54 protein-coding genes (2 of these 54 running past the window's edge) are annotated in these 55334 nt (G+C 67.3%); 34 read left to right on the top strand and 20 right to left on the bottom strand.

The features are described from left to right. The 15 genes from G4D77_RS20310 to G4D77_RS20380 form a co-directional block, all read left to right on the top strand. Window positions 1-1146, top strand: partial view of a TolC family protein gene (locus tag G4D77_RS20310; protein ID WP_080945294.1) — the 3' portion only. Its footprint begins 48 nt before the window's first position; only the last 1146 of its 1194 coding nucleotides appear in the window; its start codon lies off the left edge, out of view; the stop codon is at window positions 1144-1146. Beyond that, window positions 1143-2327, top strand: a complete 1185-nt coding sequence (locus G4D77_RS20315) for an efflux RND transporter periplasmic adaptor subunit (protein ID WP_046238793.1) — start codon at window positions 1143-1145, stop codon at window positions 2325-2327. Before G4D77_RS20310 ends, G4D77_RS20315 begins: the two co-directional genes overlap by 4 nt. After that, complete coding sequence (locus G4D77_RS20320; RefSeq protein WP_046238794.1) at window positions 2324-5557, top strand: CusA/CzcA family heavy metal efflux RND transporter; 3234 nt, start codon at window positions 2324-2326, stop codon at window positions 5555-5557. Before G4D77_RS20315 ends, G4D77_RS20320 begins: the two co-directional genes overlap by 4 nt. Before the next feature lie 47 nt (window positions 5558-5604). Then, entirely contained in the window at window positions 5605-6945 is a 1341-nt protein-coding gene (locus G4D77_RS20325) for a Mef(A)/Tet(V) family efflux MFS transporter (RefSeq protein ID WP_046986836.1), read from the top strand. Between the two features lie 134 nt (window positions 6946-7079). Further along, complete coding sequence (locus G4D77_RS20330; protein WP_128422650.1) at window positions 7080-7448, top strand: hypothetical protein; 369 nt, start codon at window positions 7080-7082, stop codon at window positions 7446-7448. Window positions 7449-7585: 137 nt separating this feature from the next. Then, window positions 7586-8233: a HupE/UreJ family protein gene (locus G4D77_RS20335; RefSeq protein WP_080945296.1), complete on the top strand. Its 648-nt coding sequence runs from the start codon at window positions 7586-7588 to the stop codon at window positions 8231-8233. Between the two features lie 5 nt (window positions 8234-8238). Then, window positions 8239-8913 carry a hypothetical protein gene (locus tag G4D77_RS20340; RefSeq protein ID WP_046238814.1) on the top strand — a complete coding sequence of 225 codons (675 nt, stop codon included), beginning with the start codon at window positions 8239-8241 and terminating at the stop codon, window positions 8911-8913. A 56-nt stretch (window positions 8914-8969) separates the two neighbouring features. Continuing rightward, entirely contained in the window at window positions 8970-9725 is a 756-nt protein-coding gene (locus G4D77_RS20345) for a ZIP family metal transporter (RefSeq protein WP_052734035.1), read from the top strand. A 154-nt stretch (window positions 9726-9879) separates the two neighbouring features. After that, window positions 9880-10107 carry a hypothetical protein gene (locus G4D77_RS20350; RefSeq protein ID WP_128422651.1) on the top strand — a complete coding sequence of 76 codons (228 nt, stop codon included), beginning with the start codon at window positions 9880-9882 and terminating at the stop codon, window positions 10105-10107. Continuing rightward, the gene (locus G4D77_RS20355; RefSeq protein WP_164846507.1) at window positions 10104-10340 is read left to right on the top strand and encodes a hypothetical protein; all 237 of its coding nucleotides are present in this window, start codon (window positions 10104-10106) and stop codon (window positions 10338-10340) included. Before G4D77_RS20350 ends, G4D77_RS20355 begins: the two co-directional genes overlap by 4 nt. Then, a complete protein-coding gene (locus G4D77_RS20360; RefSeq protein WP_080945295.1) occupies window positions 10259-11068 on the top strand; it encodes an SdiA-regulated domain-containing protein in 810 nt (269 codons plus the stop codon). Before G4D77_RS20355 ends, G4D77_RS20360 begins: the two co-directional genes overlap by 82 nt. A 204-nt stretch (window positions 11069-11272) precedes the next feature. Next, window positions 11273-11827 carry a hypothetical protein gene (locus G4D77_RS20365; RefSeq protein ID WP_052734036.1) on the top strand — a complete coding sequence of 185 codons (555 nt, stop codon included), beginning with the start codon at window positions 11273-11275 and terminating at the stop codon, window positions 11825-11827. Between the two features lie 555 nt (window positions 11828-12382). Then, window positions 12383-12541 carry a hypothetical protein gene (locus tag G4D77_RS20370; RefSeq protein ID WP_016448437.1) on the top strand — a complete coding sequence of 53 codons (159 nt, stop codon included), beginning with the start codon at window positions 12383-12385 and terminating at the stop codon, window positions 12539-12541. 39 nt (window positions 12542-12580) lie between these two features. Further along, the gene (locus G4D77_RS20375; RefSeq protein ID WP_016448436.1) at window positions 12581-12736 is read left to right on the top strand and encodes a hypothetical protein; all 156 of its coding nucleotides are present in this window, start codon (window positions 12581-12583) and stop codon (window positions 12734-12736) included. Between the two features lie 149 nt (window positions 12737-12885). Next, window positions 12886-13932: a hypothetical protein gene (locus tag G4D77_RS20380; RefSeq protein ID WP_154833415.1), complete on the top strand. Its 1047-nt coding sequence runs from the start codon at window positions 12886-12888 to the stop codon at window positions 13930-13932. Window positions 13933-14045: 113 nt separating this feature from the next. Here G4D77_RS20380 and G4D77_RS20385 read toward each other — a convergent pair whose 3' ends face one another. From G4D77_RS20385 to G4D77_RS20400, 4 genes are all read right to left on the bottom strand, one after another. Continuing rightward, window positions 14046-16571 carry a TonB-dependent receptor gene (locus G4D77_RS20385; RefSeq protein ID WP_154833417.1) on the bottom strand — a complete coding sequence of 842 codons (2526 nt, stop codon included), beginning with the start codon at window positions 16569-16571 and terminating at the stop codon, window positions 14046-14048. Window positions 16572-16667: 96 nt separating this feature from the next. Continuing rightward, a complete protein-coding gene (locus tag G4D77_RS20390) occupies window positions 16668-17621 on the bottom strand; it encodes a FecR domain-containing protein (RefSeq protein ID WP_061288791.1) in 954 nt (317 codons plus the stop codon). A gap of 2 nt (window positions 17622-17623) precedes the next feature. Beyond that, window positions 17624-18103 (bottom strand): sigma-70 family RNA polymerase sigma factor, encoded by a 480-nt coding sequence (locus tag G4D77_RS20395; RefSeq protein WP_070081029.1) that lies wholly within the window; start codon window positions 18101-18103, stop codon window positions 17624-17626. A 147-nt stretch (window positions 18104-18250) separates the two neighbouring features. Continuing rightward, window positions 18251-18889: a TetR/AcrR family transcriptional regulator gene (locus G4D77_RS20400; RefSeq protein WP_193726191.1), complete on the bottom strand. Its 639-nt coding sequence runs from the start codon at window positions 18887-18889 to the stop codon at window positions 18251-18253. A gap of 140 nt (window positions 18890-19029) precedes the next feature. Here G4D77_RS20400 and G4D77_RS20405 point away from each other — a divergent pair, with 140 nt between their 5' ends. Genes G4D77_RS20405 through G4D77_RS20440 form a run of 8 tightly spaced genes read left to right on the top strand, consistent with a single transcriptional unit; the run spans window position 19030 to window position 26075 of the window. Then, the gene (locus G4D77_RS20405; protein ID WP_017407120.1) at window positions 19030-20376 is read left to right on the top strand and encodes an NAD(P)/FAD-dependent oxidoreductase; all 1347 of its coding nucleotides are present in this window, start codon (window positions 19030-19032) and stop codon (window positions 20374-20376) included. Beyond that, window positions 20373-21125 carry a DUF1365 domain-containing protein gene (locus G4D77_RS20410; protein ID WP_154833419.1) on the top strand — a complete coding sequence of 251 codons (753 nt, stop codon included), beginning with the start codon at window positions 20373-20375 and terminating at the stop codon, window positions 21123-21125. Before G4D77_RS20405 ends, G4D77_RS20410 begins: the two co-directional genes overlap by 4 nt. After that, complete coding sequence (locus tag G4D77_RS20415; RefSeq protein ID WP_154833421.1) at window positions 21122-22390, top strand: SAM-dependent methyltransferase; 1269 nt, start codon at window positions 21122-21124, stop codon at window positions 22388-22390. Before G4D77_RS20410 ends, G4D77_RS20415 begins: the two co-directional genes overlap by 4 nt. Before the next feature lie 17 nt (window positions 22391-22407). After that, entirely contained in the window at window positions 22408-22977 is a 570-nt protein-coding gene (locus tag G4D77_RS20420; RefSeq protein WP_016448427.1) for a chalcone isomerase family protein, read from the top strand. A gap of 17 nt (window positions 22978-22994) precedes the next feature. Next, entirely contained in the window at window positions 22995-24275 is a 1281-nt protein-coding gene (locus G4D77_RS20425) for an MFS transporter (protein ID WP_016448426.1), read from the top strand. Then, complete coding sequence (locus tag G4D77_RS20430) at window positions 24272-24832, top strand: DUF3833 domain-containing protein (RefSeq protein WP_016448425.1); 561 nt, start codon at window positions 24272-24274, stop codon at window positions 24830-24832. The genes G4D77_RS20425 and G4D77_RS20430 overlap by 4 nt, the downstream gene beginning before the upstream one ends. 5 nt (window positions 24833-24837) lie before the next feature. Next, on the top strand, window positions 24838-25629 hold the full coding sequence (locus G4D77_RS20435) for an SDR family NAD(P)-dependent oxidoreductase (protein ID WP_016448424.1): 792 nt from the start codon (window positions 24838-24840) through the stop codon (window positions 25627-25629). 5 nt (window positions 25630-25634) lie between these two features. Then, window positions 25635-26075, top strand: a complete 441-nt coding sequence (locus G4D77_RS20440; RefSeq protein WP_016448423.1) for a nuclear transport factor 2 family protein — start codon at window positions 25635-25637, stop codon at window positions 26073-26075. On the opposite strand, the gene G4D77_RS20445 is transcribed toward G4D77_RS20440, so the two are convergent. Continuing rightward, window positions 26059-27426, bottom strand: a complete 1368-nt coding sequence (locus tag G4D77_RS20445) for an aminotransferase-like domain-containing protein (protein ID WP_154833423.1) — start codon at window positions 27424-27426, stop codon at window positions 26059-26061. The two genes, G4D77_RS20440 and G4D77_RS20445, sit on opposite strands and share 17 nt — an antisense overlap. Window positions 27427-27495: 69 nt before the next feature. Here G4D77_RS20445 and G4D77_RS20450 point away from each other — a divergent pair, with 69 nt between their 5' ends. The 3 genes from G4D77_RS20450 to G4D77_RS20460 all read left to right on the top strand — a co-directional run bounded on the left by G4D77_RS20450 (window position 27496) and on the right by G4D77_RS20460 (window position 29404). Continuing rightward, the gene (locus G4D77_RS20450) at window positions 27496-27900 is read left to right on the top strand and encodes a VOC family protein (protein WP_012207674.1); all 405 of its coding nucleotides are present in this window, start codon (window positions 27496-27498) and stop codon (window positions 27898-27900) included. Between the two features lie 63 nt (window positions 27901-27963). Then, window positions 27964-28821 carry a PhzF family phenazine biosynthesis protein gene (locus tag G4D77_RS20455; protein ID WP_034363277.1) on the top strand — a complete coding sequence of 286 codons (858 nt, stop codon included), beginning with the start codon at window positions 27964-27966 and terminating at the stop codon, window positions 28819-28821. Window positions 28822-28843: 22 nt separating this feature from the next. Beyond that, on the top strand, window positions 28844-29404 hold the full coding sequence (locus G4D77_RS20460; protein WP_017407113.1) for a DinB family protein: 561 nt from the start codon (window positions 28844-28846) through the stop codon (window positions 29402-29404). Here G4D77_RS20460 and G4D77_RS20465 read toward each other — a convergent pair. The 9 genes from G4D77_RS20465 to G4D77_RS20505 form a co-directional block, all read right to left on the bottom strand. Beyond that, window positions 29374-30132, bottom strand: coding sequence for a glycosyltransferase family 2 protein (locus G4D77_RS20465; protein WP_154833425.1), 759 nt, complete (start codon window positions 30130-30132; stop codon window positions 29374-29376). The genes G4D77_RS20460 and G4D77_RS20465 overlap by 31 nt on opposite strands. After that, window positions 30129-30728 carry a methyltransferase domain-containing protein gene (locus tag G4D77_RS20470; RefSeq protein ID WP_154833427.1) on the bottom strand — a complete coding sequence of 200 codons (600 nt, stop codon included), beginning with the start codon at window positions 30726-30728 and terminating at the stop codon, window positions 30129-30131. The genes G4D77_RS20465 and G4D77_RS20470 overlap by 4 nt, the downstream gene beginning before the upstream one ends. After that, complete coding sequence (locus tag G4D77_RS20475) at window positions 30725-31483, bottom strand: PIG-L deacetylase family protein (protein WP_154833429.1); 759 nt, start codon at window positions 31481-31483, stop codon at window positions 30725-30727. Before G4D77_RS20475 ends, G4D77_RS20470 begins: the two co-directional genes overlap by 4 nt. Beyond that, on the bottom strand, window positions 31471-32547 hold the full coding sequence (locus G4D77_RS20480; RefSeq protein ID WP_154833431.1) for an acyl-CoA dehydrogenase family protein: 1077 nt from the start codon (window positions 32545-32547) through the stop codon (window positions 31471-31473). The genes G4D77_RS20475 and G4D77_RS20480 overlap by 13 nt, the downstream gene beginning before the upstream one ends. A 111-nt stretch (window positions 32548-32658) precedes the next feature. Then, the gene (locus tag G4D77_RS20485; protein ID WP_154833433.1) at window positions 32659-34191 is read right to left on the bottom strand and encodes an alpha,alpha-trehalose-phosphate synthase (UDP-forming); all 1533 of its coding nucleotides are present in this window, start codon (window positions 34189-34191) and stop codon (window positions 32659-32661) included. Beyond that, complete coding sequence (otsB, locus tag G4D77_RS20490) at window positions 34188-35006, bottom strand: trehalose-phosphatase (protein ID WP_154833435.1); 819 nt, start codon at window positions 35004-35006, stop codon at window positions 34188-34190. The genes G4D77_RS20485 and otsB overlap by 4 nt, the downstream gene beginning before the upstream one ends. Window positions 35007-35013: 7 nt before the next feature. Beyond that, complete coding sequence (locus tag G4D77_RS20495; protein WP_016448412.1) at window positions 35014-35247, bottom strand: hypothetical protein; 234 nt, start codon at window positions 35245-35247, stop codon at window positions 35014-35016. Window positions 35248-35282: 35 nt separating this feature from the next. Then, entirely contained in the window at window positions 35283-35498 is a 216-nt protein-coding gene (locus G4D77_RS20500) for a hypothetical protein (protein ID WP_227740897.1), read from the bottom strand. Next, window positions 35499-35822: a hypothetical protein gene (locus G4D77_RS20505; protein ID WP_154833437.1), complete on the bottom strand. Its 324-nt coding sequence runs from the start codon at window positions 35820-35822 to the stop codon at window positions 35499-35501. 307 nt (window positions 35823-36129) lie between these two features. Between G4D77_RS20505 and G4D77_RS20510 the strand changes: the two genes are divergently transcribed. Continuing rightward, window positions 36130-37095, top strand: a complete 966-nt coding sequence (locus G4D77_RS20510) for a ferritin-like domain-containing protein (RefSeq protein WP_016448410.1) — start codon at window positions 36130-36132, stop codon at window positions 37093-37095. A gap of 25 nt (window positions 37096-37120) precedes the next feature. Here the strand turns inward: G4D77_RS20510 and G4D77_RS20515 are convergent, their stop codons facing one another. Continuing rightward, entirely contained in the window at window positions 37121-38533 is a 1413-nt protein-coding gene (locus tag G4D77_RS20515) for a short-chain fatty acyl-CoA regulator family protein (protein WP_017407105.1), read from the bottom strand. Between the two features lie 117 nt (window positions 38534-38650). On the opposite strand from G4D77_RS20515, the gene G4D77_RS20520 reads away from it, so the two are divergent. The 3 genes from G4D77_RS20520 to acnD are packed head-to-tail and all read left to right on the top strand — an operon-like array spanning window position 38651 to window position 42921. After that, window positions 38651-39049: an acyl-CoA thioesterase gene (locus G4D77_RS20520; protein ID WP_154833439.1), complete on the top strand. Its 399-nt coding sequence runs from the start codon at window positions 38651-38653 to the stop codon at window positions 39047-39049. Continuing rightward, the gene (gene prpC / locus G4D77_RS20525) at window positions 39046-40233 is read left to right on the top strand and encodes a bifunctional 2-methylcitrate synthase/citrate synthase (protein WP_016448407.1); all 1188 of its coding nucleotides are present in this window, start codon (window positions 39046-39048) and stop codon (window positions 40231-40233) included. Before G4D77_RS20520 ends, prpC begins: the two co-directional genes overlap by 4 nt. A 60-nt stretch (window positions 40234-40293) precedes the next feature. Further along, window positions 40294-42921, top strand: coding sequence for a Fe/S-dependent 2-methylisocitrate dehydratase AcnD (gene acnD / locus G4D77_RS20530; protein WP_154833441.1), 2628 nt, complete (start codon window positions 40294-40296; stop codon window positions 42919-42921). Here the strand turns inward: acnD and G4D77_RS20535 are convergent. Both G4D77_RS20535 and G4D77_RS20540 read right to left on the bottom strand, forming a co-directional pair. After that, on the bottom strand, window positions 42909-43823 hold the full coding sequence (locus G4D77_RS20535; protein WP_154833443.1) for a LysR family transcriptional regulator: 915 nt from the start codon (window positions 43821-43823) through the stop codon (window positions 42909-42911). The genes acnD and G4D77_RS20535 overlap by 13 nt on opposite strands. Before the next feature lie 142 nt (window positions 43824-43965). Then, on the bottom strand, window positions 43966-44532 hold the full coding sequence (locus G4D77_RS20540; protein WP_154833445.1) for a TetR/AcrR family transcriptional regulator: 567 nt from the start codon (window positions 44530-44532) through the stop codon (window positions 43966-43968). 137 nt (window positions 44533-44669) lie between these two features. Here G4D77_RS20540 and G4D77_RS20545 point away from each other — a divergent pair, with 137 nt between their 5' ends. The 3 genes from G4D77_RS20545 to G4D77_RS20555 are packed head-to-tail and all read left to right on the top strand — an operon-like array spanning window position 44670 to window position 50589. Further along, window positions 44670-45899 (top strand): efflux RND transporter periplasmic adaptor subunit, encoded by a 1230-nt coding sequence (locus G4D77_RS20545; RefSeq protein ID WP_154833447.1) that lies wholly within the window; start codon window positions 44670-44672, stop codon window positions 45897-45899. 26 nt (window positions 45900-45925) lie between these two features. Beyond that, on the top strand, window positions 45926-49075 hold the full coding sequence (locus G4D77_RS20550; protein WP_154833449.1) for a multidrug efflux RND transporter permease subunit: 3150 nt from the start codon (window positions 45926-45928) through the stop codon (window positions 49073-49075). A gap of 5 nt (window positions 49076-49080) precedes the next feature. Then, on the top strand, window positions 49081-50589 hold the full coding sequence (locus tag G4D77_RS20555) for an efflux transporter outer membrane subunit (protein WP_154833451.1): 1509 nt from the start codon (window positions 49081-49083) through the stop codon (window positions 50587-50589). On the opposite strand, the gene dsbG is transcribed toward G4D77_RS20555, so the two are convergent. The 3 genes from dsbG to G4D77_RS20570 form a co-directional block, all read right to left on the bottom strand. Beyond that, window positions 50535-51137, bottom strand: a complete 603-nt coding sequence (gene dsbG / locus G4D77_RS20560; RefSeq protein WP_154833453.1) for a thiol:disulfide interchange protein DsbG — start codon at window positions 51135-51137, stop codon at window positions 50535-50537. The two genes, G4D77_RS20555 and dsbG, sit on opposite strands and share 55 nt — an antisense overlap. A 367-nt stretch (window positions 51138-51504) precedes the next feature. Beyond that, the gene (locus G4D77_RS20565; RefSeq protein WP_154833455.1) at window positions 51505-52638 is read right to left on the bottom strand and encodes a FecR family protein; all 1134 of its coding nucleotides are present in this window, start codon (window positions 52636-52638) and stop codon (window positions 51505-51507) included. Between the two features lie 18 nt (window positions 52639-52656). Further along, the gene (locus tag G4D77_RS20570; protein WP_154833457.1) at window positions 52657-54420 is read right to left on the bottom strand and encodes a methyl-accepting chemotaxis protein; all 1764 of its coding nucleotides are present in this window, start codon (window positions 54418-54420) and stop codon (window positions 52657-52659) included. Between the two features lie 245 nt (window positions 54421-54665). Between G4D77_RS20570 and cobG the strand changes: the two genes are divergently transcribed. Beyond that, a protein-coding gene (cobG, locus tag G4D77_RS20575; protein ID WP_154833459.1) for a precorrin-3B synthase crosses the window boundary here: on the top strand, window positions 54666-55334 show its 5' portion. The gene runs 576 nt beyond the window's last position; only the first 669 of its 1245 coding nucleotides appear in the window; its start codon is at window positions 54666-54668; its stop codon lies beyond the right edge, outside the window.

Below are 55334 nucleotides of genomic sequence, written 5' to 3' on the forward strand. Positions count from 1 at the left end.
CAGTTATTGGCACAGGCACTGTCACAAGCGCCTGCGCTGATGGAGCAACAAGCCAATGTCGGCGCTGCCGCAGCGGATGCGCAACAGTCCAGGGCCTTGCTCAACCCGCGAGTGGACACGCTCTTTGAAAATCTGGGCGCACCGGCCAGCGGCGGCCAAAGCCAGCGCCAAAGTACCTACACCGTTACCCAGCCCCTGGAAGTGTTTGGCAAGCGGGCCGCTCGCATCGAGGCCGGCGAGCGCAATCTCGGATTGTCGCAGACCCGCAGTCACCAGGCCCAGGTCGATTTTGCCGCGGGCCTTGCCGTGGCCTATGCCTCGGTGGAAGCGGCCCAGGCACTACGGCAACTGGCACAGGACGATCTGGCGCGTGCCAAAGACGATCTGGGTGTGGCACAGGCCCAGGTGAAAGCGGGCAAGGAAGCGCAACTGAGGTTGGCGCAGGCCCAGGCGAGCGTGGCGGCCGCGCAGGCGAATACGCAAGCGAGCGCGGCCGACCTCACCCAGGCGTTGGAGCGCCTGTCCGCGCTCGTCGGATCGGACATCGCCTACTCAGGGGTCAGCGGCACGCTGCTGAACGCGGCCAACGACAGTCCTGCCTCGTCGGTACAGGAGGCACCCTCGGTGGTCACCGCCCGTGCGGAGCGCGATGCGCTTCAGGCACAAGTCACCGTCGAGCAAAAAAGGTGGGTGCCTGAAATCGGTATCAGTGCGGGCGTGCGGCGTTATGCCTGGTCCAGCCAAAGCGGTTATGTCGTGGGCGTCAGCGCAACGATTCCTCTGCTCGATCGCAATGCGGGCGGCATTTCTGCCGCCCAGCAGCGCGTCATCGCCGCCGAGTCCCGGCTGGAGGAAGCTCGCTTGCTGGCTCAGGCCAATCTGCGCACGGCGTTGGCGCAAGTGCAGGCGGCCGACCAGCGGTTGACGGCGGCATCGACGGGCGAGGCCGCGGCGAATGAAGCATATCGGCTCGGCCGCGTTGGCTACGAAGCGGGCAAAACCTCCCTGGTGGAACTGCTCGTGATCCGCCGCGCCCTGTCGGAGGCACGCGGATCCACCATTGGCGCGCGTCTGGCGCGCGTACGCGCATTGTCGGCAATGGCGCAGGCGGAAGGGCGCCTGGCCTTCGGAGAAGAAATCAAATGACTGAGAACCGTCGTACTACCCCCTGGCTGCTGGTCGCTGGAGTCGCCAGTGCCGCCGCCGCAATCGGCTTTGGCGCAGCCCAGATCGGAAAGTCTGCGCCCGCGGTCGCGCCTGCCGCTGCGATTGCCTCGGCGCCGACCCCTGCTCCCGCGTCGGATGCACCCGCTGGCGTGGTTCAAATACCGGATGACTATCTTCAGGCCGCGGGCATCACAGTGGAAGCGATCACGCCTGGCGATGTGGCCCTGGAGATTCTCGCTCCGGCCACCGTGACGGCGGCGCCAGGCGGCGAGGCCGTTCTGGTGGCGCGCGCGACCGGAACGATTCAGCGCGTGGCACGGCGGTTGGGCGATGCGGTGAAGGCAGGCGACGTGCTCGCGACCGTCGATAGTCTGGACGCTACAACCATGGCGGCGGACCGTCGCGTCGCCCAGGCCAAGGCCGATCTGGCCCGCAAATCCTATGCGCGCGAACTCGAACTCTTCCAGCAGGGCGTGACGCCCCGCCAGGACATGGACGCCGCCAAAGCGGGGCTGGATGTGGCCGAGGCCGAGTCGCAGCGTGCGAGCTCCGTGGCGCGCGCCGCCCAGGTCTCGGAGGATGGGCGTGCCGTTGCCGTGGTGAGCCCGATTTCCGGCAGTGTCACCGCGGTGAATGCGGTGGTCGGGGCCTATGTGGCGCCCAACACCGAGCTGTTTCGCGTGGCCGCTCCCGGTGCGCTACAGATCGAGGCCGCTGTGACGCCGGCCGAGGCCGGGCGCATTGCCGTCGGCGAGCTGGCCACCATCATCCCTTCCAGTGGCAACCCCATTGCCGCCATCGTGCGTTCCATCACGCCCACCGCGAGCAACGCCTCGCGCGCGGCCACGGTCGTGCTGACGCCCAGCGAGCCCAAGGTGGCCCTGGTGGTGGGCGAGGGCGTTCAAGTCAGGCTGCATGCCCGCAATGGAGGATCTTCCGGCCTGACCGTGCCAGAAAGCGCGGTCCAGAATCTGGATGGGCGCGATGTGCTGTTCGTCAAGACGGACCAGGGCTTTCGTGCCCAGCCCGTGCTGATCGGCGCGCGTAGCGGCGGCGTGGCCCAGGTGATTTCAGGCGCAGCAGCCGGTGACCGTGTTGCCACGCGCAATGCATTCCTGGTCAAGGCGCAGGCCAAGAAGAACGCCGGAGACGACGAATGATCAACGCAATCCTCTCCGCATCGGTCAGGCAGCGCTGGTTGGTGCTGTTTCTGACCTTGGTGCTGGCGGTGTTCGGTGGCTGGCAGCTCAACCTGCTGCCGATCGACGTGACGCCGGACATCACGAACAAGCAGGTTCAGATCAACACGGTCGTGCCCACGCTGAGCCCCGTGGAAGTCGAAAAGCGTGTGACCTATCCCATCGAGACCGCGTTGGCGGGCCTCAATGGTGTCGAACGCACACGGTCTTTTTCCCGCAATGGCTTCAGTCAGGTCACGGCCATCTTCAAGGAAGATGCCGATCTGTATTTCATGCGGCAGCAGGTGTCCGAGCGCTTGGCTCAGGCGCGGGCCAGCCTGCCCGATGGCGCTGAGCCGCGCATGGGGCCGGTGTCCACCGGCCTGGGCGAGGTGTTCCACTACAGCGTGGAGTTCGAGCATCCCGAAGGCAAGGGCGCCACCGCCAAGGACGGCGAACCGGGCTGGCAAAGTGATGGCAGCTTCCTCACCGACGAAGGCGAGAGGCTCAAGGATCGCGTCTCCAAGCTCGCGTACTTGCGCACGGTGCAGGACTGGATCGTCAGGCCCCAGTTGCGCACCACAACAGGCGTGGCCGATGTGGACTCGCTGGGCGGCTATGTCAAGGAGTTCCTGGTGGAGCCGGACGCGGCCAAGCTGGCTGCCTTCGGCATTTCCTATGCCGATGTGAACCGTGCGCTGGAGGACGCCAACCTCTCGGTGGGGGCCAACTACATCCAGCGCTCGGGCGAGTCCTACCTGGTGCGTGCCGATGCGCGCATACGCACCGTCGATGAGATCGCACGCGCCGTGGTGGCACAGCGCCAGGGGGTTCCTGTCACCATCGGGCAGGTGGCCAAGGTCAGCGTGGGCGGCGAACTGCGCACCGGTGCAGCCAGCCGCGATGGTCAGGAAACCGTGGTGGGCAGTGCCCTCATGCTGGTGGGCGCGAACAGCCGTACCGTGGCGCAGGCCGTGGGAGACAAGCTCAAGGAGATTTCCAAGACCATGCCGCCGGGCGTGGTCATTGTCCCGACCCTGGACCGTTCTCAGCTCGTTGTGGCGACCGTGACCACGGTGGCGCGCAATCTGACCGAGGGCGCCGTGCTGGTGGTCGTCATCCTGTTCGCCTTGCTGGGCAACTGGCGTGCTGCGGTGATTGCCGCCATGGTCATTCCCCTGTCCCTGCTGTTCAGCGCGATCGGCATGAACTCCTTGCACATCTCCGGCAATCTGATGAGCCTGGGTGCGCTGGATTTCGGCCTGATCATCGACGGCGCCGTCATCATCGTGGAGAACGCATTGCGCCGGTTGGCCCACAGGCAGCAGCAGGAGGGACGGCTGCTGACCTTGTCGGAGCGCCTGGATGAGGTCATCGCCTCATCGAAGGAAATGGTCAAGCCGACCGTCTATGGCCAGTTGGTGATTTTCCTGGTGTTTCTGCCTTGTCTGACCTTCCAGGGCGTGGAGGGCAAGATGTTCTCGCCCATGGTGATCACGCTCATGCTGGCCCTGGCTTCCGCCTTCGTGCTGTCGCTGACCTTCGTGCCCGCGATGATCGCCGTGCTGCTGCGCAAGGAGATCGCGGAGAAGGAAGTCAAGATCATCGTTGCCACCAAGCAGCGCTATCGCCCTCTGCTCACACGGGCCGTTCAGAACCCCATGCCTTTCGTGGGCGCTGGCGTCGCGGTACTGGCCCTGGCCGCATTTGCCTTCACCTTCGTGGGCCGCGAGTTCATGCCCACGCTCGATGAGCAAAACCTGAACCTGTCGTCGGTCCGTATTCCATCGACCTCCATCGAGCAGTCGGCGGCCATCGATCTGCCGCTGGAGCGCGCCGTGCTGAGCCTGCCGGAAGTCAAGACCGTGTACTCCAAGGCCGGTACGGCCAGCCTGGCGGCCGATCCGATGCCGCCCAATGCGTCGGACAACTACATCATCCTCAAACCCAAGGATGAATGGCCCGAAGGCGTGACGACCAAGGAGCAGGTGGTGGAGCGCATCCGCGAGAAAACGGCGTTTCTTGTCGGCAACAACTACGACGTGACACAGCCCATCGAGATGCGCTTCAACGAGCTCATCGGCGGCGTGCGCAGCGACGTGGCCGTCAAGATCTACGGCGAAGATCTCGATCAGCTTGCCGCCAGCGCTCAGCGCGTGGCGTCGGTGCTGCGCAAGACGCCGGGCTCCTCGGACGTGCGCGTGGCCCAGACCACCGGCTTTCCGACCTTCGATATCAGCTTTGATCGTGCGGCCATTGCGCGCTACGGCCTGACGGTCAAGGAAGTCGCCGATACCGTCGCCACCGCGCTGGCAGGCAAGCCTGCGGGCCAGGTCTTCGAAGGGGACCGCCGCTTCGATATCGTCGTGCGCCTGCCGGGCGAGCAGCGCGGCAATCTCGACGTGCTGGGCGCGCTGCCCGTGATGTTGCCCGAGGTCTCCGGTCAGCCGCGTGCCTCGGTGCCGCTGCGCCAACTGGTGCAGTTCCGATTCACCCAAGGACTGAACGAAGTCAGCCGCGACAACGGCAAGCGGCGCATCTATGTGGAAGCCAACGTTGTCGGTCGTGATCTGGGCAGCTTTGTCGACGACGCCGCAGCCCGGATCGCACAGGAAGTCAAACTGCCTTCCGGATCCTGGATCGAGTGGGGCGGGCAGTTCCAGAACCTGCAAGCGGCCACCAAGCGCCTGGCCATCATCGTGCCTGCCTGCTTCGTGCTGATTGCCGCGGCGCTGTACATGGCGATCGGCAACGTCGCGCTGACCGCCACGGTGCTGACAGCCGTCCCCCTGGCCTTGGCTGGCGGCGTCTTCGCCCTGGCCCTGCGTGGCATCCCGTTCTCCATTTCGGCGTCGGTGGGGTTCATCGCGGTCTCGGGCGTCGCGGTGTTGAACGGCCTGGTGCTGATCTCCGCCATTCGATCGCGCCTGGAAGAGGGGTTGAGTGCCAATGTGGCCGTCATCGAAGGGGCGATGGAACGCGTGCGCCCGGTGCTCATGACGGCACTGGTTGCATCACTGGGCTTCGTGCCCATGGCGATCGGTACAGGGACGGGGGCTGAAGTGCAACGTCCGCTGGCCACTGTGGTGATTGGCGGCTTGATCACGGCGACCATACTGACGCTGTTTGTGCTGCCGGCGGTTTGCGGCATGGTGCTGAGAAGGCGCGAGCGTGAACAGCCGCAGGCTTCGCCGGTCCCGGCTTCGCTGTAACCGGGTGATGCCACCAAGAGACGCTGTATCCCCTTGAGGAGCCACTGATGCTGGAAGTATTAGCCAACCGTACCTACCGCCACCTGTTCCTGGCGCAAGTCATTGCGCTGGTCGGAACCGGGCTCGCGACCGTGGCGCTGGGTTTGCTCGCCTATGACATCGCCGGCCCCAATGCGGGCAGCGTTCTGGGCACTGCGCTGGCCATCAAGATGGTGGCCTATGTGGGCATCGCGCCGGTCGTGGGTGCTTTCGCCAACCGTCTGCCGCGGCGCGCCTTCCTGGTCGCGATGGACTTGGTGCGCGCAGCGGTGGCGGTTTCACTGCCCTTCGTCAGCGAGGTGTGGCAGGTCTACCTCCTCATCTTCCTATTGCAGTCCGCTTCGGCAGCCTTCACCCCCACGTTCCAGGCGACGATTCCGGACGTCCTGCCCGAAGAAAAGGACTACACGCGCGCGCTCTCCCTGTCCCGGCTGGCCTATGACATGGAAAGCCTGCTGAGCCCGATGCTCGCCGCGGCGCTGCTGACCGTGATTTCCTTCCACGGGCTTTTCGCCGGCACCGTGGTGGGCTTTCTCTGTTCGGCCATCTTGGTGGTATCGGTCACGCTGCCCCAGGCCAAGGCGGTGGTTGTGCGTGGCGGCATCTACGCCAAAACCTTCCGAGGGATGTCCATCTATCTGCGCACGCCACGCTTGCGCGGCCTGCTCGCCCTGAATCTGGCTGCGGCAGCGGCCAGCGCCATGGTGATCGTCAACACCGTGGTCTATGTCCAGAGCAAACTTCAGCGGCCGAGCACCGATGTACCGTTCGCGCTGGCAGCCTTTGGCGGGGGATCGATGCTGATGGCACTGTGGCTGCCAAAGATCCTGGAAAAGCGGCCCGACCGGCCCGCCATGCTTTTCGGCGCAAGCCTCATGGGCGCCGGCCTGTTGGCCGGACTGCTGGTCTCCACCATGGGGGCAGGCTACGAATGGCCCGCATTCCTCATGCTGTGGTTCATCATCGGCCATGGCTACTCCATGACGCTCACGCCCAGTGGGCGACTGCTGCGGCGCTCGGCCGCGGCCGAAGACCGTCCCGCGGTATTCGCCGCGCAGTTTTCGCTGTCGCATGCCTGCTGGCTGATCACCTATCCCCTGGCGGGCCAACTGGGCGCCAGATTTGGCATGCCCGCTGCCTTCGCTGCGCTGGCCGTTGTCACCGTCATCGGCGTGGCGCTCGCGTGGAAGCTGTGGCCGCAAGACGACGAAGATGAGATCGGGCATGAGCATCCGGAGGATCCGGCATGGGACCAGCATCTGAAGGAAGGCATGCCGCTTGGAAAGCGCAAGCACAGTCATGTGTTTGCCATTGACGATCTGCATCCACGCTGGCCCGACGCTCACTGAGCGATATTCCGCGCATCTCGTATCTCGTCGTGGATATAAGAAAACTTCCTTTCGCTGGAAATCCTCTGTTTCTTGAAGAATTGGTTCGCTCCGTGCCAGGGAATTTTGCAAAATATCCGCGAGAAGGCCGGCCCTTGAAATGGATCGCGATCATCCTGGTTTTCCTTGGGATGATGATGTCTACCTTGGGATCTTTTGCGTCCCATGGGCTGATTCTCTTTTCGATGATGCAGGATGATTCTCCGATTGGTAGTCATGTCTTGCATTTGCATCAAAGTCCAGTTGACGATGATCATGTGGACGATTCATCTTCGGTGGCGGAAAAAGAGCAAAAAAGCACCCAACATAGTGCCAGCGACCATTCGCACGAAACACCGTATCCGTTTGTCGTTCCCATATGGCGGCATCGTGCGCTGCTTTTTGCGCACTACGCCATAGCATCCAGGCATCACTACGATTTAGCCGCCGACAGACTGGAACGCCCCCCAAAGTTCTGGGTATGACCTAGATTCGTGCATTCATATGCATAATTAAATCAAACTTGTAGGGGAAAATTTTGAATTATTCGCTTTTGCGTTCTGCAAAGGAAAGGCCGCTGTTTGCCTTTCTATTTTTAATCGCCATATTCTCATTGCTCGCCATGCCTGCCGAGGTGTGGGCGCACGCGGTCACCGAAGGAGACAAGGGTTACATCCAGGAGATATCTGGCGTGAACATCATGCCTTTTACCTACCTGGGCGCCAAGCATATGGTGACGGGCTATGACCACATCCTTTTCCTGTTTGGCGTGATCTTCTATCTATACAGGCTGAAAGATGTTGGCCTGTATGTCAGCCTGTTCGCCATCGGACATTCCACCACGATGCTGCTCGGCGTCTACTTTGACATTGGCGTCAGCAGCTACTTCATCGATGCCATCATCGGCCTGTCCGTGGTCTATAAGGCACTCGACAATCTGGGCGCTTTGAGGCAGTGGCTCGGATTCCAACCCAACACCAAGGTGGCGACCTTGATCTTCGGTCTTTGCCACGGATTTGGTCTTGCCACCAAGATCCAGGAATACGACATGTCCAGAGATGGACTGGTGCCGAACCTGTTGTCCTTCAACGTTGGCGTCGAAATGGGGCAACTACTGGCATTGGGTGCAATTCTGATTGCAATGGGTTTTTGGAGAAGAACTCAGGCTTTTTCCAAGCATGCCTACACCGTGAATGTCGCCATGATGTCGGCTGGCTTCATTCTTTTTGGCTACCAAGCCGTCGGCCTTTTTGTTGCAACCCCTGTTTGATTACTATGAATACCGTCCCTACCATCACCGAATTGCCTTCGAGCCAACAACTCGTGAAATCGACCGTCATTGCTGCAATTACTGCAGTCGCCATCCTGGTCACCGTCGTTTTGCCTGCTGAATATGCGATCGATCCTACCGGCATTGGCCGCGTTCTCAAATTGACGGACATGGGCAAGATCAAAAATCAACTGGCGCAAGAGGCCGAGGCAGATCGCCAGCAGGATGTGGCCAAGGCCGAAGCTGCGGCGCCGCAGCCCGTGGTCCCCGCCGCCCCTGCTGTCACGGCTTCGGCTGCAACGGATCGGTACGCCCATAACCACGACACCGCTGCCGCCGTGAGTGCGCAGCAGGAGCCGTCCCAGCCTGTCTGGAAGGATGAGGTCACCTTCACGCTACAGCCTGGCGAGGGCGTCGAATACAAGCTCAACATGGACCAAGGCGCCAAAGCCTCCTACCACTGGATTGCCGAGGGTGGCGGCGTTAATTTCGATGCCCATGGCGATGCGCCAGGCCGCTCTGTCAGCTATGAAAAAGGCAAGGGCGTGCCGTCTGATAAGGGCACCCTCACAGCCGCTTTCAAAGGCAGTCATGGCTGGTACTGGAGGAATCGTGGTCAAACGGCAGTCACCATGAAACTGCGTACCGCCGGTGAATATGGTTCTCTGAAACGTATGTAATCCATTGCCCCCTGTAACGGGGGGCTTTAACGATGAATCTATTTCCAGCCATTTTTATGGGCACATTCCTGGCGGGGGTGGGGAGTGTGCTGATAGCCGACGGCATTTTGCGCTCAAGATTCTCCAGAAATGCGGAAAGAATGCTGAGTTTTGCCGCCGGCGCACTGCTGTCCACCGCGTTCCTTAACCTCATGCCCGAGGCGTTGGAAGGCGCGTTCAGCAGTCGGACGATCTTCACCGTTTTTCTGGTTGGCCTTGTCGTATGGATCGTGCTTGAACGCCTTGAGTTATGGCATCACGCCCACGAGCATGGGAGCGAAAAAATGCGATGCAAGCCTGAACACGCGAAAAATAGCAAACATACAGGCGTTTGGAGCTTGATTTTCGCCGATGGCATTCATGCATTTGCCGATGGCGTGCTGATCGCCTCGGCCTTTCTGATCGACCCGCAGTTAGGCATGACAGCCACTACCGCGGTCATGCTCCACGAAATACCGCATCACATCGGTGACCTGTCCGTGGTTCGGCAATTTGGCAATAGCGCAATTCGTTCGACAGCCAAAGTGGCATGCGCCGGCGCCTTCACCATTGTCGGTGGACTCGTCGCCTATGCCCTGTCGGGCGTACTTGACCCGTGGCTCCCTTTGCTGCTGGCTTTGGCATCGAGCTCTTTCACCTATGTCGCGCTGGCGGATATCGTTCCTAGACTGAAAATTCAGAAGAGTCCCAAGGAATCCATGGGGCAGTTTTTATGGATGGCTTCCGGTGTATTCATGATTTTTTCCGTTATCTTGTTGCTTGGAGAACACTAAGCTGCGGCATGAGATTAGTTCGTAAAATCGGGGAGAATTTGATGGCGAAATTCTGGAGTTGTTATGCTAAGAGCAGTAATTTCTAAAGCAGTCAAAAGGGTAAAAACCTCTGTAGTTTTCTTTGAAAAAATAAGGGGTTTAAAGATCTTGAGAAATGAATCGTCAGACTACTATGGTGAAGTTGGCTACGCCTGTCCAAAATGCAAGCATCCCAATTCCTATAGAAAATTGGCTTGTGGAAAATGTGGTCAGCATCTGCGGTGCAACCATTGCTATTCATTGCTTGTTTTCCCTGGCGATGGTTGCCCTCACTGCGACAGAGATTTTTAAAAGATACTATCTTGCACCAGCACGTCTTAGTTCGGAATGGATTCAGTCGTGAGCAAGTATGCTCGTCAAAAATGGAAGAAATGCCTGAATGCATCGATGCTGGTATTCATGGTGGCGTCGATGTTCTATTTTCGCCTTCCATCGCTCGCCTATAACTGGTTTCAGATAGCCTGGTTGACCCCGGAAGCCTGCCGTGTGTCCCTATGGCTATCAGGCTATCAGGCTATCAGGCCGCTGTGCAAGCGAAAAGAATTGAGGGAGTGTCAAGAAATCTATCTGGATTGACCTACAACACAGCCAGTGGAACGTTGTACGCCACTGTGAATACGCCTGCTCGCGTGATTGAACTTAGCACCGATGGAGAAGTGTTGCGTAGCATGCCTATTCATGGTGTCTCTGACGTAGAAGGAATTGCTTATATAAGTGATGAATTATATTTAATATCCGACGAGCGCACGGGAGTGCTGCACTATATAGAGATACCTGAAGACAAAAAAGATGGCGTGGACGCAGGCAACGGCTTGGTACTTTCCGCCGGTCGAATTCATCCCAATTTGGGGGTAGAGGCACTGGCCTGGGACAGAGAAGACAGGCATGTCTTGGTAGGGTTTGAAAAGTGGCCGATCCGTATTCAGATGATCGATCAAGAAAGGTTTTCTTCTCCGCCTACAGGTGAGATACATGAATGGCAGGCATCCGGTTGGTCAGGCCTGTTCATTAGTGATCTCGCTTCAATTGAAAAAGACAGGGTTTCAGGGAATTATTTTCTGTTGAGTGATGAATCGTCAATGCTGACCGAGTACAGCCCTGAGGGACGGCCTTTGGGTATTTTACCGCTGTGGACTGGATTCAACGGCCTGAAGCGCACAATTCCACAGGCTGAGGGCCTTGCTTTGGCACCTGGTGGCGAGATTTTTATAGTCTCGGAGCCTAATTTTTTCTATAGATATGAAAAAAAGAATGCGCCTTCCTGCGGTATGCGTCAAGGCATGACAAGTGCCTTAAAGGTCTAGGGGAAATGACAGAACTCAATTCTTGATTGCCCAGGCTATCTTTCATTAAGGTGGAGTCATTGAAGATAAATATTGATATCCAATGCAATTTAATGATTGAGGAAATTATTTGATGGGGCGTATGAGATCTCTGGATATCGAATTTTAATCAGACGTTTATGGATCAACAGTGCTCTTGCGATTAGTCGCCCTATTAAAATCTTTATGATGGCCAAACGATCGAAACGCATCGTCACTCCCGCGAATGATCTTCTGGCGCGAGCGGGAGTGCGGTACAAACCGTCCGCCGCTGCTATGCTGGCGCTCTTGTTGGAACAGCCTGAGCTAGCGCTGACGCACACAGAGTTCGAGCAAGCGTTGGCGCAGCGCGGCGTGTGCGTCAATCGGGTGACGTTATACCGGTGGCTGGAGCGCCTGGTTGCAGCCGAGGTGCTGGAAAAGCGCAGTGACGATGTGGATCGGACATGGCGTTTCAGCCTACGGTCTGCCCAGCCGGGCATGTCTTTGCTACGTTTCGAGTGCGATGCATGCCGTCGGCACTTCAACTTGCCGGAGGCTAGCGAAGGCACCAAGGAAGCCGCTGATCAGATTCTGTACGCGCTGTCGAAACTGGGTCATGTCGGACATCGGGTTGATTTTTCCATTCATGGCCGGTGTGTCGCATGCGTTCTACCGAAAGACTCGCCCACGGTCGATCACCCCTCTCTCGCAACCTGCTTGGCCATCGGTAGCCCGTTACTGGCAACACAGATGCCGTAGCAGGCGAAACGAGCTCGAGCCGGTTGAGGCAGGTTTGCCGCAGACTCCTAGCCGCAGGCGACTGCAAAACTGGAATGCCTCATGTCTAACGCTGGTCAGGTGGCCGTGGCGGGGAGCTTCGCCGATGGTTGCGTTTCTTAAACTCGGCATGAAGTTGTGCCATCCATCCTCTGTGCGATTTTCTCTCGGGACAGCATGTGGGGCTGTGAATGGCGGATGTCTGTCTGAGTTTCCGACATTAGTTAGGCCCGCCGGCCGTCGCGGACGCGCGAAGGCCGCATGAATGCTGGATCTCAGTTTCTAACTTTATTTATCAAGAATAGCAGGCCGTGGCCTGCCCTGGTCCTTCGTTGCCCCCTGTGCGAAATGTCCGTCGGACACCCGGCGGCTGGCCTACCTGCGGTGTCGCAACATGGGGCTGCGCACGCTCTGGCCGGTCCTACGGCTGAGCCGCATGTCCGGGCCCACACTGGTTACCAGCGCAGTGCATATCTGCGCTGCAGTCGGGCGCTTCGTTTGACGCGCCTCTTTGACCACCATGTGAAGGAGATACCCATGGCTCAGCAAAACGACCAGCAACAGCAGCAGCAAAACAACCCGCAGCAGCAGAACCCGAACCAGCAAAACCCGGGACAGCAGCAGCAGGACAACCCCCAGCACAAGCAGCCTGGCCAGAACCAGCCAGGCCAGCAGCAGCCCAATCAGCCCCGCTGACAGGCTGGGCGGCGTTCCGTTTGACGTGAGGATGGAACCATGAAACAGCTTCTTCCCACGAGAGGCCCGCAGCATCCGGCCTATGTTCCCATGCAGATGGGGCAACCCATCACGGACAGGAACTACAGCCAGATGCAGTGCAAGGCGAACGTCCGCCAACAAGGGCAGCCTTTGCGCCAGCCACAGCAACGCTGATTGATCGCAGCCAGCGCTGGTGCAGCGCTCCCTGGAACCGGCCGCCTTCGGGCGGCTTTTCCGTGTCGAGGGCCTGCCCTGGCCGGGGCCGCCGGAGATCTCCCCGCACAATGACGCCTTTCCAGCATCAACCTCCAAGGATTTCAACGATGACACTGCAGCGCCCCTGCTTCGTTTTGCCGACCCTGGTGCTCGCCCTGGGATTGTCGGGGTGTGCCGCGCCGCCTTCCAGCGGGCAGCTCGAGAAGGAGGAAGCGGAGCAGGCGAAGACGCTGTGGGTGATCAGCGAGGCCTTGAAGGCCAACATGGCCGTGGTGCTGGTGGCTGACCTGACGCCGCACAAGTCGCTGGCCGACGCCGACGGCATGTCCAAATGGACCTCGAACGTGCTGTGGACCCACCAGGACAGGCCGGAGATCGTGTTCGGCCGCAAGTTCCAGAACAACGCGCTGCAGCGCGATCCCAAGACCACCTACCTCTTCAAGGCCTTCGAGGTCCATGTCCTGCCCCCCGGCAAGTATCTGCTGACGGGCGGCGATGACTACTGGCTCAATGCCCGGCTCGACCAGCTGGGGGCCAAGGCGGGCGCTGCGGGCGCAGGCCGCGGCGCCAGCGGCACGGCGTCCCTGGCGCCCGAGACCTACCGCGAGTTCTATACCGAGATGAACTGGAAGGAGGCCACCACGCACACCCAGACCCGCACCGAGAAGTACTGCACCACGGTGCACCGTGCCTCGGGCCATTGCGTGGCCTGGGGCGAGCGGCAGGTTACGGACAGTACGCCGGGCATGGGTGCGGGCTACTACCAGGACACGGACTCGCGCGACATCCCTGCGCTCAAGGTCCAGGTGCGCGTGCCGCCCCGGCAGGCCCTGGCCAGTTTCACGCTGGAAGGCGGGCAGCTGGTGCTGAGCCAGCGCTCGTATCTGAAGACGCCCAGCTACCAGTTCCGCCAGGCGGGCTGCCGCAAGGTGGCGGCCGAGAAGGTCGAATGCCCGCTGGAGGACTTCACCGTCCACACGCTGCCGGTGCCCATGGAATTCACGCGCACCTATCTGGCCTCCCGCGCCAACCTGACCCCTGACCAGGAAAAACTCATGGCGCGGCTGGTGCCCATGCAGGTCACCACCCTGGGCCGCCAGGGCGCCGCCGATCCGATCTGGGGCACGCCGATCTCGCTGCGCAAGGGGCCTTGAGGTTCGGGCGCAGCCGATGGCCGATGGTCGTTGATCGGCTGCGTCGGGTGGCGGCCCTTTCCGTGCCCGGCCGGTTGTTGGCGGGCTGCGGCGACCGGTGCCTGCCTATGGGGTCACCAGGTGTGCGCGTAGCTGATCTTCAGCACCGTGCCGGCCGCTGGCAGGCGGCTGGTGTTGTTGTTGCTGCGCAGCAGCTGGCTGTAGAGCGGGAAGTACTGGCGGTTGAACAGGTTTTCCACGCCCAGGGACACACGGTTCTTGGGGTCGATCTTCCACTGGCTGATCAGGTCCACCGTGGTGTAGCCCCGTGTGTCATAGCGGCCGAAGCCGGTCTTGCCGTCCAGGCGGTAGTCCTTGGAGGCATAGGCGGTGGCCTGGAGGCGGTGGCTCCAGCGCGTGTCGGGCCGGTACTCCACATAGGCCGTGAGCTTGAGCGGAGGGATGCGAAAGCCCGTCATGTCCTGGTAGCCGCTGGCGGCCTGGGGCAGCTCGCGGCCCTTCATCCAGGTGAAGCTGCCGCCCACGCTCCAGTGGTCGTCGTCGCTGAAGTAGTCCAGGCCGCCTTCGATGCCATGGATCTTCTCGCGGGTGCGCAGCAGGGTCAGGCCATTGTTGAAGCTCTGCACGGCGCCCAGGTTGGAGCGCGACTGGAAGACGCTGAGGTTGGCCATCACGTTGGAGAACTTGCCGCGCCAGCCCATTTCATAGGTGTTGGTCTTGACCGCCTGCAGGTTGGAGTTGCCCAGGTTGAAGGCCGGCGTGGCATTGCGCACCACCACGCCGATGTCCGGCAGCTCGAAGCCCTGGCTGTACGAGGCATAGAGCTCCTGGCCGGGGACCGGCGTGAAGACCGTGCCCAGGTTGTAGGTCCAGGCGTTGTACCGGACGGTGCCGCCGTTCACGGGCTGGGGGCTGGGGGCGCGTGACTGCGACAGCGGCGTGAAGTCATTGAAGCTGGCCTGGGCGCGGTCGTAGCGCAGGCCGCCTTCCGCCGACCATTGCGCATTGAACCGGTGCTGCAGCTGGGCGAAGGCGCCGATGCTGCGCGTGGTGACGGGCGGCATGTAGATCAGCTGGCCCGTCTTGTGAAAGACCAGGCCGCCGCTGGCGTCATAGGCCCGGGGATCGAAGATGTCGATGGGCATGTCGGTGCGCTCCTGGTTGAAGTCAGCACCCCAGATCAGCAGGCTCTTCTTGCCGGCGCCCAGCGGCGTCTTCAGGGTCAGGCGCCCGCCAAAGACCTCGGAGTTCTGCATGGACTGGTCGACATTGGCGCCCCGCACCGGCACGGCGCGTGCGTCGAAGGGCGCAAAACGGGTGAAGAAGTCCCGGTAGTAGAGCTGGGCGGCCAGCGTGCTGCCTGCGATGTCCCGGTTCTCGTAGTCCAGGCCCAGCATGGTGTTCTTGATCTGGTTCTGGTCGGCCAGCACCAGGCCCTTGATGGGGCGGGCCGCCGCCGTTCCTGCCGGCAGCCGCGCCACCGACGGGTCGGAGGCGTAGTCCGTGTCCTGGGCCGCGTTGTAGTGGCTGGCGGTCAATTGCAGGCGCTGGTCGGCATCGAGCTTGAAGCCGATCTTGGCCGAGGCGTTGTAGATGTTGGAGTCGAACAGGTCGCCCTGGCTGGGCTCGGGTGCAATGCGGTCGCCCCTGGCGTCGAAGGCGCCGCCCATGTGCCTGGCGCCCAGGCTCACCGAATAGTCGACCACCTCGCCGCCGCCGGACAGGTAGTGCTGCACCTCGCCGCCCAGCCCCGCGCCGCGCAGGCGGGACAGCGGGGCCGAGCCGGTGACGATGGTCTCGGCCCGCGTCTCGCCCGAGGGCCGCTTGGTGCGGATGGAGACAATGCCGCCCGCCGCACCGCTGCCGTAGATGGCGCTGCTGCCGCGCAGCACCTCGATCTGCTCGATGTCGGCCGGGTTGATGTTGGCCAGGTTCCTGGACGAGTCGCGGTTGGTGTTCAGCGGAACGCCGTCCACCAGCACCAGCATGTTGCGGCCGCGCAGCGTCTGGCCGTAGTCGGTGATGGTGTGGCTGGAGTCCGCCATGCCGGGGACCACCTTGCTGAGCATGGTGGCCAGGCTGTCCGAGCCCTGGCGCAGCTGCTCCACCTCCTGGCCTTCCAGGATCGTGACTTGCCGCGAGGGCGCGACCAGGTTGTTCTGCGTGCGCGCGGTCACCGTGATGGCGGCAAGTTCCGTGGCCTGTGCCGCGGCTGGGGCTGAGGGTGAGGGTGAGGGCACGGCCGCTGCGGCAGACGGCGCCTGGCGTGCCGCCGCAGGCAGCTTCTCCAGCGCGTAGTTGCCCGCACCCACGCGGCGCGCTGTCCAGCCTGACGTGTTCAGCAGCTGCGCAAAGCCGTCTTCCACGGAGAACGTGCCGGACAGGCCGCGTGTCTCCATGCCGACGAGCTGCTGCAGGTCCATGCCCAGGTTCACGCCTGCCTGCGCGGCAAAGGCCATCAGCGCCGGGCCCAGCGGACCCGGCTGGATCTGGTAGCTCCTGGCAGCGGCGCTGGCGGCCGGCTCGGCCGCCTGGACTGGCAGCGCGTGCAGCAGCAGCGAGGTGCTGACGGCCAGGGCCGCCAAGGCGGTGGCGCGCAGGCTGGCGCGTGGTCCGGCGGTGGAAGAAGGGGAGTGCATGGTGTTCTGTCCTCTGGGCTGTCGATGAAAGTGGTCTTCGCAAGCCTTGACAGGCGAGAGCGAAAAACCGGACAGCCACGGCAGAAAAAAATCGGATCAGCGCCGCGCCACCGTCACCCAGTACCGGCTGCGCTCGTGCACGCGCACCGGCAGGGTCTGGGCCAGCAGGGCCAGGATGCGGTCGGTGTCATGCAGCTGGTAGGTGCCGGAGACGCGCAGGTCGGCGACATCGTCGTCGCACCGCACAAGGCCCTCGCGGTAGCGCGACAGCTCGGCCAGGAAGTCCTGCAGCCGCAGGTTCTCGGCATAGAGCACGCCCAGCGTCCAGGCCGAGTCCCGCGGCGCCACCGGGCGGGTGGCGCTGGCGCCTTGTCCATCGAATTGCAGTTGCTCGCCCGCATGCACCACCACGGCCGTGGCCGATGCTGCCGGCGTGACGCGCACCGCGCCCTCCAGCACGGCCAGCGTCGTGCCACGCTCCAGCTTGCGCACGATGAAGCGCGTGCCCAGGGCCTGCATCTGGCCGTCGTCTGTCTGCACCATGAAAGGCTGGGAGGCGTAGGGCGCCGCATGCGCGGTCTCGACCAGGATTTCCCCGGCATGCTGGCGGATGCGCCGCGCCGTGCCATCCATGCGCACGCTGATGGCCGAGGCCGTGTTCAGCTGCACGCGGCTGCCATCGGCCAGCGTGACCGCGCGGCGCTCGCCCCTGGCCGTGCGGTAGTCGGCCGTCCAGTCCTGCCAGGGCAGATGGCGCCAGGCCAGCCAGCCCAGCGCAGGCGTGGCCAGGGCCAGCACGGCCGAGCGCAGCAACTGGCGCCGTGCCGCCGAGGGGCGCGCGCGGTTGAGCGTGGCCATGCCGACGGCGGCGGGCACGGTGTTGAAGCGGCCCTTGAGCTGCTCGGCGCATTGCCAGATCTGTTCATGCCGGCTGCTCTGGCTGCGCCAGCGCGCCAGTTCGGCCTGCTCGGCCGCGCTGAAGTCCGAGGCGTGCCTGCGGGCCAGCCAGCGGGCGGCCTCGTCCAGGATGCGTGCGTCTGCGGCCTGCATGCTCAGCGCTCCAGCATCACCAGCAGGCATTGCCGAAAGCCCTGGGCCATGTAGCGCGTCACGGTGCGCACGCTCAGCTGCATCCGGTCGGCAATGTCCTCGTAGGACAGGCCTTCCAGCTGGGACATGAGAAAGGCCGTGCGCACCCTGGCGGGCAGGGCGTCCAGCAGCGCATCGAGCTCCTGCAGCGTCTCCAGCAGGATGGCCCGCGCCTCCACGGACGGCACGGTGGCCTGGGGCAGGAGGTGCAGGGAGGCCAGGTAGGCCTGCTCCAGCGAGCGGCGTTCGAGGTGATTGACCAGCAGCCGCCGGGCCACTGTCGTCAGATAGGCCCGAGGCTCCCGGATGTCCTCGATGGCCTGCGTCCTGGCGCTGACCCAGATGCGCGTGAACGTGTCCTGGGCCAGGTCGGCCGCATCGCAGCGGTTGCCCAGCCTGCGTTGCAGCCACGCGACCAGCCAAGGGTTGTGCTGCGCGTACATGCTGCCCAGAGCCTGGCTGGCGCCACTGTCGGTGGATGGATGCACGTGCCGGGCCTTTCCTCTTGTGCGTCAAGAAACTGCCGGCATTTTATCCAGTTGATATGAATTCTCATTTGCATTGGGATCGGTGCGATCCCGCGCACCGGATCAGCCCGCCGCCGCCAGCCCGTCGAAGGTCGTGCTGGTCACCCAGTCGATGATCTGCGCGTGCGTGTACTGGCCCGACTCCTTGAGCAGGGCCACCACCGGATCGCAGGCCCGCGCGAACAGCGTGTAGAGCACCAGTTCGGCCGGCAGCGTGGCCTGCATCTGGCCGCTGGTCTGGGCCTCGGTGATCCAGATGCTCAGGCGGTTGCTCAGCGCGATCAGCCGGTCCATGTAGTCGTCGTTGGATTGCAGCGAGGCGCTGAGGTTGGAGTTCTGCGCGGGCAGGGAGGGCATCTCGCCTTCCAGCTGGGTCTGCATGGCCCAGCGCGTCACGGCCTTGAGCTGGTCCAGCGGGAGCGTGGGCGTGCCGGCCTCGGCCGCCAGGCTGGCTTCGTCGCGCAGGCCGTCCACGAAGGCCAGGGCGCGGTCCAGCACGCCCACCATGGCGGCCCCTGCCAGTTCTTCCTTGGAGGTGAACAGCTTGTACAGGCTGGCCTTGGCCATGCCGGCCTCGGCCGCCACCTCGTCCACCGTCATGGCGTCGTAGCCCTTGGTGGCCAGCAGCCGGTTGACGGCCGCCACGATGGCCTGCTCGCGCACGCGCTGTATCTGTTCTTTGATGGAGGAGCGGCTTGTCATAGCCATATTTTAGACCCGACAGGTCATATCCGATACCAAATAGTGCAAAGTGGATACGTTTGGTATATAGTTTGAACTCATCAGTTCACAGTTTGATCTTCATGGTCTGACTGATCGATTCAACCAGGAAGGACGCTCCCATGCATCGCATTGCAGTCATCGGGTCGGGGATTGCGGGGCTGGCCGCAGCACGGCGGCTGGCCGGCGCGCCGGGCGGGCATGGCGTGACCCTGCTGGAGGCAGGCAGCCATTTCGGCGGCCATGCCAACACGGTCGATCTGGCGCTGGGCGGCGTGAGCCAGGGGGTGGACACGGGCTTTCTGGTGTTCAACCACCGCACCTATCCGCTGCTGACCCGTTTGTTCGAAGAGCTGCAGGTGCCCACGGCGGAGGCCGAGATGTCGTTTTCCGTGCAGGTGCCGCAGGCCGGCGGCCGGGCGGGCCTGGAGTGGAGCGGCAGTTCGCTGGGCGGTGTGTTCGCCCAGCGCAGCAATCTGCTGCGGCCCCGTTTCCTGAAGATGCTGGCCGAGATCCTGCGCTTCAACCGCCTGACCACGCGCATCGCCGAGGAAGGCGATGAAGCGCGGCTGCGCAGCTGCATCGAAGATTTCCTGGACGACCACGGCTTCGGGCCGGCCTTTCGCCAGGACTATCTGCTGCCCATGATGGGCTGCATCTGGTCCTGCCCCACCGACCAGATGCTGCGCTTTCCCGTGGCCACGCTGATCCGCTTTTGCCACAACCACGGCCTGATCCAGGTCACGGACCGGCCGCAGTGGCGCACCGTGCGCGGTGGTTCGCGCCAGTATGTGCGGCGCATGGTGGCCGCGCTGCAAAAGGACGGCCGCCACGAGGTCCGGCTGAACGCGCCCGTGCTGGGCCTACGCCGCGCCGCGCACGGCGTGCTGCTGCAGATGGCGCACGGCACGGAGCGGTTCGACGCCGTGGTGCTGGCCTGCCACAGCGACCAGGCCCTGCGCCTGCTGGGCTCCGATGCCACGCCGCTCGAGCGCAGCGTGCTGGGCGCCATCCGCTACCAGCCCAACCAGGCCGTGCTGCACACCGATGCCGGCGTGCTGCCGCGCCGCCCGGCGGCCTGGGCCGCCTGGAACTACGAACGCGCCGCCGATCCCGGAAAAGACCGGGCCGGCGTCTGCCTGCACTACCTGCTCAACCGCCTGCAGCCCCTGCCGTGGCAGCAGCCCGTGATGGTGTCGCTGAACCCGGTGCGCCCCATCGATGACAGCCAGGTCCACGCGCGCATCGAGTACAGCCACCCGGTGTTCGACCTGGCCGCCATCGAGGCCCAGGGCCGGGTGGATGCCCTGCAAGGCCAGCGCAGGACCTGGTTCTGCGGCGCATGGTGCGGCTACGGCTTCCACGAGGACGGCCTGCGCTCGGGCCTGGTCGCGGCCGACGGCCTGCTGCATGCCCTGCCGACCTTGCCCGTCCTGCCCGCCAGCGCGGCCTTCGAGGGGGTTGCATGACGGCCCGGCCGCTCATCGGCTTCGGCCATGTCTGGCACCGCCGCCTGCGGCCGGTGGAGCATGCCTTCCGCTACCCGGGCTATTTCCTCATGCTGCCCATGCGCAGCCTGCGCACGCAGCCGGACGCCGCGCTCAGGCGCAACCGCCGTGGCTGGCTGAGCTTCCATGACGGCGACCACGGCGAGGGCGGCTGCGACGCACTGGCCTGGTTCGAGCAGCTGCTGCACAGCGAAGGCATAGCCGACGCCGATGGCGAAGTCTGGCTGCACACCTTTCCGCGCGTGCTGGGCTACGTGTTCAAGCCCGTGAGCTTTTGGTATGCGCACCGCGCCGACGGGTCGCTGGCCGCCGTGCTGGCCGAGGTCAACAACACCTTTGGCGAGCGCCATGCCTATCTGCTGGCGGGGCCGGACCTGGCCTGGGGCAGGGAGCAGGTGGCGCGCAAGCAATTCCACGTCTCGCCGTTCTGCGAGGTGCGCGGCGAGTACCGCTTCCGCTTCGAACGCAGCGAAGACCGCACCCTGGCACGCGTGGACCTGCATGACGAGGACGGCCCGCTGCTGCAGACCAGCGTGGGCGGCGTGCTGCAGGCGCTGGATGCCGCCGCCGTGCGCCGCGCCTTCTTCGGCACCCCTTTGATGACGCTGGGCGTGGTCGCCCGCATCCACTGGCATGCGCTGCGCCTTTGGGCCAAGCGCGTGCCTTTCCATGGCAAACCCTCCGAGCCCAAGCGCTTCGTCACAAGATGAACACTACCGCCGCCCCCCTGCTGAGCCCCTCCGCGGCAGCGCCGCGCCGCACGCCTGCACGGGCGCGCCGGGTGCTGAACCTGCTCGAACGCCTGCCCCACGGGCAGCTGGACCTGGAGCAGCCCGATGGCCGCCTGCTGCACCTGCCCCGCCCGCCGTCGGGGGCTGCCGATGCGCATTGCGTGCTGCACGACTGGCAGGCGCTGGAGCGCACGCTCAAATCGGGCGACATCGGGCTGGCCGAAGGCTATATCGCCGGCGAGTGGGACAGCCCCGACCTGGCCGCCCTGCTGCGCCTGTGCATGGCCAACCGCGACCATGTGCAAAGCCTGGTGTACGGCAGCTGGTGGGGCCGGCTGGGCTACCGCCTGCGCCACCTGCTGCAGCGCAATACGCGGGCCGGCAGCGCCAGGAACATCCATGCCCACTACGACCTGGGCAACGATTTCTACCGCCTGTGGCTGGACCCCGGCATGAGCTACAGCGCCGCCTGGTTCCAGGGGCGCACGGGTGAATCGCTGCGCCACGCCGACCTGCAGGACGCCCAGCAGGCCAAGCTCAGGCGCACGCTGGACGAGGTGCGGCTGCAGCCCGGCCAGCGCCTGCTGGAGATCGGCTGCGGCTGGGGCGGGCTGGCCGAGGCGGCGGCGCAGGAGTTCGGCGCCCGGGTCACGGGCGTGACGCTGTCGCGCGAGCAACTGGCCTGGGGACAGCAGCGCATGCGGCAGGCCGGCCTGGCCGATGCCGTGGAGCTGCGCTACCAGGACTACCGCGACCTGCCGGCACGGCATGCGGGCGAGCCCTTCGATGCCATCGTCTCCATCGAGATGTTCGAGGCCGTGGGCCGCGAATACTGGCGCGGCTACTTCCAGACGCTGCGCGACTGCCTCAAGCCCGGGGGCCTGGCCTGCATACAGACCATCACGCTGCGCGAGGACCTGTTCGCGCGCTATCTGCGCTCCACCGACTTCATCCAGCAGTACATCTTCCCGGGCGGGCTGCTGCCCAGCATTCCTGCCTTCGAGCAGGAGGCACGGCGCGCCGGCCTGGTGGTGGAGCGCCGCATGGCCTTCGGCCGCGACTATGCGGAGACGCTGCGGCGCTGGCGCCAGGCCTTCGATCACCACCTCGACGCCGTGCGGGCCCAGGGCTTTGACGAACGCTTCGTGCGCATCTGGACCTTCTACCTCGCCTACTGCGAGGCGGCCTTCGACACCGGCAACACCGATGTCGTCCAGTTCACGCTGCGCAGGCCCCTGCCATGAAATCGCCACCACGTCACATGCCGCGCCGCCAGGCGCTGGCCTGGGGCGCCGCCTGCGCCCTTGTCCCTTCACTGATCGCCATGCCCAACGAACTCCACGCCAAGACTCCGACTGCCGACCTTCCGGCCGAACTGCGCAGCGCCCTGCCGGCCGCGCGCCTGGTGGGCACGGGCGTGCTGCGCTTTTTCGGCCTGCGCGTGTACGAGGCACGGCTGTGGGCCGCACCGGGCTTTGTGCCCGAAGACTACGCCCGCCACCCGTTCGCGCTGGAGCTGGTCTATGACCGCAAGCTCGAAGGCGCGGCCATCGCCGAGCGCTCCATCGCCGAAATGCGCAGGGTCGACGGCTTCACCGAGGAGCAGTCCCGCCAATGGCTGGCGCTGATGAAGCAGGCATTTCCCGATGTGGCGGCCCAGGACCGGCTGCTGGGCCTGAACGACGGCCAGGGCGAGGTGCGCTTCTTCCACAACGGCCGCCAGACTGCACAGCTGCGTGATGCCGACTATGCGCGCCTGTTCTTCGGCATCTGGCTCGCGCCCCAGACCTCGGCACCTGCCATGCGCAGCTCGCTGCTGGGCCAATCCTGAGCGCCCGGGACCACGCCATGGCCTCGCACCCTGCCGCCGCCCCCTTGCTGCCCTGGCGCACAGGGCTGGCCTATGGCGGCCTGGCCGCGCCGCTGGCGTTCGTGTCCCTGCCGCTGTATGTGAACCTGCCCTACCACTACGCCAGCGTGGCCGGTGCGCCGCTGGCGGGGCTGGGCGCGGTGCTGCTGGCCACGCGTGCCTTCGATGCCCTGGTGGACCCCGCCATCGGCCGCCAGGCCGACCGGCTGCTGCGCCGGGGCATGCGGCCAGCGTGGTGGGCGGCTGCACTGGCCAGCCTGCTGATGGTCCTGGGCTTCTGGGCGCTGTGGCATCCGCCGCGCGGTGCCCAGGCCGCCATGCTGGGCTGGCTGGCCTGCAGCCTGCTGGTGTGCACGCTGGCCTACAGCTTCGTCACCATCGTCCACCAGGCCTGGGGCACGCGCTGGGGCGGGCAGCCCGCCTGGCGGGCCCGCGTCACGGCCTGGCGCGAGGGCGCTACGCTGGGCGGTGTGCTGCTGGCCAGCGTGTTGCCGGCCTGGCTGGGCTTGGACGCCACCAGCGCCGTGCTGGCGCTGGGCCTGGCGCTGGGGCTGGTGGGGCTGTACCGGCTCAAGGCGCCGGTGACGCTGCCGCAGCAGGCCACGGCGGACACCTCTCGGATCTCACCATGGGCGGATGCCGGCTTTCGCCGGCTGCTGGCCGTCTTCATGGTCAACGGCGTGGCCGCGGCCATTCCGGCCACCTTGCTGCCCTTCTTCGTGGCCGATAGATTGCAGGTGCCCGGGATGCAGCCTCTGCTGCTGCTGTGCTTTTTTGGCGCGGCGGCCCTGGGCCTGCCGCTGTGGGTGAAGGCCGTCTCGCGCTGGGGCCTGGCGCCCAGCTGGCGCGCGGGCATGCTGGCCAGCGTGCTGGCCTTCGGCTTCACGCCCTGGCTGGGCACGGGTGACGGCCTGGCCTTCGCCGTGATCTGCCTGGCCAGCGGGCTGGCCCTGGGCGCGGATCTGGCCCTGCCGGGCGCACTGCTCACGGGCGTGATCCACGAGTCCGGCCAGGGCGGCCAGGGCGAGGGCCGCTACCTGGGGTGGTGGACCTGCGCCACCAAGCTCAACCTGGCCCTGGCCGCAGGGCTGGCCCTGCCCCTGCTGTCCGTTGCGGGCTACCGCAGCGGCAGCACCGATCCGGCCGGCCTGCAGGCCCTGGCCTGGGCCTATGGCGGGCTGCCCTGCCTGCTCAAACTGGCGGCGGCCGGGCTGCTCTGGCGCGCCGAGCGACTGCATTCTTCCTGGAGGCACACATGAGCCACATCACCCACTGCGCTTCGTTTTCACCACTGCGGCGCGCCTGCCTGGGGGCGGCATTGGCGCTGTCTCTGGCGGGCTGCGCCGGTCCTTCCGTGCAGGACTACGCCAAGGAGCAGCCGACGCTGGACCTGCGCCAGTACTTCAACGGGCCGCTGACGGCCCACGGCATGTTCACGGACCGCTCGGGCAAGGTGGTCAAGCGATTCACCGTGCGCATGACGGGCCGCTGGAATGGCGACGAGGGCACGCTCGATGAGCACTTCGTCTACAGCGACGGCAGCACGCAGCAGCGCATCTGGCATATCCGCCACCTGGGCGAGGGCCGCTACAGCGGCCGGGCCGACGACGTGGTGGGCGAGGCCCAGGGCCAGAGCGCGGGCAATGCCATCCGCTGGAGCTATGTGCTGGCCCTGCCCGTGGACGGAAGGGTCTGGAACGTCAGCATGGACGACTGGATGTACCTGATGGACGGGCGCACCCTGCTCAACCGCACGGCCATGAGCAAGCTCGGCCTGCACCTGGGCGACGTGACGCTGGCCATCATCAAGGAGTGATGGCCATGCCACTGTTATCCCGCCGGCTGAACCCGCCGCTGCGCGACTGGAAGGGCCGCTCGGCATGGCTTCTGGGCGCCTCCTCGGGCATAGGGCGCGCCACGGCCGAAGCGCTGCACGGCCAGGGCGCGCGCGTGATTGTCTCTGCGCGGCATGGCGGTGCGCTGCAGGATTTCGTGCGCGGCCGCGAAGGCTGCCTGGCCCTGCCGCTGGACGTGACCGATGCCCAGGCCGTGGCACAGGCAGCCCGTGCCGTGCGGGCCCATGTGGGCAGGGCGCCCGACCTGGTGGTGTACTGTGCCGGCCACTACCGGCCCCAGCGCGCCACCGAGTTCGACCTGGCCGAGATGCAGCGCCACCTGGCCGTGAACTATGGCGGCGCGCTGCACCTGCTCGATGCGGTGCTGCCCATGCTGCTGGAGGCCGGCCAGGGGCATCTGGCCCTGGTCGGCTCGGTGGCAGGCTATCGCGGGCTGCCCATGTCCCTGGCCTACGGTCCTACCAAGGCGGCGCTCAACAACCTGGCAGAAAACCTCTACCTGGACCTGCACGGCCCGGGCCTGGGCGTGTCCATCATCAACCCCGGCTTTGTCGATACGCCGCTGACGGCGCAAAACAGCTTCAGCATGCCGGCCCTGATCGGTGCCGACGAGGCCGCCCGGCACATGCTGCAGGGCTGGGCACAGGGGCGCTTCGAGATGAATTTTCCGCGCCGCTTCACACGCTGGGTGCGGCTGCTGCGCTGCCTGCCCGATGCCTGGTATTTCTCGGCGGTTCGCCGCATCACAGGAGCCTGAAACCGATGAGCACTGCCCTCGGCGATCCCCGACTGGACCGGCTGGCCCAGGCCTATGAGGCGCTGCGCCGCGACAACCTGCCGGCGCTGCTGGCCCTCTATGCGGAACAGGCCCGGTTCAAGGACCCGTTCAACGATGTGCGCGGCCACGCAGCGATACAGCGCGTGTTCGCCCACATGTTCGAGCAACTGGACCGGCCCCGCTTCGCCGTCAGCCAGGGCGCGGTGCAGGGGGACAGCGGCTTTTTGCTGTGGGAGCTGGGCTTTGTCAGGGCATCGGGCCAGCCCATGCACATCTGCGGCACCAGCTACCTGGAGTTCGATGCGCAGGGACTGGTGGCAGTGCACCGCGACTTCTGGGACCCGGTGGAGGAAATCTTCGCCAAGGTGCCCGTGCTGGGCGCCGTGGCCAGGGCGCTGCAGAACAAGCTCAGGGCTCCGCAGTAAGCAGCCTGGCCAATTGCGCCAGGGCGCCGTCCAGGTCGTCCAGGCCTGGGGCGCCCAGGCAGATGCGCAGCCCGCTGGCATGGTCGTGCGGCTCCACCATCAGCGAGCCCGGATCGGTCAGCGTCACGCCCAGCGCCGCTGCGGCCGACACCAGGCGGTCGGCGGCCTCGCGCTCCATGGGCAGCCAGGCGTTGTAGGCCTCGGGGTGCAGCACCAGGCGGCTGTCGCCCAGGTGTGGGGCAAGGTGCGATGCGGCCAGCCGCACGCGCCGCTGTGCCTCATGGCGCAGGTCGGCCTGCAGGGAGGCGACCACGCCCTGGGACAGCCATTCATCGACCACGGCGCATGACAGGGCCGAAGGCGCCATGGACAGCTCCTGCAGCGTCGCCAGCGCGGCGCCGCACAGCGCTGGCGGCAGCACCAGCGTGCCCACCTGCAGCCCCGGGCCCAGCGACTTGGACAGCCCGTTCACATGCAGGGTGATCTCGGGCGCCAGGGTCGCCAGGTGCGCAAGGCGCGCGTGATCGGGCAAGCAGGCGGCGTACACGCCGTCTTCGATGATCCAGGCGCCTGCGTTCCGGCAGATATCCACGATCGCCCGCCTGCGCTCCGCGCCCATGGTGGCCGTGGTCGGGTTGTGCAGCGTGGGGGTGAGGTAGAGCACCTTGCCTTCGGCGGCGGGAATGCCGTCCAGCGCCTCGGCCAGCGCCTGCGGCAGCAGGCCCTGCGCGTCCATGGCCAGGCCCTGCAGGGCGCAGCCCTTGCGCCGGGCCAGGGCAATGGCACCGGGGTAGGTGATGCGCTCGGTCAGCAGCCGGCCCCGGGGCTGGCAGACCAGGTCCAGGGCCAGGGACAGCGCCTGGCGCGCGCTGCTGGTCAGCACCATGTGGTCGGGTTCCACGTTCAGGCCCAGCGTCTGCAGCCAGCGCGCGAGCACGCGGCGATGCTCCAGGTGGCCCTGGGGCGGGGCATAGAAGTTGAAATGATCGGTATCGATGCTGCGCGCAATCCCGGTCAGCGTACGAGCCAGGACGCGCGCACTGATGGCGGCCGGCGGCGCGTTGGAAGACAGGTCGATGTCCTCGCCAGCCTGCGCCTGCTGTGACGCCACGAAGGTGCCCCGGCCCCTGACGCTGCGTGTCAGCCCCCGGCGCTCCAGCAGCGCATAGGCCCTGGTCACCGAGCCCAGGCCGATCTGCAGCCTGTCGGCCAGGTCCCTGTGGGCGGGGAGGCGGTCGCCGCCGGCCAGCCGGCCTTCGACGATGTCGTCGGCCAGGGCGCGCGCCAGCCGCTCGGCGGCACTGGCTTCAATGCGCGCAAGACGGGGCGTCCAGGGGGAGGGCAGGAGCATGGTCGGGGCAAGGAAAAAATGAGTGTGCCGTGACACTATTTCATTTGTCGATAGTGTAACGTTCACTCCATGTTCAGCCACATCACCGTCGGCGCCCGTGATCTCGAGCGGGCCGGCCGCTTCTATGACGCGGTGCTTTTCCCGCTGGGACTGCAGCGCCGCGCCGTCCAGCCCGATGGCGGGCCGGCCGCGCTGTGCTGGGTGGCGCCGCCGGCGGCCTTGCCGCGCTTTTATGTCTACAGCCCCTTCAACGGCGAGCCGGCCACGGCGGGCAATGGCGCCATGGTGGCCTTTGTGGCCCCGTCGCCCGACGCGGTGGACGCGGCCCATGCCGCCGGCCTGGCGCGTGGCGGCAGCGACGAAGGCCCGCCCGGCCCGCGACCTCATTACGGCGATGGCTACTACGGTGCCTACCTGCGCGATCCCGACGGCAACAAGGTCCATGTGGTGCATCGCGCCGATGTGCGGCCGTAGCGCAGATCGGGACCGCCGTCCGTTTCCCCTTCTTTTCCTTCCCATGCAACAAGGACTGTCTTCATGAGCATTGCCGTTCATATGGTCGACGTTTTCGCCAGCGGCCCGCTGTCCGGCAATCCGCTGGCCGTGATCACCGGTGGGCAGGCGCTGACCACCGCACAGATGCAGCAGCTGACACGCTGGTTCAACCTCTCCGAAACCGCGTTCCTGCTTCCGCCCACGCAGGCGCAGGCCGACTACCGCGTGAGGATTTTCACGCTGGACCGGGAGATGCCTTTTGCCGGCCATCCCACGCTGGGCAGCTGCCATGCCTGGCTGTCCCAGCGCGGTGCGCCCAGGAACGCAGGCCACATCGTCCAGGAGTGCGGGGCGGGCCTGGTGCAGATACGGCAGGAGCATGGGCGGCTGGCATTCGCCGCGCCGCCCATGCTGCGCTTTGGCGCGCCCACCGCCGACGAGCTGGATGCCGCGCTGCGCATGCTGGGCATCACCGCCGAAGAGGTGCAGGCCGCCTCGTGGATAGACAACGGCCCCGGCTGGCTGGGCATCCGCCTGGCCTCGGCCGAGCAGGTGCTGGCGCTGAACCCGGCCCGGCAGTGGCCCACGCGCATGGACGTGGGCGTGGTGGGGCCCTATGCCAGGGGTGTCGGCGGTGCCAGCCCTGCCGCCTGCGAGGTGCGCGCCTTCTTCTCCGATCACCAGGGCGCCATCGTCGAAGACCCCGTCACCGGCAGCCTCAACGCCTCGCTGGCGCAGTGGCTGTTTGCGACGGGGGTGATGGACAGCGACTACGTTGCCGCCCAGGGCCGCTGCCTGGGCCGTGACGGCCGCATCTTCCTGACCCGTGACGGCACGGGCCAGGTCTGGGTGGGCGGCACGGCGCGCACCCATGTCGAAGGCGCACTGAGCGGCCTTTGATCCACACCGAAGGAACCCACGAATGACAGCGATCCAGGAGAGCCTGCGCGCTCCCGTCTCATCGGCCAGGGCCAACCTGAAAATGCTGGTGCGCTACAAGGCCTGGGCCAACGGCCTGACCTTCAAGAGCGTGATGGAGCTGCCCGAAGGCGAGGCCTTGAAGCAGCGCCCCACGAGCTTCGGCAACATGGTGCGCACGCTGAACCACGTCCTTGTGGTGGAGGACATCTTCAGGCACCACCTGCAGGGCCGCAAACATGGCTACACCATGCGCAACACCGACCACACGCCCACGCTGCAGGCGCTGTGGGAATCCGTGCAGGCAATGGACCGCTGGTATGTGGAGTTCGTCGACGCATGCCCGGACGAGGAACTGGCGAAGGTCGTGCACTTCGAGTTCGTGGGCGGCGGGCAGGGTGCCATGACGCGCGAGCAGATCGTGCTGCACGTGGTGAACCACGGCAGCTACCACCGTGGCTTTGTCAGCGACATGATGTACCAGGTGCCCTTCGTGCCGCCGGCCAACGACCTGCCGGTGTTCCTCAGGGACTGCTACCGCGTGGACGAGCCGGCCTGCGGTTGAGGCAGGGCCAGGGCCTGCTGCGCCAGGGCGCCCTGGAGCACGGGCAGCTCAGGCGGCGCGTCGCCGGGCAGGGCCCATCCCTGGCGCAGCGCACCGGCAAAGCCGTCGGCCACGCGCGAGTAGGCGCGGCCGCTGGTCATCACCCGGGGCCGGGCCGACCAGGCGATGCGGGCGCCGCCGGCCGCCAGGCGGTCCACCAGGTCCTGGTCCTCGCCGCAGGTGCGTGCGTCGAACCCGCCGGCCTGGCGGTAGTGCCAGGCTGAGATGCCCAGGTTGGCACCATGCACGTGGCGGTGGCCGTCGCGGTCCGTGTAGGTGGTCTCGAAGTGCCGCCGCGCCGTGTCCGCCTGGACGCCGTGGGCCGACCAGTCGGCCACCTGCACCGTGCCGCAGACCACGTCGGACTGAAGCGCCAGCTGGTCGGCCAGCCAGCTCGGCGAGACGGTGGTGTCGGCGTCCGTGAAGGCCAGCCAGCGGGCGCCCAGCAGCAGCAGGTACTCCGACCCCAGGGCCCGCGCCTTGCCCACGTTGCGCGCGGCAATGGACAACGGGATGGCGGGCCAGCGGCGCACGGCCGATTCGGTGGCGTCCTGGCAGCTGTCCAGCACCACCACGACGGCCACGGTCTCGCCTTGCAGGTCGGCATGGGCGGCCGCGCAAAACACGCTGTCCAGGCAGCGGCCTATGAGGTCTTCCTCGTCATGGGCTGGGATGCACACGCCGATCATCTGTCCGTCCTTTCAGGGGTTTTCTGCCAGATGTCCAGCTGGAAATCCGGTTCGCTGTGGCTCAGCAGCAAGTGCAGCTGCGCATGGGCCGACACGCTGTCATGCAGGGCGCGGGTGCTCTGCAGGTGATCGTGCGCCCCATGCCGCCAGTGGCACATGAGCCAGTGGCCGCCGCCCTGCAGCGAGGCCAGGCACTGGCGGTTGAAATGCGCCAGGGCCGCGTCGTCGAAGTAGTAGGCAAGCTCCGAGACCACGATGAGATCGAAGCCTTGCTGGGGCACCTGTGGCCATTGCCAGGGCAGGGGCAGGGCCTGCAGGTCCAGGCGGGCGCGGTCCTGCGGCGCAATCCGCTGCCGGCACAGATCCACGGCCCTGTCCGAGAAGTCGACGGCGCACAGCCGGTCGCAGCGCTGCAGCAGGCGCTGCGTGGCCTCGCCATTGCCGCAGCCGGGCTCGAAGCCGTGGGCATAGCGCTCGCGCGGCAGGGCGGCCAGCAGCAGGTCGCGCTTGCGCCGCTCGTACCAGCGCGATGCGACCTGCCAGGGGTCGGGGTCGGCCTGGTACATCCGCTCGAAGTGCTGCCGGGCGCCGTTCATAGAAACACCACTTCAAACGGACGCAGCAGGCGCTGCGTGGCCCAGGACGGCAGGATGGCGTCGCGGCCCGTGGACGGGTCGGGCAGCAGCTGGCTGCGAAAGCACGACAGGGCCTGGCGCTTGAGCGCCAGCTCCTGCGGCGCCAGCGCAATGGCGGCGGCGCGGTGCCAGGGCACGCGCGCGTCGCCGGGCTCGGCCCAGTGCCAGGCCCAGATCGGCAGCTCGAAGAGCCGGCAGCCCGCGTGCAGGGCTGCCGTGGCGCAGGCCTGGCCCGTGGCCTCGTGGTCCGGGTGACCGTCTTCGCGCCAGGTGCACAGCAGCGCATCCGAGGGCTGCAGCAACGGCTCCAGCCGCTGCAGCAACTGCGCTGCATGCTCGGCGATACGGCCGTCGGGCAGGCCCAGCCGCAGCACCTGCGCCTGCGGCGCAAGCAGGGCCAGGGCCTGGGTGCTCTCCTGCACGCGCTCGCGCACCAGCCGCTGCGGCGGCCACAGCGTCGAGTCGGGGTGGCTGGCTCCGCCATCGGTCACGGAGACGATGAGGCAGGGCATGCCCCGCTCGGCACAGCGGCGCAGCAGGCCGGCGCAGCCCAGGATCTCGTCATCGGGGTGCGGCGCGACGATGACAGCGCGGCGCCGGCCGTCCAGCAGGTCGTCCATGGATACCTGCGCTGGCCGGCGCTGCGCAAACCAGGCCTGCCAGCGCGATTCCGGCGTGCCCCGGCCCTCAATGAGGCGCGGCTTCACAGCATCCATGCCGCGCCTCCCGGTGCCTGCGAGACCTGTGCCTTGTCGGCCAGCAGGCGGCCCAGCGCGGCCTGGTCACGCTCGGCATGGCTTTGGCGGATGAAGACGGGCAGGTCGGCCATCAGCTGCGCCAGGCCCCTGTTCTTGCACAGCGGGCCCGGTCCGATGGCGCGCGGCACGCGCCGCAGCACCTCTTCGGCGGCGGCTTCCACGGCCAGGCGGGCGCGGCTCACGGCCAGCAGGCAGGGGTCCGAGGGCGTGGCATCGATGCGGGCCGCAGCGTCGCGCAGCAGGCCGGCCGCGCCGGCCAGGGCCACATCCAGCGCGCCCAGGTGGGCCTGGCGGTGCGGGTCCTCGCCTTGACCGACGGCCTGCTGCAGATGGCTGGAGATGCGCGCTGCCGCGCCATGCCAGCAGGCAGCAACGCCCGCGCCGCCATGGTGAAAGCCGGGGCGGCTCAGGTACTGGCCCGGGGCCCCGACCAGCACGCCGGTGGCGCCGTCGAAGTGCACATCGGCGCTGGCGCTGGCGGCCATGCCCACGGCCTGCCAGTGGCTGTCGTCCCTGCGGATGCCGGGCTGGTCCATGGTGACGGCGATCAGGCAGCGCCGGCCGTCGGCCAGCCAGCCGCTGACCAGGGCACGGTCCACCGCGCGCGCGCCCGAACACCAGGGCTTGTGGCCGGACAGCTGCACGGCCATGCCGGCATGTGCCGCAGCATGGGGGGCCGTGGACGTGGCCTGCACGCGCTCGCCCGGCGGCTCGGCGCACCAGACGGCCCAGCGCAGTCCTTCGGTGGCCAGGTCGGCCTGCAGTTCGGACAGGATGGCCAGGGCATCGGTATGGCCTTCATAGAGCTTGGCCAGGCTCAGGCTGTGGGCGGCCACCTCGGCCAGTGCGCGCCAGCGCAGCAGCGTGTGGCCATGGCCCGGCAGCGGCAGGCGGTCGGCGCCCTGCGCCACCAGCAGGGCCAACTGGTCCGCTGGCGACAGGTCCGTGTGGCCGCGCAAGGCCTGCGCCAGCGTGTCGCTGCATGTCCACGCATGGGCGTGCTCGTTGTCGTGCTGGGCCATCGCCGCTTGCCTTCCTTTTGTGTGTCGTGCGCAGCCCGGGAAATGGGGGTGGGGCCGGGCGATGCCATGGTGCCGGGAGGATGAACGCGGCGCCGCAGGAGCAGGAAGGCATTACCTGTCGGAGACCACCGACCGGCAGGCGTCCCGTTCCACGCCGTCGGCAGGGCAGGCGGCCAGCTCCAGGCGCAGCGGTGCCTGCTCCTGCCTGATCGAGGGAACGGGGATGCCGAAGGCTTCCCTTTCCCTGTGCTCCAGCGGCCTGGCCTCTTTCAAGGCAGACAGAAAGGCCTTGCGCCACCAGTGCACGTCCTGCTCGGCGATGCGCTGCAGCAGCCGCTGGTGCCGCTGGCGCCTTTCCTGCAGGGGCATCTGCAGGGCCTGCTGCACCACGGCGGCCGTGCCGTGCACGTCGTAGGGATTGACCAGCAGCGCCTCCTGCAGCTGCTCGGCCGCGCCGGCAAACCGCGACAGCACCAGCACGCCCGGGTCGGCCGGGTCCTGCGCCGCCACATATTCCTTGGCCACGAGGTTCATGCCGTCGCGCAGCGGCGTGACCAGGCCCACGGCCGCCGCGCGGCACAGGCCCGGAATGCCATCGCGCGGCAGGGTCTGGTGGATGTAGCGCACGGGCATCCAGTCCAGCTCGCCGTAGTCGCCGTTGACGGCGCCGCACAGCGATTCAAGCTCCCGCCGTATGTCGGCATACGCGTCCAGGCCCTCGCGCGTGGGCGAGCCGATCTGGATCAGCGTGGCGCGCCGGCGCTGCTCGGGATGGCGGGCCAGCAGCTCCCGAAAGGCACGCAGGCGCTGCGGCAGGCCCTTGGAGTAGTCCAGCCGGTCTATGCCCAGCAGCAGGCGACGCTGTGCGTACTCGTGCTTCATGCGCGCATGCATGTCCTGCGATGCGCCGGACAGGGCCAGCGCCGCGAAGCCCTCCACATCGATGCCGATGGGGAAGGCGCGGCACACCAGGCGCTGCCCATGGGCACGCAAGGCGCCATCGCCCAGCGACTGGCCCCCGGCCTCGTCGCAGACATAGCGCTCGAAATGCTGCACGTCCTGGCGGGTCTGCAGGCCCACAAGGTCGTAGGCAAACAGGCAGCGCATCAGCCATGCATGCTCGGGAATGGCCGCCAGCAGGGTCGGCGGGGGCAATGGGATGTGCAGGAAAAAGCCGATGCGCTGGCGGCAGCCCAGGGCGCGCAGCTCGGCCGCCAGCGGGATCAGGTGGTAGTCATGCACCCAGAGGATGTCGTCCTGCGCCAGCAGGGGCAGCAGCCTGCGCGCAAGCAGCTGGTTCACGCGGCGGTAGCCGGCCGCATGGCCCGTGTCGAAGCTCGCCAGGTCCAGCCGTCCGTGAAAGACGGGCCACAGCACGCCGTTGCTGTAGCCCGCGTAGTAGCTGTCATGGTCCGCGCGGTCCAGGTCCACCGTGGCCAGCGTGACGTTGCCTGCCTGGGTGCGGTGCACATGGCCGGCCGGCGCGGCCTGGGCACCGTCGTCGGTGACGGCGCCGCTCCAGCCGAACCACAGGCCGCCCGTCTGCCGCAGCGCATCGCCCATGGCCACGGCAAGGCCCCCGGCCGCGGCCGCGGCCCTGCGCGGATCGGCCACGCGGTTGGAGATCACCACCAGCCGGCTCATGGCAGCACCTCCGCGCAGGTCTGCGCAGCCAGGTGCATGCATGCGGACTTCAGCCAGGCATGCGCGGCCTGCGGGCTGCCCAGCCGGTGGCGGGCCCTGGTTGCGCCTTCGCCCACCTTGATCGCCATGCCGCCGTGCGCCTGCACCACGGCAAAGCCGCTCTCGTCCGTGACATCGTCACCGGCAAACACCGGGGTGCGGCCGGCGAACGGCGCTTCGCGCAGGAAGGCCGCAATGGCGTGGCCTTTGTCCACGCCTGCGGGCCTGACCTCCAGCACGCATTTGCCGTGCAGCAACTCCAGCCCGGGCTGGTGTCGCAGGGCGCGGCCCAACATGTCCAGGCACAGCGCCGCCAGCTCTGGCGCACGCCGGTAGTGCAGTGCGACCGAGGAGCGCTTGCGCTCCACCAGCAGGCGCGGATGATCGGCCGCCAAGGCATTGCACATCTGCAGCACGGTCTCTGGCATGGCCGATGCCTGCATGTGCAGGCGGCCTGCGGCATCCCGCCGCTGCAGGCCGTGCTCGCAGGCGGCGGGCAGATGCAGCGGCGCCAGAAAGTGGTCCAGCATCTCGACCTGCCGACCCGTGACGATGGCCAGCGCACCGCCCAACAGACCCTGCAGCCTGGCCAGCATGGGGATCAGGACGGGGTCTGGCGCAATGGCGTCCGGGGTCTCGGCCAGCGGCACGAGCGTGCCGTCGAAGTCGAGGAACAGGGCGGATCTGCAGGTGGGGGATGGGGGTGTTTCCATGGAGGCGCCAGGGTATGGGTTGCCGGTTTCGTGGATCGACATCAGGAAAGCGTCTGCTGCCATGGCCTGCTCACCGCTCGGCCTTGATGGAGCCGCGGATGTTGGTGATGGCCAGGCAGAACTGCAGGCTCACCAGCGCCCAGGCCGCCGTGGACCAGCCCCACAGCGCCCACAGCGCATTGCTGAGCATCAGGACCCAGAAGCCCAGGTTGCGCCTTTGCGCAGAACGCGAGCCCACACACCAGGCGCCGGCGATGGAGGCCAGAAAGGCAGGCCACTGGAGCCAGTCGGGAATGTCGGGCATGGGGTTGCTCCTGTATGGAGTAAAGCGCGGGCACCTCAGTTGCAGGGCCGTGCCGGGTCGTCTTTGTCGATGGAGTGGCATTCCTTGCAGGCTCCGCTTTCGTGCGCGCGGGCGGCCAGATTGACGTGGAAGGCCGCCCCTTGCTGCAGCTGCTCCCCGTCCAGAGCCCTTCGATGCCGGTCATGCGGTTGCTGGCGATCTTGTTGGCTGCCAGCAGCTCGTTGCGCTTCAGGTGCAAGCTTCAGGTGCAATCAAGGCTGCTTGCGCACCATCTTCTTGCGCCGTTCGGCATCCAGGCCCGGCGTCTGGCGCATGTCGGTATCGACCTGGCCGGAGGCGAGGTCGTCATGGGCCTGGCGCATCACCGGATCGGGCGCATCGCTGGTAGCGTCCAGGCTCTGGTCGCGCTCGTGCGGAAGGCGCAGGCCCTGTTCGGATGCGTCGGATGCATCGGATTCACCGGGCGCATGGGGCGCCTTGCCGACCTGTCCCGGCATCTTGGTCTGGCCATCGCCCGACGGCTTCGCCTGTGTGGGTGCAGAGGACTTGGATGCGGATGGGGTCTTGTCTTTCATGGCGTCTTCCTTTCATTCGCGGGCCTGCGCAGGCGGCGCTTGGGCCATGGTCTCTTGGCCCTTTCGCAGCCGCCGTGGGACCACGCCGAAAGCGCAGGAACGAAAAGATGCCTCGCGCATGAACGCCGTTCTCAGGCACGCCGATTGCCCTGTGCCGGGGTGCGAAAAATGGCCACAGGCCACTGGCGCGATGTCCGCAAGGCCCGGTCGCCGCGTTCCTACGGCACATGGCCGCAAGCGCGCACGCCGGCGGCGCGCCACGGCGATCACGATAGACATCACTTTCAACTGCCAAGGAGCACATTCCATGACGCAATCGAATCCCGCAAACCGTGACCCGCTGTCCGACGCGCCCGGCGCACATCCCGTGGGCACCGGCATAGGCGCTGCAGGCGGTGCCGTGACCGGCGCTGCATTCGGCGCAATGGGCGGCCCCATCGGTGCTGCCGTGGGCGGTGTGGCCGGTGCCGTGGTCGGCGGGCTGGCCGGCAAGGGCGCGGCCGAAGCCGTCAATCCCACGGTCGAGGACGCCTACTGGCGCGACGCCTACCAGAACGAGCCCTACTACGTGGCAGGCCGCAGCTACGAGGAATACCGCCCCGCCTACGAGCTGGGCTGGAACGCGGCCGCCGCGCGCCGCGATGCCGATTTCGATGCCTTCGACGCCGAATGGGAGCGCGAATGGACCACGCGCCGTGGCGCCAGCCATCTGGACTGGGATCAGGCCCGGCCCGCAGCGCGCGCAGCCTGGGAGCGCGCAGGCGTTCGCGATGTCCGTGATGACACGGGGACCATCGTGGCACCGGCCTACACCGGCGACATCGACAACGACGATGTGGCCGACGTGCTCAACGACCTGCTCGAATCCTGCCGCGATGGCGAGTACGGCTTTCGCACCTCGGCCGAGAACGCCGACTCGCCGGACCTCAAGACCCTGTTCCTGCGCCACAGCGCCGAGTGCGGCGCCGCCGCGCTGGAGCTGGAGGCCGAGATCCGCAAGCTGGGCCGCGAGCCCGCATCGGGCGGCACGGTGGCCGGCGCGCTGCACCGGGGCTGGGTGTCGGTGAAGACGGCGCTGACCTCGCAGGACGACAAGGCCGTGCTGGAGGAGTGCGAGCGCGGCGAGGATTCCGCCGTGGCCCAGTACCGCAAGGCGCTCAAGCAGCCGCTGCCTCCGGCCATCCGCGTGATGGTGGAGCGCCAGGCCCAGGGCGCGCAGCGCAACCACGACGAAGTGCGCGATCTGCGCGACCGCATGCGCGCGGCCTCCTGACCTGGCACAGGATGCCTGGGGGTTGCTAGCCGCCTACGCCGTACGGCGCAAAGCGGCTGGCGTTCTCATCCACATGCAGCGCCTTTCCCACATAGGGAAAGGCGCGCTGCGTGCACTGGTCGCGCTCGCAGACCTTGCAGCCCATGCCGATGGGCGTGGCCGATTCCGGATCGCCCAGGTCCAGCCCCTTGGCATAGACCAGGCGCGAGGCATGGCGTATGTCGCAGCCCAGGCCGATGGAGAAGGTCTTGCGCGGCGAACCATAGCCCCGCTGACCATGCGAGACCGAGCGTGCAATCCACAGGTAGCGCCGCCCGTCGGGCATGCTGGCGAGCTGGCGCAGCACCTGGTCGGGCTGGCCGAAGGCCTCGTACACCGTCCACAGCGGGCAGGTGCCGCCGGTGCGGCTGAAGTGGAAATGCGTGGCCGACTGGCGCTTGGAGATATTGCCCGCGCGGTCCACGCGCACAAAGAAGAAGGGCACGCCGGGCGCGCCGGGCCGCTGCAGCGTGCTCAGCCGGTGGCAGACGGTTTCAAAGCCCACGCCAAAGCGCTGGCCCAGCAGGTCGATGTCATAGCGCAGCTGCTCGGCCGATTCCAGGAACAGGTCGTAGGGCAGCAACAGCGCGCCCGCAAAGTAGTTGGCAAGGCCCACGCGGGCGAGCTTGCTTGAGGCCGGGTCGCCCTGGAAGGCGGCGGTGGCGATCAGCCGGTCCAGCGTGTCGCCCATCTCCAGCAAGGCCAACTGCGTGCCCAGCTGGAAGGCCTGTTGCGCAGGCTCCAGCGCCGAGGACAGCCACAGCGAGCGCGTGGCCGGGTCGAACCGGCGCTGGCTTTGCCGGGAGTCTTCCAGGCGATGCACCTGCACGCCGTGGCGCTGCTGCAGCCGCCGGACCAGCCAGTCCGCCAGATGGCCCGGGTCCGCACGCGCCTCGCCGGCCAGAGCCTGGGCCGCGCGGTCCACTTCATCGAAGTAGTTCTGGTGCGCAAAGAAGAAATCGCGCACGGCCTCGAACGGCATGGTGCGCGCCACCGGCATGTCCGAGCGGTCATCGCCCAGCCTGAGCGACATGCTCTCGATGCGCTCCAGGGCTTCCAGATGGCGGCGGTGCAGCGCCATCACCGCACGTCCCAGGGCGGGCATCTGCGCGGCGACTTCCTGCAGCTCGGGCAGGGCAATGGATTCGGGCGCCTCGGCAAGGGCCTCGCGCAGGCCGGCGACCAGGCGCGCTTCCTCGTCCTCCGAGAACTGCTGGATATCGACGCCCAGCGCGCGGTTGAGCTTGAGCAGCACCGACACCGTCAGCGGCCGCTGGTTCTGCTCCAGCTGGTTCAGGTAGCTGGGCGACAGGCCCAGCGCGTGGGCCAGGGCGATCTGGGACAGGCCGTGCTCCGCGCGCAGTTTGCGCAGCTTGACGCCCATGAACGTCTTCTTCATGGCTGTTTCCTCGGGTGGCTGTTATTCGCAGAATTTGCAAATTCGCGGACTTCGTTTCGCAAGAATTCGCCTTTTCAGCACTATGGCAGGGGCGCTATTTTGCGTAAATTGCGAAACATGACAACACCCACCGGAACCGCCGAGCTGCATGAACTGGTATTGCCCGCGCTGGCCAACCACCACGGCACGCTGTTCGCGGGCCAGGGCCTGCAGCTCATGGCCAAGGCGGCCTTTCTCGCTGCGCGCAGCCTGGCACAGCGCGAGATCGTGATGGCCGCCGTCACCGGCGTGGACTTCCTGGCACCCGTGCCCGTGGGCCACGAGATCGTCCTGCGCGGCTGGGTCAGCCGCGTGGGGCGCAGCTCCATGACGGTCTGCGTCACCGCGTCGGCCCAGGCGCCGGGCATTGCCTGCGAGGACGTGCTCAAGGGCCTGTTCGAGATGGTGGCTGTCGACCACAACGGCCTTCCTGCCGCCATTGCCCATTCCTATCTGAACCAGGAGACCCTTTCATGAGTACCACGACCATCGACGCGCCATCTGCGTCAACAGCGCCATCTGCGTCCGCATTCAAGCCCAAGAAATCCGTCGCGCTGTCGGGCGTGACCGCCGGCAACACCGCGCTGTGCACCGTGGGCCGCTCGGGCAACGACCTGCACTATCGCGGCTACGACATCCTGGACATTGCCGAGGTCTGCGAGTTCGAGGAAATCGCCCATCTGCTGGTGCACGGCAAGCTGCCCACGCGCCCCGAGCTGCAGGCCTACAAGACCAAATTGCAGGCGCTGCGCGGCCTGCCGGCCAGCGTCAGGCAGGCGCTGGAGCAGCTGCCTGCCGGCGCCCATCCGATGGACGTGATGCGCACCGGCGTCTCGGCCCTGGGCTGCGTGCTGCCCGAAAAGGACGACCACAACCTGGCGGGTGCCCGCGACATTGCCGACCGGCTCATGGCCAGCCTGGGCTCCATGCTGCTGTACTGGTACCACTGGAGCAATTCGGGCCGGCGCATCGAGGTGGAGACCGATGACGACTCCATCGGCGGCCACTTCCTGCATCTGCTGCACGGCCACCGGCCGTCCGAAGGCTGGGTGCGCGCCATGCACACCTCGCTCAACCTCTATGCAGAGCATGAGTTCAACGCCTCCACCTTCACGGCGCGCGTGATCGCGGGCACGGGCAGCGATATGTATTCCTCCATCGCGGGCGCCATCGGCGCGCTGCGCGGGCCCAAGCATGGCGGCGCCAACGAGGTGGCCTTCGAGATCCAGAAGCGCTACGACACGCCCGACGAGGCCGAGGCCGACATCCGCCGCCGCGTCGATGCCAAGGAAGTGGTGATCGGCTTCGGCCACCCGGTCTACACCGTCAGCGACCCGCGCAACGTGGTCATCAAGGGCGTGGCCAAGCGCCTGTCCGACGAGGCCGGAACCACCCGCATGTACGACATTGCCGACCGGCTGGAATCGGTGATGTGGGAGGTCAAGAAGATGTTCCCCAACCTGGACTGGTTCAGCGCCGTCAGCTACCACATGATGGGCGTGCCCACGGCCATGTTCACGCCGCTGTTCGTGATCGCGCGCACCAGCGGCTGGGCCGCGCACGTGATCGAGCAGCGCCAGGACAACAAGATCATCCGCCCCAGCGCCAACTACACGGGGCCGGATGACCAGAAGTTCGTGCCCCTCGATGCGCGCGCCTGAGCCGCCGCTGTCCTGAACCTGGCGGGCGGGCTGCAGGCCTGCCCGCATTGCATCCGCCCCATGAACAACGACCACAAGAAACCCCTGCCCGGCACCACGGTGCACTACATCGATGCGCGCGCCGCCGTCGATGCGCTCTCGCCCGGCGCCTGGGCACGCCTGCCCTACACCGCCCGCGTCCACGCCGAGAACCTCGTGCGCCGCGCCGATCCCGCGCAGCTGGACGGCTACCTGCTGCAGCTCATCGAGCGCCGGCGCGACATCGACTTTCCCTGGTACCCCGTGCGCGTGGTCTGCCACGACATCCTGGGCCAGACCGCTCTGGTGGACCTGGCCGGCCTGCGCGACGCCATTGCGGCCGAAGGCGGCGACCCGGCCCAGGTCAACCCCGTCGTGCCCGTGCAGCTCATCGTGGACCACTCGCTGGCCGTGGAGTGCGGCGGCTTCGATCCCGATGCCTTCGTGAAGAACCGCGCCATCGAGGACCGCCGCAACGAGGACCGCTTCCACTTCATCGAGTGGACAAAAAAAGCCTTCGCCAACGTGGATGTGATCCCTGCAGGGAACGGGATCATGCACCAGATCAATCTGGAGAAGATGTCCCCCGTGGTGACCGTACAGGATGGCCTGGCCTTCCCGGACACCTGTGTCGGCACCGACTCGCACACGCCCCATGTCGATGCCCTGGGCGTGATCGCCGTGGGCGTGGGCGGCCTTGAGGCCGAGAACGTCATGCTGGGCCGCGCCTCCTGGATGCGCATGCCCGAGATCGTGGGCGTGCGCCTCACGGGCCGGCGCCAGGGCGGCATCACCGCCACCGACATCGTGCTGGCCCTGACCGAATTCCTGCGCCAGAAAAAAGTCGTCGGCGCCTATGTGGAATTCTTTGGCGAGGGCGCCGACAGCCTGAGCATCGGCGACCGCGCCACCATCTCCAACATGTGCCCCGAATACGGCGCCACGGCGGCCATGTTCTCCATTGACGACCAGACCCTGGCCTACCTGCGCCTGACCGGCCGCGACGAGGCCCAGGTGCGCCTGGTCGAGGCCTATGCGCGCACCGCAGGTTTCTGGAGCGACAGCCTGGCCGATGCCCAGTACGAGCGCGTGCTGCAGTTCGACCTGTCCACCGTGGTGCGCAACATGGCCGGTCCCTCGAATCCGCACCGGCGCCTGCCCACCTCGGCCCTGGCCGAGCGCGGCATTGCCGATGCGGCAAAACTGCAGGCCGCCCGCGCCCAGGAGCGCCAGGGCCTGATGCCCGATGGGGCCGTCATCATCGCGGCCATCACCAGCTGCACCAACACCAGCAACCCGCGCAACGTCATCGCCGCGGCGCTGCTGGCGCGCAATGCCAATCGCCTGGGTCTCACGCGCAAGCCCTGGGTCAAGTCCTCGCTGGCGCCGGGCTCCAAGGCCGTGGAGCTGTACCTGAAGGAGGCCGGGCTGCTCACCGAGCTGCAGCAGCTGGGCTTTGGCATCGTCGCCTTTGCCTGCACCACCTGCAACGGCATGAGCGGCGCGCTGGACCCCAGGATCCAGCAGGAAATCGTCGAGCGCGACCTCTACGCCACGGCCGTGCTCTCGGGCAACCGCAACTTCGACGGGCGCATCCATCCGTATGCCAAACAGGCCTTCCTGGCCTCGCCGCCGCTGGTCGTGGCCTATGCGCTGGCGGGCACCATCCGCTTCGATATCGAGCAGGACGTGCTGGGCGTGGTGGACGGCCGCGAGATCCGCCTCAAGGACCTGTGGCCCGCCGACGAGGAGATCGACGCCATCGTTGCCCAGGCCGTGCGCCCCGAGCAATTCCGCGCCGTTTACGAACCCATGTTCGCCATCCGCAAGGACGATGGAGACAAAGCCTCGCCCCAGTACGACTGGCGCCCCCAGTCCACCTACATCCGCCGCCCGCCCTACTGGGATACCGAAGGCGTGGGCGCGCTGGCGGCCTTCCCGCGCACGCTGCGCAACATGCGGCCGCTGGCGCTGCTGCCCGACAACATCACCACCGACCACCTGTCGCCCTCCAACGCCATCCTGGCCGACAGCGCGGCGGGCGAATACCTGGCGCGCATGGGCCTGCCCGAGGAAGACTTCAACTCCTACGCCACCCACCGCGGCGACCACCTCACCGCCATGCGGGCCACCTTCGCCAACCCGCAGCTGGTCAACGAGATGGCCGTCATCGACGGCGTGCAGCACAAGGGCTCGCTGGCGCGCATCGAGCCCGAAGGCCGCGTGGTGCGCATGTGGGAGGCCATGGAAACCTACCTGAACCGCCGCCAGCCGCTGATCATCATCGCGGGCGCCGACTACGGCCAGGGCTCCAGCCGCGACTGGGCCGCCAAGGGCGTGCGCCTGGCGGGCGTGGAGGCCGTGGTGGCCGAAGGCTTCGAGCGCATCCACCGCACCAACCTCATCGGCATGGGCGTGCTGCCGCTGCAGTTCCTGCCGGGCACCGACCGCAAGACCCTGGCCCTGGACGGCACGGAGGTCTATGGCGTGGAAGGCGAGCGCACGCCGGGCACCCAACTCACGCTGGTGGTCGAGCGCAGAAACGGCCAGACGCTGCGCGTGCCCGTGACCTGCCGGCTGGACACGGCCGAGGAGGTATCGGTGTACGAGGCCGGCGGGGTGCTGCAGCGGTTTGCGCAGGACTTCCTGGCGCAGGCTCAGGCAGCCTGAGCAGGGGGGGCGCCAGCGGCCAGCGGCTGGCGCGCCAGCTCGATGAAGGCCTGCAGATAGTCGGTCTGCAGGTCCGCCACGCGCGCGCCCAGGAAGATCTGCTTGGCAATGCCCTGGGCGCCCAGGCGCACGGGAACCACGTCCAGCTTGCCCGCGTACTCCTGCACCAGCCAGCGCGGCAGGGCCGCCACGCCCCGGCCGCTGGCCACCATCTGCATCATGATGTCCGTGGTCTCTATGGCCTTCTGGCGGCGCGGCGTGATGCCTGCCGGCATGAGGAACTGGTTGTAGATGTCCAGCCGGTCCATGGGAACGGGATAGGTGATCAGCACCTCGGGCGCGAGCTGGGCGGCCTCCACGAAATCGGCCCCTGCCAGCGCATGCGCGCTGGAGACCACCAGCACCTGCTCGTAGTCGAACACGGGCACGAACTCCAGGCCCGCCTTGAACAGCGGATCGGGCGTGACCAGCAGGTCGATCTCGTAGCCGAACAGGGCGCCGATGCCGCCGAACTGGAATTTCTGCTTCACATCCACATCCACATCGGGCCAGCTCGCCAGATAGGGCGCGACGATCTTGAGCAGCCACTGGTAGCAGGGATGGCACTCCATGCCGATGCGCAGCGCGCCGCGCTCGCCCTGGGCGAACTGGCGCAGCCGCTCCTCGGCCAGGTCCAGCTGGGGCAGCACGCGCTGGGCCACGGCCAGCAGGTACTGGCCGGCCTGCGTCAGGCGCAGGCTGCGGCCTTCGCGCAGCCAGATGTCCGTGCCCAGCTGCTGCTCCAGCTTCTTCATGCTGTGGCTCAGCGCCGACTGCGTCACGCACAGCACGCCGGCCGCCGCCGTCAGCGAGCCCTGTTTTTCGACTTCACGGACGATGGCGAGGTGGGTGCGTTCCAACATTTTGGTGAGAAAAATTCATGGATTTTTGAACTAGAAAAATTTTAGTTCATTGATGCGAATCCATTCCATGGCTGCCTTCATCGATTGAAAGCAGTGCATGACCATCATTCATCACCTCGGTTTCCCATCGGCGCCCGGCGTGCTACGCAGCCGGTGCGCCGGGCTGCAGGGCGCCGTGCAGGAAGGACTGCTCCATCACGGCCGCCACGCTGGCCCGCGCAACACGGCCGCGCCGCTCCGCATCCAGCAGGCCCACGGCCATGGAAAGCCACAGCTCGGTCATCGCCGCGGCCGTGATGTCGATGCGGAACACGCCGGCCTGCTGGCCGCGCAGGAAAAAGGCATCCATGGCTGCCACCCATTCGCTCTCTATCTGGCCGACCACCGAGATGTCGGAGCGCCAGAAATACATCAGAAACAGCAGCAGCGTCTGGTGGTCCTGGCAGTGGGCGGTGAGGCGGCGCAGCGCCTCCAGCGGCGCGTGGCGCTCCAGCTCGGCCGCGCGCATGGCGCGTGACAGCGTGTCGGCCGCATGCCCTATGAGCCGGTCGATGAGCTGGTCGCGCGTGGGGCAGAAGCGGTAGAGCGTGGCCTTGCTGATGCCGATGGCGCGTGCCAGCTCCTGCAGATTGGCCTTGGGATCGTCCAGCAGCGCCAGTGCCAGTGCGCCCAGCAGCTTGCCTTCGTCCTCTTGCTTGGTGCTCGTCATCGCTTGTCATGCCTCCTTGGAAAGTGCATAGATTTTATCTGTTGATGTTTTAAAGAATCAAATGAATCGATGTTGACTCATTTGAGTCTGATGTGTACCATCGCGGCCTTCGTATCGAACTCAATCAGGTTGTGAACATGAGCATGCGTCTGAACAAGCGACGTGGCCTGCCGCTGGCGGCCCTGGTGCTGGCCGCCCTGGCCGCCCTGGCAGCGGGCTGCGGCCGCAACGAGGCTCCGGCCGCAGCGGGTGACGCGTTGCCCGTGGTGCAGGCCGTCACCGTGCAGCCCACGCCGCTGGCCCTGTCCAGCGAGCTGCCGGGCCGTATCGAGCCCGTGCGCGTGGCCGAGGTACGTGCGCGGGTGGCCGGCATCGTGCTGCGCCGCCATTTCGAGGAAGGCGCCGACGTCCGGGCCGGCCAGGTGCTGTTCCAGATCGACCCGGCGCCCCTGCGCGCCGCCCTGTCCCGCGCCCAGGGCCAGCTGGCCAGCGCCGAGGCGGCCCTGATCGAAGCGCGTGCCGTGGTCGGCCGCAACGCGCCGCTGGTGGCGCAGGAGGCAGTCAGCCGCCAGGACTTCGAAGCCATGCAGGCCCGCCTGCAGGCGGCCCAGGCCGCGCGGCAGTCCGCCCAGGCCGAGGTGCAGGCGGCCGCCCTGAACCTGGAATACGCCACGGTCAGGGCGCCTATCGCGGGCCGCATCGGCCGTGCGCTGGTCACCGAGGGCGCCCTGGTGGGCCAGGGCGAGGCCACGCCCATGGCGCTGGTCCAGCAGCTCGACCCGGTCTATGCCGACTTCCAGCAGCCCGTGGCCGAAGCCCAGCGCCTGCGCGCGGCCCTGGCCGAGGGCCGCCTGGCACAGACGGCGGGCAAGGACGGCACGCCGGTCTCCCTGAAGGTGGACGGCACGGGCCTGCAGCGCACGGGGCAACTGCTGTTCTCGGATGTGACGGTGGACCGCGGCACGGGCCAGATGGCGCTGCGCGGGCGCTTCGACAACCGCGACGGCATGCTGCTGCCCGGCATGTATGTGCGCGTGACCGTGGGCCAGGGCGTGGACCCTGCCGCCATCCTGGTGCCGCAGCGGGCCGTGCAGCGAAGCACCGACGGGCAGGCCCACGTGCTGGTGGTGGACGGCCAGGACACGCTGCAGATGCGCCCCGTGCAGACCGCGGCCATGCATGGCGCGCAGTGGCAGATCAGCGCAGGCCTCAAGGCCGGCGAGCGCGTGGTGGTGGGCCGCATGGCGGGCCTGCAGCCCGGGGCGCGGGTTCAGGTCACGGCCCTTTCCGATGCCGCGGCCTCCCCTACGGCGGGGCTGTCCGGCACCTTCAGCGCCTCCGGCAGCTCCGCCACGTCCAGCGACTGAGCCGGCGCCTGCCCAAGGAATAGACCATGTCCAAGTTCTTCATCAACTGCCCCAACTTCGCCTGGGTGGTGGCCATCTTCATCATGCTCGCCGGGCTGCTGGCCATACCGGCGCTGCCCGTCTCCCAGTTTCCCAACGTGGCGCCGCCGCAGATCTCGATCACCGCCAACTATCCGGGCGCCTCCGCCACCACGGTGATGGAGTCGGTGACCAGCGTCATCGAGGAGGAGCTCAACGGCACCAAGGGGCTGCTGTACTTCGACTCCTCCAGCGGCTCCACGGGCCTGGCCGAGATCACGGCCACCTTCGCCCCGGGCACCGAGCCCGCGCTGGCCCAGGTGGAGGTGCAAAACCGCATCAAGAAGGCCGAGGCGCGCCTGCCCGCGTCCGTGATGCAGATGGGCCTGCAGGTCGAGCAGGCCAGCGCCAACTTCCTGATGATCTACTCGCTGACCTACAAGGACGGCAGCGGCAGCAACAGCGAGGTGGCCCTGTCCGACTACGCCGTGCGCAACATCAACAACGAGATCCGGCGCGTGCCTGGCGTGGGCAAGGTGCAGTTCTTCGCCGCCGATGTGGCCATGCGCGTCTGGGTCGATCCGAACAAGCTGCTGGGCTACGGCCTGTCGGTGGCGGACGTGAACGCGGCCATCGCCGCCCAGAACGCGCAGGTGCCGGCCGGCAGCTTTGGCGCCTCGCCCGCAGGGCCCGGCCAGGAGCTGAGCGCCACCATTGCCGTCAAGGGCACGCTGGCCTCGCCCGAGGAGTTCGGCCAGATCGTGCTGCGTGCCAGGGCCGATGGCTCGGCCGTGCGCTTGGCCGATGTGGCGCGGCTGGAGGTCGGCCAGCTGGACTACAGCTTTTCCTCGCGCGAGGACGGCCGCCAGGGCGTGGCCGCCGCCGTGCAGCTGGCGCCCGGGGCCAACGCCATGCAGACGGCCAAGGCCGTCAAGGCGCGCCTGGCCGAGCTGTCGCAGAACTTCCCTGCCGGCATCCAGTACGCCGTGCCCTATGACACCTCGCGCTTTGTGGAAGTGGCCATCGGCAAGGTCATCCAGACCCTGGTGGAGGCCGTGGCGCTGGTGTTCCTGGTGATGTGGCTGTTCCTGCAGAACCTGCGCTACACGCTGATTCCCACCATCGTCGTGCCCGTCTGCCTGGCCGGCACCCTGGGCGTGATGTATGCGCTGGGCTTTTCGGTGAACATGATGACCATGTTCGGCATGGTGCTGGCCATCGGCATCCTGGTGGACGACGCCATCGTGGTGGTGGAGAACGTGGAGCGCCTCATGGCCGAGGAGGGGCTGTCGCCGCTGGCCGCCACGGTCAAGGCCATGCAGCAGGTCTCGGGCGCCATCGTCGGTATCACCCTGGTGCTGGTGGCGGTGTTCCTGCCGCTGGCCTTCATGAGCGGCTCGGTGGGCGTGATCTACCGGCAGTTCTCGCTGTCGCTGGCCGTGTCCATCCTGTTCTCGGGCCTGCTGGCACTGACCTTCACGCCGGCGCTGTGCGCCACGCTGCTCAAGCCCGTTGCCAAGGGCCACCACGCCGAGCGCAAGGGCTTCTTCGGCTGGTTCAACCGCCGCTTCGCGGCGCTGACCGAGCGCTTCGACCTTCTCAACCAGCGGCTGGTGCGCCGCGCCGGGCGCTGCATGCTGGTGTATGCCGCCATCGTGGCCGGGCTGGGCGTGGCGTACACGCGCATGCCCGAATCCTTCGTGCCCTACGAGGACATGGGCTACTACATCGTCGGCGTGCAGCTGCCGCCGGGCGCCACCACGGAGCGCACCAAGGCCATGGTCAAGGACATGGAGGACTACATCCAGGGCCGCCCCGCCACGGCCCAGGCCGAGTTCCTGATGGGCTACAGCTTCTCGGGCATGGGGCAGAACGCGGCCCTGGCCTTCGTCACGCTCAAGGACTGGTCGGTGCGCGGCGCCGGGCAGGCGTCCTGGGACGAGGTGCAGGCCTTCAACCAGCGCTTTGCCAGCCTGTCCGACGGCACCGTCATGGCCGTGGACCCGCCGCCCATCGACGGCCTGGGCAACTCCGGCGGCTTTGCGCTGCGCCTGCAGGACCGCGCCAACCTGGGCCGCGAGGCCCTGATCGCCGCGCGCGACCAGCTGCTGGCCAAGGCCAATGCCTCGCCCATCATTGCCTACGCCATGATGGAAAACCTGGAGGATGCGCCCCAGCTGCGGCTGGACATCGACCGGCGCAAGGCGCAGGCCCAGGGCGTGGATTTCAGCGCCATCAACACGGCCCTGTCCACCGCCTACGGCTCGGCCGTGATCAACGAGTTCCCCAACGCGGGCCGCCTGCAGCGCGTGGTGGTGCAGGCCGATGCCCAGGCCCGCGCGCGGCCCGAGGACATCCTGCGCCTGCACGTGCCCAACGCCGGCGGGCAGCAGGTGCCGCTGTCGGCCTTTGCCACGGTGCGCTGGGAAAGCGGGCCGGTGCAGATCTCGCGCTACAACGGCTATCCGGCCTTCCGCATCTCGGGCGATGCCAGGCCCGGCCACACCACGGGCGAGGCCATGGCCGAGCTGGAACGCATCATGGCCGAGATGCCGCGCGGCATAGGCTACGAGTGGACGGCCCTGTCCTTCCAGGAGAAAGCCGCCGGTGCCCAGGCGCCCAAGCTGTTCGCGCTGGCCATCGTGGTGGTGTTCCTGCTGCTGGTGGCCCTGTACGAGAGCTGGAGCATTCCCGCCGCCGTGATGCTGATCGTGCCCATAGGCGCGCTGGGATCGGTGCTGGCCACCTCGGCCGTGGGCCTGTCCAACGACGTGTACTTCAAGGTGGGCCTGATCACCATCATCGGCCTGGCGGCCAAGAACGCCATCCTGATCGTGGAGTTCGCCAGGGACCTGCATGCCCAGGGGCACAGCCTGGCGCAGGCCGCGCTGCAGGCGGCGCGGCTGCGCTTTCGGCCCATCGTCATGACCTCGCTGGCCTTCATCCTGGGCGTGGTGCCGCTGGCGCTGGCCTCGGGCGCGGGCGCGTCCAGCCAGGCCGCCATCGGCTTCGGCGTGATCGGCGGCATGCTGTCGGCCACGCTGCTGGGGGTGGTCTTCGTTCCCGTCTTCTTCGTCTGGGTGCTGTCCCTGTTCCGGCGCAAGGCGCCGGCCGGCACCCCGCCTGCCCTGCAGGCCCCGGCAACCCCCATCGAGTAAGCGCCATGTCCATGCACTTCTTCCCACGCGCCCTGTGTGCGCTGGCCGCCAGCCTGGTGCTGGCCGGCTGCTCCCTCGCCCCGGTCCACCAGCGTCCGCAGGCGCCCATTCCCGCGCACTGGCCGCAACAGGATTCCGCACCCGTGCTGTCCTCGTCGGCGGCCACGCTGGACTGGAACAGCTTCATCGCCGACCGCCAGCTGCGCCAGCTGGTGGACCTGGCCCAGGCCCACAACCGCGATCTGCGCCAGACCCTGCTCAACGTGGAGGCGGCACGCGCCCTGTACCAGGTGCAGCGCGCCGACCGGCTGCCGGGCGTGGGCCTGCAGGGCGGCGGCACGCGCCAGCGCCTGCCGGGCGACATGAATGCCACGGGCCAGCCGCAGGTGCAGGGCAGCTGGCAGGCCGGCCTGGGGCTGGCCGCCTTCGAGCTGGACCTGTTCGGCCGCGTGCGCAACCTGTCCGAAGCCGCCCTGGGCGAGTACCTGGCCACCGAAGAGGCCGCGCGCGCCGCCCGCATCAGCCTGGGTGCCGAAGTGGTGCAGGCCTACCTGTCCCGCGACGGGACCCTGCGCCGGCTGCAACTGGCGCAGCGCACGCTGCAAAGCCGTGAATCCTCGCTGCGCCTGACCGTGCAGCGGCGCCAGGCGGGCACGGCCACGGCCCTGGACCACCAGGACGCCCTGGGCCTGGCCGCCCAGGCCCGCGCCGACGTGGAGCGCAGCGAACGCGAGCTGCGCCAGGCCGGCAACGCCCTGCTGCTGCTGACGGGCGTGGAGGATCTGGCGCCGTACCTGTCTGCACAGTCCGCACAGTCCGCAGGGTCTGCACAGTCGGCAAAGTCGTCCGACGTACCCCTGCTGCTGCAGGACCTGTCGGCCGGCACGCCTTCCGAACTGCTCATCCACCGGCCCGACATCCAGGCGGCCGAGCACCGGCTGCGCGCGCGCAGCGCGGACATTGGTGCGGCGCGCGCGGCCTTCTTCCCGCGCATCTCGCTCACCGGCTTCCTGGGATCTTCCAGCGCCGATCTGTCCGACCTGTTCCGCTCGGGCCAGCGCGCCTGGTCGTTCACTCCCCAGGTCACGCTGCCCCTCTTCGACGGGGGGCGCAACCGCGCCAACCTCGACCTGGCCGTGCTGCGCAAGGACATGGCCGTGGCAGCCTACGAGCAGGCCATCCAGACCGCCTTCCGCGAAGTGGCCGACGCCCTGGCCGCCACCGACACGCTGCGCCGCGAGGAAGCCGCGCGCCTGGCGCTGCGCGACAGCAGCCGCGAAAGCCTGCGGCTGGCGCAGGCCCGTTACCAGGCGGGGGTGGACGACCATCTGCGCTACCTGGACGCACAGCGCAACGCCTTCGCCAATGAAAGCGCCTACATCGATACCGTGACCCAGCGGCAGCTGGCGCTGGCCCAGCTGTTCCGCGTGCTGGGCGGCAGCTGGACGGCGCCGCCGCCTCACAGCGCCCCGAACACCTCCGGCAAGGCGGCATCGCGCGGCATGCCGCCATAGCTCTTGGTGCCGCCCTGGCTGTCGATCACCACGATGCCCGGCGTGCCACGGAAGCCCAGGGACATCATCAGCTTGCGGTGGGCCTCCAGCGTCTTGCGCACGTCGGGGCTGACGCTGAAGGCGGGCGCTATGCCGCCCTGGGCGGACTTCTTCTCGTGCTCCATCAGTGCGGCCGCGCGGTCCGGGGCCTGCAGGATGGCGGCGGCCTTGGCCGGGCTGTCGTCCCGGATCACGCCCACCAGGATGTGGCGCAGCTGCACCTTGCCTGCGTCCACCCAGGGGCGTGCGGCCTCCCAGAACTTGTGGCAGTACTTGCAGTTGGGGTCGGTGAAGGTATAGATCACGCGCGGCGCATCGGCCTTGCCGTCGGGCACCCAGGTGGAGGTCTCCAGCTGCGCCTGCACGGTGTCGCCCGCCGGCTTGGCGGCCTGGGCCTTGGCCTGGGGGGTCTGGGCCGTGACAGGGCCTTCTGCGGCCGTGGCCCATCCCGCCGCCAGAAAGAGGCTGGCAGCCATGCCTGCAAAAAGGACGGTGCGTTGAAGATGCATGGGAACTCCTTGGAACGGTTGGATGAATGAGGGTGCAGCGCTGCGCGGCAAGCGTGCAACGCCTGGTGCTGTGGCCACAGCGGCGGACGGTGTGAGTCGGAGTGCATCCGCCGCGTTCCATCGGTCCAGGAAATCGCTTGCGGCAATCTCGCACACGACGGCCGACCGACCACGCGCCGTTTCCGCCGCGTTGCAGCCCATGGGCTTCGCACGCCGCCGATTGTCATTGACACCCTTGCAGATGCTGCGCATCGGCGCTGGGCAGTCGTCATTGCAGACAGCCAGGGCGAGCGGGGCAGGGTGGAGGAGGGCTTGCGCCCGGCGCGGCAGGCAGTCTTGAAAGCGGGGGCCGGTCCCGCCTCCGTGCTCAGGGCGCAGCGGCAATCTCGGTCTGGCCATCGGGCCCGGCCACCAGAGTGACGGACAGGATCTGGGCCAGCATGCGTGCGAACTCGGCGGGGCGGCTGGCCTGGTAGGTGCCGCCAATGCGCAGAGCCGCCACGGCCGGGTCGTGCACCACCAGGCCGGTCGGCCCGTAGCGCTCCAGTTCCACCAGGGCGTCGGCCAGGGGCGTGTTCTCGAAGCGGATCAGTCCCTTGCGCCACAGCGCAATGCTGCCGGGCGCCACAGCCGACACCGGACCGAGCACGCCTGCAGGCGACACGCTCAGGGCCTGGCCAGCGACCAGGTCGGCAGGCGTTGCCGCGCCTTGCGCACCGGCCACGCGCACATGGCCCTCCTGCACGGCCACCTTGGCGCTGCCCGCCTCCATGCCCGTGGCGCGATAGCGCACGGAAAACCGCGTGCCGCCCACGGTGACGCGCGCCGGGCCGGCCAGCACATGAAAGGGCCTGGCGCTGTCGGGTGCCACGGCGAACAGGATCTGCCCTTGCGTGATGCGCACCTCGCGCCGGTCGCGGTACAGAGTTACCTGCGCCTGGGTATCGGCATCCAGGGACAGTGCGGTGCCATCCGGCAAGGTGATGGTCCTGGCCTGGCCGCGTGGGGTCAGGTGGCTGCTGGTGAAGGTGGGCTGCTGCTGCCACTGGTGCCAGCCCACGCCCACGGCCAGGACCAGGGCAAGGGCCACCGTGCAGCACAGGGCCGCCAGGGCAGGTCGCGGCAGCAGGCGGGACCAGCTCCAGCCTTGGCGCTCTTCGGAGGACGGGCGCTGCGAGGCCGGTTCCGGGCGTGCGTGAGGCGCCGACTGCGAGCGCCGGCGTGCCTGCTCCGCGCGCAGGCGCGCCACCTGTTCGGGGGGAATGGACCGCGCTGCCGCCAGGCTCTGGCCCAGGTGGCGCAAGGCGGCCTCGTGCGCCGTGCTGGCCGCCAGCCATTCGGTGAATTCGGCTTCTTCCTCGGCGGTCAGGCCTTGCTCCATGCGCGTGTGCCAGTCGGCCGCAGCGAGGTCGATGGGGTTTTGCCCGCGGAAGAACTCTTCCAGTTCGCGCACCTGCGCAGCCTTGTCCAGGGGCGCGGTGCAGGAGCGGTGGCGGCGCATGCGTGCGGCTTGCCGGCTTCAGAAGCTGGTCCAGTCCTGCGATTCGGCGGACGGCTTGGCCGCAGCCAGGCGTGCAGGGCTTGCAGGGCGCGCGCCAGCTGCGGGTCGTGCCGGTGCCGGCCTGGCCGGCGCCAGCGCAGATGCCGTGGCCGCGCGCGTGGGCACGGACGCCGGCAGCGGCGCCTGCAAACGCGGCTGCTGCGCCGCGCCACCCTGGTCGCCCAGGCGGAAGATGGCCACGGCCTGCACCAGGCGCTGGGCCTGGGACTTGAGGCTGGAGGCCGCCGCCGCGCTTTCTTCCACCAGCGAGGCGTTTTGCTGCGTGACCTGGTCCATCTGGCTCATGGCCTGTCCGACCTGGGCCACACCGGCGCTTTGCTCGTCGCTGGCATTGCTGATCTCGCCCATGAGGTCGGTCACGCGCTGTATGGATTGCAGCACCTCGGCCATGGTGGCGCCGGCCAGGTCGGCCAGCTCCGTGCCCTGGCTGACGCGGGTGGCGCTGTCAGTGATGAGCTGCTTGATCTCGCGGGCGGCCTGCGCGCTGCGCTGGGCCAGGGTGCGGACCTCGGCGGCCACCACGGCAAAGCCCTTGCCCTGTTCACCGGCGCGAGCGGCTTCGACGGCGGCATTGAGGGCGAGGATGTTGGTCTGGAAGGCGATGGAGTCGATCACGCCCACGATGTCGCCGATCTGGCGCGAGCTGGCATGGATGTCCTGCATGGCGCCGACGACTTCCTGCACCACGGTGCCGCCCTTGACCGCCACCTGGCTGGCGCCGAGCGCGAGCTGGTTGACCTGGCGCGCGTTGTCCGCGTTCTGCTGCACGGTGGAGGACAGCTCATCCATGGAGGCCGCCGTCTGCTGCAGCGCGCTGGCCTGCTGCTCGGTGCGGCGGCTCAGGTCGGCATTGCCCTTGGCGATCTGCTCGCTGGCCACGGCCACGCTGTCGGCGTTGTTGCGCACGTCGCTGACCACGCTGGCCAGGCTCTGGTGCATGGCGTTGAGCGAGGCCTGCACGCTGCCGGCGGGCGCTTCGCTGCGCAGCAGTCCGGGGTCGAGGTTGCCGTCGGCTATCTGGCGGGCGACTTCACCGAGCTGGGCCGGCTCGGCGCCCAGCGCGCGTGTCAGGCCGCGTGCGATCAGCCGGCCCATGAGCAGGGCCAGCACGAAGGCGACCGCGCTCATGCCGATCTGCATGTTGCGTTGCTGCACATAGGACTGCGTGGCCTGCTCCACCATGTCCTGGGCGTGCTGGCGCGTGAGCCGGCTGTACTCGTCGGTGGCCGCGATCAGCTGGGCCAGCAGCGGCCGGCACTCGCTGTTCATCTTGGCAATGGCCTCGTCCCGTTGCTGGCGCAGCGCCAGCGCGACGATGTCCAGCGCCACCGGGCCGTAGCGCTGCTCTATCTGGTCGATGCGGGCGACCAGGGCGCGTGCCTCCTCACCCACCCCGGGCGCGGCCACCAGGGCCTTGAGCTGGTCCAGCCGGGTCTTGACCTCGGCATGGGCGGCGTACACCGCCGATTTTTCCATGTCCAGGTCGGCTGGCGTGTTCACCAGCACCAGGTTGCGCGCCGCGATGGCACGGCTGTCCACGGCTGCGCGCACCTGTTCGGCCAGTTGGGCACGGGCGTTCACGCCATCGACGAACCGGGTCAGGTTGCGGTTGGCATCGTCCAGCGCCTGCAGAGCGGATACGGAAACCAGCGCGACCAGCAGAGCCAGGGCGGTGAAGGCGGCGTAGAGCTTGGTCTTGACGGTCCAGGTGCGGAGATTCATGGCGCTTTCCAGGTAGATGGTGCAAGTATCAGTTTTTATCAAAGAATAAGTGATTAATTTGATAAAAGCCCTTTGAAAATTGTTAAATTTCCATGAGAAGTGACAAATTCAGACGAGGCATCGGTTCAGCGTCGCCGCTGCGCTTCCCGTGCAGGCAGGATCAACAAAGCCCGCATTTCTTGACCGCCTGCGGGTGCTGCCCCTGCGGGACAGGCTGCGTCGGCGCTACAGTCGGTCCCCATCCCATGCATACCCCTCCCCACATCCAAGGCTGGTGCCCCGGCGCCTGGCAGCCCATGGCCTCCGGCGATGGGCTGGTGGTGCGCGTGCGCCCGCCGCTGGGGCGGTTGACGGTGGCCCAGGCGCGGCGCCTGGCGCGCCTGGCACTGGTGCATGGCACTGGCGTGCTGGAGCTGTCCAGCCGCGCCAATGTGCAGCTGCGCGGCATTGCACCCGGTCGGCACGCCGCCGTGCTGCGCGCCCTGGCGGCCGTGGGCCTGCTGGACGCCGACGCGGGCCGCGAGCGCCGCCGCAACCTGGTGATCGACCCGCTGTGCCGGCCGCAGGAGGCTGTCCATGCGCTGGGCCAGGCCCTGCAGCAGGCGCTGGATGCGGCCGACGACCTGGCCGGCCTGCCGGCCAAGTTCGGCTGGTCGGTGGAAGGCGCGCCGGGCCGGCTGGCCGGCGTGTCCGCCGATATCCGCCTGCAGCGCACAGCCACCGGCTGGCTGGTGCAGCCTGATGGACGGCAGCAGGCGCTGGCCGTGGCCGACACCAGCCAGGCCGTGGCCGCAGGCCTGGCGCTGGCACGCTGGTTTGCCGGTCAGGCCTCCCTTCGCCGCGCCCAGGGCTTGCGGCCCGGACGCATGGCCGCGGTGGCGGCGCAACTGCAGTCGCCCCCCGGACTGGACTGG

The organism is Delftia sp. WY8 (assembly GCF_018437695.1).
Lineage (GTDB): Bacteria > Pseudomonadota > Gammaproteobacteria > Burkholderiales > Burkholderiaceae_C > Comamonas > Comamonas tsuruhatensis.

Excerpts from the sequence above, each read along its gene's own strand:
- G4D77_RS20315 (WP_046238793.1), top strand. The coding sequence starts at position 1,143 with ATGACTGAGAACCGTCGTACTACCCCCTGGCTGCTGGTCGCTGGAGTC.
- G4D77_RS20320 (WP_046238794.1), top strand. The coding sequence starts at position 2,324 with ATGATCAACGCAATCCTCTCCGCATCGGTCAGGCAGCGCTGGTTGGTG.
- G4D77_RS20325 (WP_046986836.1), top strand. The coding sequence starts at position 5,605 with ATGCTGGAAGTATTAGCCAACCGTACCTACCGCCACCTGTTCCTGGCG.
- G4D77_RS20335 (WP_080945296.1), top strand. The coding sequence starts at position 7,586 with ATGCCTGCCGAGGTGTGGGCGCACGCGGTCACCGAAGGAGACAAGGGT.
- G4D77_RS20340 (WP_046238814.1), top strand. The coding sequence starts at position 8,239 with ATGAATACCGTCCCTACCATCACCGAATTGCCTTCGAGCCAACAACTC.
- G4D77_RS20345 (WP_052734035.1), top strand. The coding sequence starts at position 8,970 with ATGGGCACATTCCTGGCGGGGGTGGGGAGTGTGCTGATAGCCGACGGC.
- G4D77_RS20350 (WP_128422651.1), top strand. The coding sequence starts at position 9,880 with ATGAATCGTCAGACTACTATGGTGAAGTTGGCTACGCCTGTCCAAAAT.
- G4D77_RS20360 (WP_080945295.1), top strand. The coding sequence starts at position 10,259 with ATGGCTATCAGGCTATCAGGCTATCAGGCCGCTGTGCAAGCGAAAAGA.
- G4D77_RS20365 (WP_052734036.1), top strand. The coding sequence starts at position 11,273 with ATGATGGCCAAACGATCGAAACGCATCGTCACTCCCGCGAATGATCTT.
- G4D77_RS20370 (WP_016448437.1), top strand. The coding sequence starts at position 12,383 with ATGGCTCAGCAAAACGACCAGCAACAGCAGCAGCAAAACAACCCGCAG.
- G4D77_RS20375 (WP_016448436.1), top strand. The coding sequence starts at position 12,581 with ATGAAACAGCTTCTTCCCACGAGAGGCCCGCAGCATCCGGCCTATGTT.
- G4D77_RS20380 (WP_154833415.1), top strand. The coding sequence starts at position 12,886 with ATGACACTGCAGCGCCCCTGCTTCGTTTTGCCGACCCTGGTGCTCGCC.
- G4D77_RS20385 (WP_154833417.1), bottom strand. The coding sequence starts at position 16,571 with ATGCACTCCCCTTCTTCCACCGCCGGACCACGCGCCAGCCTGCGCGCC.
- G4D77_RS20390 (WP_061288791.1), bottom strand. The coding sequence starts at position 17,621 with ATGCAGGCCGCAGACGCACGCATCCTGGACGAGGCCGCCCGCTGGCTG.
- G4D77_RS20395 (WP_070081029.1), bottom strand. The coding sequence starts at position 18,103 with ATGTACGCGCAGCACAACCCTTGGCTGGTCGCGTGGCTGCAACGCAGG.
- G4D77_RS20400 (WP_193726191.1), bottom strand. The coding sequence starts at position 18,889 with ATGACAAGCCGCTCCTCCATCAAAGAACAGATACAGCGCGTGCGCGAG.
- G4D77_RS20405 (WP_017407120.1), top strand. The coding sequence starts at position 19,030 with ATGCATCGCATTGCAGTCATCGGGTCGGGGATTGCGGGGCTGGCCGCA.
- G4D77_RS20410 (WP_154833419.1), top strand. The coding sequence starts at position 20,373 with ATGACGGCCCGGCCGCTCATCGGCTTCGGCCATGTCTGGCACCGCCGC.
- G4D77_RS20415 (WP_154833421.1), top strand. The coding sequence starts at position 21,122 with ATGAACACTACCGCCGCCCCCCTGCTGAGCCCCTCCGCGGCAGCGCCG.
- G4D77_RS20420 (WP_016448427.1), top strand. The coding sequence starts at position 22,408 with ATGCCGCGCCGCCAGGCGCTGGCCTGGGGCGCCGCCTGCGCCCTTGTC.
- G4D77_RS20425 (WP_016448426.1), top strand. The coding sequence starts at position 22,995 with ATGGCCTCGCACCCTGCCGCCGCCCCCTTGCTGCCCTGGCGCACAGGG.
- G4D77_RS20430 (WP_016448425.1), top strand. The coding sequence starts at position 24,272 with ATGAGCCACATCACCCACTGCGCTTCGTTTTCACCACTGCGGCGCGCC.
- G4D77_RS20435 (WP_016448424.1), top strand. The coding sequence starts at position 24,838 with ATGCCACTGTTATCCCGCCGGCTGAACCCGCCGCTGCGCGACTGGAAG.
- G4D77_RS20440 (WP_016448423.1), top strand. The coding sequence starts at position 25,635 with ATGAGCACTGCCCTCGGCGATCCCCGACTGGACCGGCTGGCCCAGGCC.
- G4D77_RS20445 (WP_154833423.1), bottom strand. The coding sequence starts at position 27,426 with ATGCTCCTGCCCTCCCCCTGGACGCCCCGTCTTGCGCGCATTGAAGCC.
- G4D77_RS20450 (WP_012207674.1), top strand. The coding sequence starts at position 27,496 with ATGTTCAGCCACATCACCGTCGGCGCCCGTGATCTCGAGCGGGCCGGC.
- G4D77_RS20455 (WP_034363277.1), top strand. The coding sequence starts at position 27,964 with ATGAGCATTGCCGTTCATATGGTCGACGTTTTCGCCAGCGGCCCGCTG.
- G4D77_RS20460 (WP_017407113.1), top strand. The coding sequence starts at position 28,844 with ATGACAGCGATCCAGGAGAGCCTGCGCGCTCCCGTCTCATCGGCCAGG.
- G4D77_RS20465 (WP_154833425.1), bottom strand. The coding sequence starts at position 30,132 with ATGATCGGCGTGTGCATCCCAGCCCATGACGAGGAAGACCTCATAGGC.
- G4D77_RS20470 (WP_154833427.1), bottom strand. The coding sequence starts at position 30,728 with ATGAACGGCGCCCGGCAGCACTTCGAGCGGATGTACCAGGCCGACCCC.
- G4D77_RS20475 (WP_154833429.1), bottom strand. The coding sequence starts at position 31,483 with ATGGATGCTGTGAAGCCGCGCCTCATTGAGGGCCGGGGCACGCCGGAA.
- G4D77_RS20480 (WP_154833431.1), bottom strand. The coding sequence starts at position 32,547 with ATGGCCCAGCACGACAACGAGCACGCCCATGCGTGGACATGCAGCGAC.
- G4D77_RS20485 (WP_154833433.1), bottom strand. The coding sequence starts at position 34,191 with ATGAGCCGGCTGGTGGTGATCTCCAACCGCGTGGCCGATCCGCGCAGG.
- otsB (WP_154833435.1), bottom strand. The coding sequence starts at position 35,006 with ATGGCAGCAGACGCTTTCCTGATGTCGATCCACGAAACCGGCAACCCA.
- G4D77_RS20495 (WP_016448412.1), bottom strand. The coding sequence starts at position 35,247 with ATGCCCGACATTCCCGACTGGCTCCAGTGGCCTGCCTTTCTGGCCTCC.
- G4D77_RS20505 (WP_154833437.1), bottom strand. The coding sequence starts at position 35,822 with ATGAAAGACAAGACCCCATCCGCATCCAAGTCCTCTGCACCCACACAG.
- G4D77_RS20510 (WP_016448410.1), top strand. The coding sequence starts at position 36,130 with ATGACGCAATCGAATCCCGCAAACCGTGACCCGCTGTCCGACGCGCCC.
- G4D77_RS20515 (WP_017407105.1), bottom strand. The coding sequence starts at position 38,533 with ATGAAGAAGACGTTCATGGGCGTCAAGCTGCGCAAACTGCGCGCGGAG.
- G4D77_RS20520 (WP_154833439.1), top strand. The coding sequence starts at position 38,651 with ATGACAACACCCACCGGAACCGCCGAGCTGCATGAACTGGTATTGCCC.
- prpC (WP_016448407.1), top strand. The coding sequence starts at position 39,046 with ATGAGTACCACGACCATCGACGCGCCATCTGCGTCAACAGCGCCATCT.
- acnD (WP_154833441.1), top strand. The coding sequence starts at position 40,294 with ATGAACAACGACCACAAGAAACCCCTGCCCGGCACCACGGTGCACTAC.
- G4D77_RS20535 (WP_154833443.1), bottom strand. The coding sequence starts at position 43,823 with ATGTTGGAACGCACCCACCTCGCCATCGTCCGTGAAGTCGAAAAACAG.
- G4D77_RS20540 (WP_154833445.1), bottom strand. The coding sequence starts at position 44,532 with ATGACGAGCACCAAGCAAGAGGACGAAGGCAAGCTGCTGGGCGCACTG.
- G4D77_RS20545 (WP_154833447.1), top strand. The coding sequence starts at position 44,670 with ATGAGCATGCGTCTGAACAAGCGACGTGGCCTGCCGCTGGCGGCCCTG.
- G4D77_RS20550 (WP_154833449.1), top strand. The coding sequence starts at position 45,926 with ATGTCCAAGTTCTTCATCAACTGCCCCAACTTCGCCTGGGTGGTGGCC.
- G4D77_RS20555 (WP_154833451.1), top strand. The coding sequence starts at position 49,081 with ATGTCCATGCACTTCTTCCCACGCGCCCTGTGTGCGCTGGCCGCCAGC.
- dsbG (WP_154833453.1), bottom strand. The coding sequence starts at position 51,137 with ATGCATCTTCAACGCACCGTCCTTTTTGCAGGCATGGCTGCCAGCCTC.
- G4D77_RS20565 (WP_154833455.1), bottom strand. The coding sequence starts at position 52,638 with ATGCGCCGCCACCGCTCCTGCACCGCGCCCCTGGACAAGGCTGCGCAG.
- G4D77_RS20570 (WP_154833457.1), bottom strand. The coding sequence starts at position 54,420 with ATGAATCTCCGCACCTGGACCGTCAAGACCAAGCTCTACGCCGCCTTC.